The 47,265-nt window shown below is 73.1% G+C and carries 43 protein-coding genes and 1 tRNA gene; 30 read left to right on the forward strand and 14 right to left on the reverse strand.

Annotation, left to right across the window (positions count from 1 at the left end; all coding sequences use genetic code 11):
* Positions 1-147: 147 nt before the first annotated feature.
* The 13 genes from rodA (at position 148) to rdgB (ending at position 12,602) form a co-directional block, all read left to right on the forward strand.
* Positions 148-1,344 carry a rod shape-determining protein RodA gene (gene rodA, locus RNC47_RS27030; protein ID WP_311602365.1) on the forward strand — a complete coding sequence of 399 codons (1,197 nt, stop codon included), beginning with the start codon at positions 148-150 and terminating at the stop codon, positions 1,342-1,344.
* 241 nt (positions 1,345-1,585) lie between these two features.
* A complete protein-coding gene (locus RNC47_RS27040) occupies positions 1,586-2,341 on the forward strand; it encodes an MBL fold metallo-hydrolase (RefSeq protein ID WP_311602366.1) in 756 nt (251 codons plus the stop codon).
* A 19-nt stretch (positions 2,342-2,360) separates the two neighbouring features.
* Positions 2,361-3,089, forward strand: a complete 729-nt coding sequence (gene rph / locus RNC47_RS27045) for a ribonuclease PH (protein WP_311602367.1) — start codon at positions 2,361-2,363, stop codon at positions 3,087-3,089.
* 9 nt (positions 3,090-3,098) lie between these two features.
* Positions 3,099-3,479, forward strand: a complete 381-nt coding sequence (locus tag RNC47_RS27050) for a hypothetical protein (protein ID WP_311602368.1) — start codon at positions 3,099-3,101, stop codon at positions 3,477-3,479.
* Between the two features lie 141 nt (positions 3,480-3,620).
* The gene (locus RNC47_RS27055; RefSeq protein WP_311602370.1) at positions 3,621-4,688 is read left to right on the forward strand and encodes a LacI family DNA-binding transcriptional regulator; all 1,068 of its coding nucleotides are present in this window, start codon (positions 3,621-3,623) and stop codon (positions 4,686-4,688) included.
* Positions 4,685-6,058, forward strand: coding sequence for an ABC transporter substrate-binding protein (locus RNC47_RS27060; RefSeq protein WP_311602371.1), 1,374 nt, complete (start codon positions 4,685-4,687; stop codon positions 6,056-6,058). Before RNC47_RS27055 ends, RNC47_RS27060 begins: the two co-directional genes overlap by 4 nt.
* 10 nt (positions 6,059-6,068) lie before the next feature.
* Positions 6,069-6,968 carry a carbohydrate ABC transporter permease gene (locus tag RNC47_RS27065; RefSeq protein WP_311602373.1) on the forward strand — a complete coding sequence of 300 codons (900 nt, stop codon included), beginning with the start codon at positions 6,069-6,071 and terminating at the stop codon, positions 6,966-6,968.
* Entirely contained in the window at positions 6,965-7,861 is an 897-nt protein-coding gene (locus RNC47_RS27070) for a carbohydrate ABC transporter permease (protein ID WP_311602375.1), read from the forward strand. The genes RNC47_RS27065 and RNC47_RS27070 overlap by 4 nt, the downstream gene beginning before the upstream one ends.
* A 41-nt stretch (positions 7,862-7,902) precedes the next feature.
* Complete coding sequence (locus RNC47_RS27075; protein ID WP_311602376.1) at positions 7,903-9,993, forward strand: beta-galactosidase; 2,091 nt, start codon at positions 7,903-7,905, stop codon at positions 9,991-9,993.
* A gap of 270 nt (positions 9,994-10,263) precedes the next feature.
* Positions 10,264-10,767, forward strand: coding sequence for a GNAT family N-acetyltransferase (locus tag RNC47_RS27080; RefSeq protein ID WP_311602377.1), 504 nt, complete (start codon positions 10,264-10,266; stop codon positions 10,765-10,767).
* A gap of 197 nt (positions 10,768-10,964) precedes the next feature.
* A complete protein-coding gene (locus tag RNC47_RS27085; RefSeq protein ID WP_311602378.1) occupies positions 10,965-11,729 on the forward strand; it encodes a helix-turn-helix domain-containing protein in 765 nt (254 codons plus the stop codon).
* A 6-nt stretch (positions 11,730-11,735) separates the two neighbouring features.
* Positions 11,736-11,933 carry a DUF397 domain-containing protein gene (locus RNC47_RS27090; protein ID WP_311602379.1) on the forward strand — a complete coding sequence of 66 codons (198 nt, stop codon included), beginning with the start codon at positions 11,736-11,738 and terminating at the stop codon, positions 11,931-11,933.
* Positions 11,934-11,990: 57 nt separating this feature from the next.
* Positions 11,991-12,602, forward strand: a complete 612-nt coding sequence (rdgB, locus tag RNC47_RS27095) for an RdgB/HAM1 family non-canonical purine NTP pyrophosphatase (RefSeq protein ID WP_311602380.1) — start codon at positions 11,991-11,993, stop codon at positions 12,600-12,602.
* On the opposite strand, the gene RNC47_RS27100 is transcribed toward rdgB, so the two are convergent.
* The 4 genes from RNC47_RS27100 to bcp all read right to left on the reverse strand — a co-directional run bounded on the left by RNC47_RS27100 (position 12,583) and on the right by bcp (position 15,184).
* Complete coding sequence (locus RNC47_RS27100) at positions 12,583-13,233, reverse strand: class F sortase (RefSeq protein WP_311602382.1); 651 nt, start codon at positions 13,231-13,233, stop codon at positions 12,583-12,585. The two genes, rdgB and RNC47_RS27100, sit on opposite strands and share 20 nt — an antisense overlap.
* A complete protein-coding gene (locus RNC47_RS27105; RefSeq protein ID WP_311602383.1) occupies positions 13,230-13,829 on the reverse strand; it encodes a hypothetical protein in 600 nt (199 codons plus the stop codon). The genes RNC47_RS27100 and RNC47_RS27105 overlap by 4 nt, the downstream gene beginning before the upstream one ends.
* Positions 13,830-13,924: 95 nt before the next feature.
* A complete protein-coding gene (locus tag RNC47_RS27110; RefSeq protein WP_311602385.1) occupies positions 13,925-14,704 on the reverse strand; it encodes an HAD-IIA family hydrolase in 780 nt (259 codons plus the stop codon).
* A gap of 12 nt (positions 14,705-14,716) precedes the next feature.
* Positions 14,717-15,184, reverse strand: coding sequence for a thioredoxin-dependent thiol peroxidase (gene bcp, locus RNC47_RS27115; RefSeq protein ID WP_311602386.1), 468 nt, complete (start codon positions 15,182-15,184; stop codon positions 14,717-14,719).
* A gap of 146 nt (positions 15,185-15,330) precedes the next feature.
* On the opposite strand from bcp, the gene RNC47_RS27120 reads away from it, so the two are divergent.
* Positions 15,331-15,666 (forward strand): DUF3618 domain-containing protein, encoded by a 336-nt coding sequence (locus tag RNC47_RS27120; RefSeq protein WP_311602388.1) that lies wholly within the window; start codon positions 15,331-15,333, stop codon positions 15,664-15,666.
* A gap of 95 nt (positions 15,667-15,761) precedes the next feature.
* Positions 15,762-16,064: a GroES family chaperonin gene (locus tag RNC47_RS27125; RefSeq protein ID WP_311602427.1), complete on the forward strand. Its 303-nt coding sequence runs from the start codon at positions 15,762-15,764 to the stop codon at positions 16,062-16,064.
* Between the two features lie 13 nt (positions 16,065-16,077).
* On the opposite strand, the gene RNC47_RS27130 is transcribed toward RNC47_RS27125, so the two are convergent.
* Entirely contained in the window at positions 16,078-18,402 is a 2,325-nt protein-coding gene (locus RNC47_RS27130) for a transglycosylase domain-containing protein (protein ID WP_311602390.1), read from the reverse strand.
* A gap of 172 nt (positions 18,403-18,574) precedes the next feature.
* On the reverse strand, positions 18,575-19,918 hold the full coding sequence (locus tag RNC47_RS27135) for an SGNH/GDSL hydrolase family protein (RefSeq protein WP_311602392.1): 1,344 nt from the start codon (positions 19,916-19,918) through the stop codon (positions 18,575-18,577).
* Positions 19,919-20,016: 98 nt separating this feature from the next.
* On the opposite strand from RNC47_RS27135, the gene RNC47_RS27140 reads away from it, so the two are divergent.
* A complete protein-coding gene (locus tag RNC47_RS27140; RefSeq protein ID WP_311602394.1) occupies positions 20,017-21,318 on the forward strand; it encodes a DUF445 domain-containing protein in 1,302 nt (433 codons plus the stop codon).
* 24 nt (positions 21,319-21,342) lie between these two features.
* Positions 21,343-21,429: transfer RNA gene (locus RNC47_RS27145), tRNA-Leu, on the forward strand.
* 34 nt (positions 21,430-21,463) lie between these two features.
* On the opposite strand, the gene RNC47_RS27150 is transcribed toward RNC47_RS27145, so the two are convergent.
* The gene (locus RNC47_RS27150) at positions 21,464-22,471 is read right to left on the reverse strand and encodes a LacI family DNA-binding transcriptional regulator (protein ID WP_394814891.1); all 1,008 of its coding nucleotides are present in this window, start codon (positions 22,469-22,471) and stop codon (positions 21,464-21,466) included.
* 271 nt (positions 22,472-22,742) lie between these two features.
* Between RNC47_RS27150 and RNC47_RS27155 the strand changes: the two genes are divergently transcribed.
* From RNC47_RS27155 to RNC47_RS27185, 7 genes are all read left to right on the forward strand, one after another.
* The gene (locus RNC47_RS27155) at positions 22,743-23,675 is read left to right on the forward strand and encodes a carbohydrate ABC transporter permease (protein ID WP_311602398.1); all 933 of its coding nucleotides are present in this window, start codon (positions 22,743-22,745) and stop codon (positions 23,673-23,675) included.
* 7 nt (positions 23,676-23,682) lie between these two features.
* A complete protein-coding gene (locus RNC47_RS27160; protein ID WP_311602400.1) occupies positions 23,683-24,621 on the forward strand; it encodes a carbohydrate ABC transporter permease in 939 nt (312 codons plus the stop codon).
* 116 nt (positions 24,622-24,737) lie between these two features.
* Positions 24,738-26,087 (forward strand): ABC transporter substrate-binding protein, encoded by a 1,350-nt coding sequence (locus tag RNC47_RS27165; protein ID WP_311602402.1) that lies wholly within the window; start codon positions 24,738-24,740, stop codon positions 26,085-26,087.
* A gap of 103 nt (positions 26,088-26,190) precedes the next feature.
* Entirely contained in the window at positions 26,191-28,212 is a 2,022-nt protein-coding gene (locus RNC47_RS27170) for a beta-galactosidase (protein WP_311602404.1), read from the forward strand.
* 62 nt (positions 28,213-28,274) lie between these two features.
* Positions 28,275-30,305, forward strand: a complete 2,031-nt coding sequence (locus tag RNC47_RS27175) for a glycoside hydrolase (RefSeq protein WP_311602406.1) — start codon at positions 28,275-28,277, stop codon at positions 30,303-30,305.
* 196 nt (positions 30,306-30,501) lie between these two features.
* Positions 30,502-31,602, forward strand: coding sequence for a methyltransferase (locus RNC47_RS27180; protein ID WP_311602408.1), 1,101 nt, complete (start codon positions 30,502-30,504; stop codon positions 31,600-31,602).
* A 67-nt stretch (positions 31,603-31,669) separates the two neighbouring features.
* Entirely contained in the window at positions 31,670-32,779 is a 1,110-nt protein-coding gene (locus RNC47_RS27185) for a PucR family transcriptional regulator (protein ID WP_311602409.1), read from the forward strand.
* A gap of 72 nt (positions 32,780-32,851) precedes the next feature.
* Here the strand turns inward: RNC47_RS27185 and RNC47_RS27190 are convergent, their stop codons facing one another.
* The 7 genes from RNC47_RS27190 to RNC47_RS27220 all read right to left on the reverse strand — a co-directional run bounded on the left by RNC47_RS27190 (position 32,852) and on the right by RNC47_RS27220 (position 40,130).
* Positions 32,852-34,303, reverse strand: a complete 1,452-nt coding sequence (locus tag RNC47_RS27190) for a flotillin family protein (protein ID WP_311602410.1) — start codon at positions 34,301-34,303, stop codon at positions 32,852-32,854.
* A 161-nt stretch (positions 34,304-34,464) separates the two neighbouring features.
* Positions 34,465-34,968: a hypothetical protein gene (locus tag RNC47_RS27195; RefSeq protein ID WP_311602411.1), complete on the reverse strand. Its 504-nt coding sequence runs from the start codon at positions 34,966-34,968 to the stop codon at positions 34,465-34,467.
* Positions 34,969-35,209: 241 nt separating this feature from the next.
* Positions 35,210-36,445, reverse strand: a complete 1,236-nt coding sequence (locus RNC47_RS27200; RefSeq protein WP_311602412.1) for a beta-ketoacyl-[acyl-carrier-protein] synthase family protein — start codon at positions 36,443-36,445, stop codon at positions 35,210-35,212.
* Positions 36,426-37,373: an acyl-ACP desaturase gene (locus RNC47_RS27205; protein ID WP_311602413.1), complete on the reverse strand. Its 948-nt coding sequence runs from the start codon at positions 37,371-37,373 to the stop codon at positions 36,426-36,428. Before RNC47_RS27205 ends, RNC47_RS27200 begins: the two co-directional genes overlap by 20 nt.
* A gap of 346 nt (positions 37,374-37,719) precedes the next feature.
* Positions 37,720-38,925, reverse strand: coding sequence for a beta-ketoacyl-[acyl-carrier-protein] synthase family protein (locus RNC47_RS27210; protein WP_311602415.1), 1,206 nt, complete (start codon positions 38,923-38,925; stop codon positions 37,720-37,722).
* A 17-nt stretch (positions 38,926-38,942) separates the two neighbouring features.
* Complete coding sequence (locus RNC47_RS27215; RefSeq protein WP_311602416.1) at positions 38,943-39,167, reverse strand: phosphopantetheine-binding protein; 225 nt, start codon at positions 39,165-39,167, stop codon at positions 38,943-38,945.
* Positions 39,168-39,287: 120 nt separating this feature from the next.
* Complete coding sequence (locus RNC47_RS27220) at positions 39,288-40,130, reverse strand: FadR/GntR family transcriptional regulator (protein WP_311602418.1); 843 nt, start codon at positions 40,128-40,130, stop codon at positions 39,288-39,290.
* A gap of 268 nt (positions 40,131-40,398) precedes the next feature.
* Here RNC47_RS27220 and RNC47_RS27225 point away from each other — a divergent pair, with 268 nt between their 5' ends.
* From RNC47_RS27225 to RNC47_RS27250, 6 genes are read left to right on the forward strand one after another with little or no spacing between them, the layout of a single operon-like run.
* Positions 40,399-41,793, forward strand: coding sequence for an MFS transporter (locus tag RNC47_RS27225; protein ID WP_311602420.1), 1,395 nt, complete (start codon positions 40,399-40,401; stop codon positions 41,791-41,793).
* Entirely contained in the window at positions 41,790-43,532 is a 1,743-nt protein-coding gene (locus tag RNC47_RS27230) for a dihydroxyacetone kinase family protein (protein ID WP_311602421.1), read from the forward strand. The genes RNC47_RS27225 and RNC47_RS27230 overlap by 4 nt, the downstream gene beginning before the upstream one ends.
* A 2-nt stretch (positions 43,533-43,534) precedes the next feature.
* A complete protein-coding gene (locus RNC47_RS27235; protein WP_311602422.1) occupies positions 43,535-44,020 on the forward strand; it encodes a ribose-5-phosphate isomerase in 486 nt (161 codons plus the stop codon).
* Complete coding sequence (locus tag RNC47_RS27240; RefSeq protein WP_311602423.1) at positions 44,020-44,805, forward strand: triose-phosphate isomerase family protein; 786 nt, start codon at positions 44,020-44,022, stop codon at positions 44,803-44,805. The genes RNC47_RS27235 and RNC47_RS27240 overlap by 1 nt, the downstream gene beginning before the upstream one ends.
* Positions 44,805-45,617: a sugar phosphate isomerase/epimerase family protein gene (locus RNC47_RS27245; RefSeq protein ID WP_311602424.1), complete on the forward strand. Its 813-nt coding sequence runs from the start codon at positions 44,805-44,807 to the stop codon at positions 45,615-45,617. The genes RNC47_RS27240 and RNC47_RS27245 overlap by 1 nt, the downstream gene beginning before the upstream one ends.
* On the forward strand, positions 45,617-46,480 hold the full coding sequence (locus tag RNC47_RS27250; protein WP_311602425.1) for a phosphogluconate dehydrogenase C-terminal domain-containing protein: 864 nt from the start codon (positions 45,617-45,619) through the stop codon (positions 46,478-46,480). Before RNC47_RS27245 ends, RNC47_RS27250 begins: the two co-directional genes overlap by 1 nt.
* Positions 46,481-47,265: the final 785 nt, after the last annotated feature.

Below are 47,265 nucleotides of genomic sequence, written 5' to 3' on the forward strand. Positions count from 1 at the left end.
CCGCCAAGCTCTCCCACGACGCCCGCACCGCCCGCGTCGAGGCCGGACTCGTCGACGACACGACCACGATCGACCTGGCTGACGGCAACCGCGCCGGAGCCGGCGACCAGCTCGTCACCCGGCGCCAAAGCACATAGTGTCGGCTCCGTGACCGTACGCAGTTACTCCTCCCTCAAGGCCCCCGCGGAGCGGACCGTGTGGACCCGCCTCACGCGGCGGGACTCGTTGGCGCGGCGGCTGGACTGGACGCTGGTCGGGTCCGCCGGGATCCTCTCCCTCATCGGCACGCTGCTGGTGTACTCCGCGACCCGCGGCCGGACCGATCTCAACAACGGCGACCCGCAGTACTTCCTGCTCCGCCACATCCTCAACCTCGCCATCGGCGTCGGCCTCGCCTCCGCCATGGTGTGGCTCGGCCACGTCCGGCTGCGGAGCGCCGCGCCCGTGCTGTACGCGGTGTCGGTGGTGATGTCGCTGGCCGTGCTGTCGCCCCTCGGCTCGACGGTGAACGGCTCCCGGAGCTGGATCCAGGTCGGCGGCGGCTTCGCGTTCCAGCCGTCCGAGCTGGTCAAGGTCGGGGTGATCCTGGCCATGGCGATGCTGCTCGCGGCGCCGGTGGAGAACGAGGCGCGGGCGCGGCCCGACACCCGGGCGGTGTTGCAGGCGCTGGGGATCGCCGCGGTGCCGGCCGTGCTGATCCTGTTGACGCCGGACGTCGGCCAGACCATGGTGATCGCCGCGATCGCGCTCGGCGCGCTGCTGGCCTCCGGCACCGGCCGGGCGTGGATCCTCGGGCTGCTCGGCCTCGGCGTGCTGGCCGCGCTCGCGGTCTGGCAGGCGGGGCTGCTCGACGAGTACCAGATCAACCGGTTCGCGGCCTTCGCCAACCCCGCTCTCGACCCGGCGGGCGTCGGCTACAACACCAACCAGGCCAGGATCGCCATCGGCTCCGGCGGCCTCACGGGCCAGGGCCTGTTCCACGGCAGCCAGACCACCGGACAGTTCGTGCCCGAGCAGCACACCGACTTCATCTTCACGGTGGCCGGCGAGGAGCTCGGCTTCGTCGGCGCCGGCCTGGTGATCCTGCTGCTCGGCGCGGTGCTGTGGCGCGGCTGCCGGATCGCGCTGCACGCCCCCGACACCTACGGGACGATCGTCGCGGTGGGGATCGTCACCTGGATCGCGTTCCAGACCTTCCAGAACATGGGTATGGCGCTCGGCATCATGCCGGTGACCGGGCTGCCGCTGCCGTTCCTCTCGTACGGCGGCTCGTCCATGTTCGCCGTCTGGATCGCCGTCGGCCTGCTGCTGGCCATCCACGTCAGGTCACGCAGCCGACTGTGATCCCCGGCTCAGCGTCGGCGGCCTCGCCGGCGGCGCCCGCCGAGGCGTCCGGTGCCGTCGAGGACCGCCGCGACGAGGCCGAGCAACGCGACTCCGGCCAGCGCCAACCACCACACTCCGTCCACCTGTGCGACGGTACCCCGCGCTGGTGATTCCGCCCACACCGCGGCACGCACAAGGCGCGGTCCGGTCCATTGCGACTTAGAGTCGTTCGAACCCCACTACGGAGGTTCCCCCTTCCATGAAGCTCACCGTCGTCGGCTGCTCGGGGTCATTCCCGTCCGCGGACTCGGCCTGTTCCTGTTACCTCATCGAGGCCGAGGGCTACCGGCTGCTCCTAGACATGGGCAATGGCGCCCTCGGCGAGCTACAGAAGTACATCGGCCTCTACGACATCGACGCGATCGCGCTCAGCCATCTCCATCCCGACCACTGCATCGACATGTGCGGCTACTTCGTGGCCCGTTACTACCGGCACGAGGGCGGCCGCTGCGACCCGGTCCCGGTCTACGGCCCGGCGGGCACCGAGCACCGGCTCACCACCGCGTACGACGACACCCCGTCCGAGAAGTCGATGAGCGAGGTCTTCGACTTCCACACACTGACCTCGGGAGACACCTTCCGCCTGGGCCCGTTCACGGTGACCGCCCGGCGCGTCACCCATCCGGTGGAGACCTACGGCTTCCGGATCGAGCACCGGGGCCGGGTCTTCTGCTACTCGGGGGACAGCGGCCGTTGCGACTCGCTCACCGGGCTCGCCACCGGCGCCGACCTCTTCCTGTGCGAGGCCTCGTTCACCGACGGCAAGGAGGACCTGCCCGAGGTGCACCTCAACGGTCGGCAGGCGGGGGAGTGCGCGCGGCGGGCCGGCGCCGAGCGGCTGGTGCTCACCCACATCCCGCCGTGGACGGACGCCCAGGTCAACCTGTGCGACGCCAAGGCCGTGTTCGAGGGCCCGGTGGAGCTGGCCCGCCCCGGCGCGGTCTACGAGGTGTGAGACGCCGTAGGCTCGCGGCATGTCACGAATCGACGGCCGCGCGGCCGATGAGCTCCGTCCCGTCCGGATCGAGCGGGGCTGGAGCAAGCACGCCGAAGGCTCCGTCCTCGTCTCCTTCGGGGACACCCGGGTGCTGTGCACCGCCAGCGTCACCGAGGGCGTGCCGCGCTGGCGGCGTGGCAGCGGCGAGGGCTGGGTGACCAGCGAGTACGCGATGCTGCCGCGCGCCACCAACACCCGGGGCGACCGGGAGTCGGTGCGTGGCAAGATCGGTGGCCGCACCCACGAGATCTCGCGGCTGATCGGCCGCTCGCTGCGGGCCGTCATCGACTTCAGGGCGCTCGGCGAGAACACCTTCGTGCTCGACTGCGACGTGCTGCAGGCCGACGGCGGCACCAGGACGGCCGCCATCACCGGCGCCTACGTGGCGCTGGCCGACGCCGTCGCCTGGGCGCAGCGCGAGAAGCTGGTCAGGGGCCGTTCCCAGCCGCTGACCGGCACGGTCGCCGCGGTCAGCGTGGGCATCGTGGGCGGGGTGCCGATGCTGGACCTCGCCTACGAGGAGGACGTGCGCGCCGAGACCGACATGAACGTGGTCTGCACCGGCGACGGCCACTTCGTCGAGGTGCAGGGCACCGCCGAGGGCAAGCCGTTCGACCGCTCCGAGCTCAACGCGCTGCTCGACCTGGCCGTCGCCGGCTGCGCCCGGCTCGACGCGGCGCAGCGTGCCGCCCTCGCCGAGGGGTAGGACCAAGGCGTGAGCGGAATTCGAGCGAAGGCGGGCGTGGTCGTCGCGGCGATCGCGGCGACGGGTTTCACGTTGGCGTGTGACGTCCAACAGGCGGTGGACTGCGCGCGGATAGCGGTCGCGGTGACCGGCAATCTCAACGATCTCCAGCAGGCGGTCGACGCGGGCGACGTGGACGCGTTCGACGCCGCGTTGGACGACCTGGACCAGAACGTGGCGGACCTGCACGGCGTCGACGGCGCGGACGCGGAGGAGGCGGCCGAGTCGGTGGCCGCCGCGGCCGAGACGATCAGGGCGTCGGGCGGGGGCGAGGGCGGGGGCCAGCTCGAGGTGGACCTGGCGCCGCTCGGGGAGGCGGTCTCGGCACTGAGCGGAGTGTGCTCGGAGTAATCCCGGCGCTCTCGTTCGGCTCCTCGAACGCATTGCAGAATCTCGAACCGATGTCTTGACGTGGCTCGAAACAGCTCCTTAACGTGTCGAATCACCCGGTTGACTGCGTAGTCAACCACCGTGCCGGCGAAGGAGCTGGTCGTGGCAGGTCGGGTCTCGATGCGGGAGATAGCCGAGCGGGCCGGCGTCTCGCAGAAGACGGTCTCGCGCGTCGTGAACGGCGAGCCCCACGTCAGCCGGGAGCTGCGGGAGCGCGTCGAGCGCGAGATCGCCCGCCTCGGCTACCTGCCGGACGCCAGCGCCCGCGCCCTCGTCACCCGCCGCTCCCGGCGGATCGGCATCCTCACCACCGACACCGGCTTCTTCGGCCCCGCCTCCGTGTTGCGGGACCTGGAGCGCGCCGCCCGGAACGCCGGCTACTTCGTCAGCGTCGTGCACGCCGACGACCGGGACCCCCAGGAGACCGCCAGGTCGGTGCGGCACCTGGTCAGCCAGGGCGTGGAGGCGCTCGCCGTCTCCGCGCCCGTGCTCGGCGTCCTCGACCAGCTGACCGGGGTGCCGGCCGGCGTTCCCGTGCTGCGCATGGAGTTCCCCGAGGGCCCCGCGCGGCCCGGCGTGATCCGGGTCGGCAGCGACGACGCGAGCAGCGCCCGGGAGGCGACGGCCCACCTGCTGGCCCTCGGCCACCGCACCGTGCATCACATCGCGGGCCCGCCCTCCTGGTCGGTGACCGCCCGTCGGATCGGCGGCTGGCGGGCCGCGCTGCGCGCCGCCGGCGCCCCCGAGCCGGCCTTCGCGCACGGCGACTGGAGCGCGGCCGCCGGCTGCCGGATCGCGCGCGAACTGCTCGCGGACGCGGACGTCACCGCGCTGTTCGTGGCCAACGACCAGATGGCCATCGGTGCCATGTACGCCGTCCAGCGCTCGGGCCGCCGGGTGCCGGAGGACGTCAGCGTGGTCGGCTTCGACGACATCCCGGAAGCCGCCTACCTCTCCGTACCGCTGACCACGGTCCGGCAGGACTTCACGGCGATGGCCGAGCAGGGCATGCGTCGCCTGGTCGCCGCCGTGACCGCCGACGGCCGCCCGCCGGGGCCGTCCGACGACGCGCTGATCCCCGGCACCTTCGTGGTCCGGGAGAGCACCGCACCACCAGCACGACCCAGCACCCGACGGGCAGCGCTGCCCGAGAACGGGGGACGACCATGACCCACCGCATCCCACCACCTCCCGGGACGATGTCCCGGCGCGGCCTGCTGCGCCTCGGCGGCGGCGTCGGCGCGGCCGCGCTGCTCGGCGGCGCGCTGAGCGGCTGCGGCCGGGCCGCCAGCGCCGAGCCCGTCACCTCGGGCTCCGTGAACCTGGCGTTCTGGACCCACGACCAGGCGTACGTCGACTTCTTCGAGACCGCCGCCGCCAACGCCGAGGCCGCCGGCGACAGCCCGTTCCGCTGGCACCTCGCCCCCACCAGGGCCGGCGCGGCGGACGTGGTGACCAAGACCATCGCGCAGGCCATCGCGGGACGTGGCACCCCGGACGTCGCGGGCCTGGAGATCGGCGCCTTCCCCCGGTTCCTGCGCGGCGAGATCGCCGCCGAGCTGCTCGAACCGCTGGAAGGCCACATCGACGCGGACGTCCGCGACGACCTGCTGCCCTCGCGCACCGCGCCGTTCACCAAGGACGGCCACCTCTACGCGCTGGACTCCGACGCGCCGCTGGTCGTCTACTACTACCGCGAGCCCGAGTTCGCCCGGGTCGGGCTGCCGACGGACCTCGCCACCTGGGACGAGCTGGCCGAGGCCGGGCGCCGCGCCCACGAGCGGCACGGCGTGGCCATCGGCGCGGTGGCGGTCGGCAGCGACCTGGGCCAGGTGGTGCAGATCTTCGACATGCTGCTGATGCAGAGTGGCGGGCGGCTCTTCGACGAGGATGGCACCCTCACCATCGAGACCCCGGAGGCCGAGCGGGCCCTCGCCTTCCTGGTCCGTGGCGTGCGGGAAGGTTTCATCACCACGGTCTCCGACTTCTACGGGCCCGGCATGCAGGCCGCCCTCAAGTCCGGCGAACTGATCGGCCAGTGGATGGCCACCTGGTACAAGATCTACGGCCTGATGCCCAATGTGCCCGAGCAGTCGGGCCAGTGGCGCATCCGGCCGCTGCCGGTCTTCTCCGACGGCGGCTCCCGCACCTCGTTCACCGGCGGCACCGGCTTCGCGGCGCTGACCGGCAAGCGGAACACGCTCGCCGGCGTCGAGCTCGTCACGTCCGCCTACCTCACCCCCGCCGAACAGATCCGCCGCTTCGTCGACCTGGGCTACCTCCCCACCCGGCGCTCCGTCTTCGACGACCCGCAGCTGCTGGAGATCGAGGACGAGTACTGCGGCGGCCAGCGCATGTTCGAGGTCTACCGCGAGGTCGTCGACGAGGCGCCGGTGTTCTACCTCAGCGCCGACAAGCCGATCCTCGACACCGTGCTCAGCGGCCACCTGCTCCGCGCCTACCACGGCGACTCCTCGCCGGCCGAGGCCCTGCGGAACGCGGCCGAGGACTTCCGCGGCCAGACCCGGAACCACGATTGAGGTGCCACCGATGACGACACTCCAGGCCACGCCACCGGCGCGCAGGCGCCGCCAGCTCGCGCCCTACGCCTTCATCGCGCCCTTCTACGTGCTGTACGCGCTGTTCATGGTCGTGCCCATCGGGGCCGCGGTCTACCTCTCCATGACCGACTGGGTGGGCCTCGGCACCCCCGAGTTCGTCGGCCTGCGGAACTTCGCCGACCTCGCCCGCGACACCAGCTTCCACAAGGCGCTCGGCAACTCCCTGATCTTCGTGCTGGTGAGCCTGTTCATCATCGTGCCGGCCGCGCTCCTCATCGCCCAGGCCCTCAACACCAGGGGACTGCGCGCCCGCGACCTGTTCCGGGTCACCTTCTTCCTCCCCATGGTGATCTCGCCCATCGTGATCGCCCTCGTCTACAGCCTGGTCTTCGACCGGCAGTACGGGCTGCTCAACTCGGTGCTGCGGGCGCTCTTCGGCGCCGGGAACACCGACTGGCTCGGCGACCCCACCATGGCCAAGGTCTCCGTCAGCTTCGTGCTGCTGTGGCGCTGGGTCGGCTACCTCACCATCTTCTTCCTCGCCGCCCTCCAGGCCGTGCCCCGCGAGCGCTACGAGGCCGCCGAACTGGACGGCGCCGGCGTGCTGCGGACCTTCTCCGCCGTCACGCTGCCCGCCATCCGGCCGGTGACCGCGTTCGTCGTGGTCACCTCGTTCATCGGCTCGGCCCAACTCTTCGACGAGCCCTACCTGATCACCGGCGGCGGCCCCGGCGAGGAGACCCTGACCGTCGCGATGTTCGTCTACCGGTCCGCCTTCGAACGCCAGCAGTTCGGCTACGCGGCCGCGGCCGGCCTCGTCCTCTTCGTCATCGTCTTCGGGGTCAGCCAGATCCTGAACCGGCTGTTCTCCATCGGGAGGATCTCATGAGCGCCGTCACCACCGCGCGCCCCGAGGCCGCCACCCAGCCCCCCGCGACCGGCAACCGCCCGATCCGGCGCTACTCCCTCACCGGCCGGATCCTGCTCTACGTCACGCTGAGCGCGCTGCTGCTGGTCTTCGTCGCGCCCATGCTGTGGGCCCTCAGCGGCTCCTTCAAGCCGCGCGGCGACCTCTTCGAGTACCCGCCGAAGCTGATCCCCTCCCCGGCCACCCTCGACAACTACCGCAACCTGCTGGACAGTCAGCCGTTCTGGAGCTGGTTCGCGATCAGCGTGATCACGGCGGCCGCCGCCACCGCCGTCGCGGTCTTCGTCTGCGCGCTCGCCGGGTTCGCCTTCGCCAAGTACCGGTTCGCCGGCAAGCGGCTGCTGTTCTCCGTGATGTTCAGCTCGCTATCGGTGCCGTTCGCGGTGATCCTGGTGCCGCTCTTCATCCTGATGGTGAAGTCCGGGCTCTCCAACCCGTGGTTCGCGCTCACCGTGCCCTGGGTGGCGCCGGCCTTCGGCATCTTCATGATGCAGCAGTACATCATCCAGTCCATCCCGGACGAGATCCTGGAGTCCGCCCGGATGGACGGCGCCAGCGAGTTCGGCATCTTCCTGCGGGTCGTACTCCCGCTGCTGCGGCCCTCGTTGGGCGCGCTGGCCGTCTGGCAGTTCCTGCAGAGCTACAACCACTTCATGTGGCCGCTGGTGCTGATCTCCGACACCGACCAGTACACCCTCCCGCTCGGCCTCAACATCCTCTTCAAGGCCGAGGCGCGCCAGTTCGACCTGGTGCTGCCCGGCGCCGTGCTGGCCTCCGTGCCGACCATCCTCGTCTTCCTGCTGCTGCGCAGGCAACTGCTCGAGGGCCTGTCCGCCGGCGCCGTCAAGGGCTGACGGCCGCCCGAACCGCGAGTCCGTAAGGAGAAGGACCCACCATGCCCAAGCTCCCCGACCGGGTGCTCTTCGGCGCCGCCTACTACCACGAGTACCAGCCGAGCCCCCGCCTCGAAGCCGACCTCGACCTGATGCGGGAGGCCCACTTCAGCGTGATCCGGGTCGGCGAGTCCGTCTGGTCCACCTGGGAGCCGGAGAACGGGGTCTTCGAACTCGACTGGCTCCAGCCGGTGTTGGACGGCGCCCAGCAGCGCGGCATCCGCGTCGTGCTGGGCACCCCCACCTACGCGGCGCCGCCCTGGCTCGCCCGCACCTACCCCGAGATCAACGCCGAGCGCCGCACCGGCCAGCCCATGGGCTGGGGCGTCCGCCAGGAGATCGACTACACCCACCCGGCCTTCCTCTTCCACGCCGAGCGGGTCATCCGCAGGATCGTCGCCCGCTACGCCGACCACCCGGCGGTCATCGGCTACCAGGTCGACAACGAGCCGGGCGCCGAGATCTTCCACAACCGCGGCGTCTTCCAACGCTTCGTCGACCACCTGCGGCACACCTACGGCTCCGTCGAGGAACTCAACGAGCGCTGGGGCCTCACCTACTGGTCCCACCGGCTCTCCACCTGGGCCGACCTGTGGACGCCCGACGCCAACGGGCAACCCCAGTACGACCTGGCCTGGCGCCGCTTCCAGGGCTCGCTCACCACCGACTTCATCGGCTGGCAGGCCGACATCGTCCGCGAGTACGCGCGCGACGACCAGTTCGTCACCACCTGCATCTCCTACCCGCGCCCCACCGTCAAGGACGACGACCTCACCCGCCGCCTCGACATCACCGCCGGCAACCCCTACTACCGGATGCAGGACTCCCTCGAACTCCCCTACACCCGCGAGACCGGCCAGGGCTGGACCACCGACGGCACCTGGGCGCTCTACCAGTCCGCCGACCGCATGTACTCCTCCCGGCAGGAGCCCTACCTCGTCACCGAGACCAACGCGCAGGCCATCGGCGCGCCCTGGATCAACGAGCCGGCCTACGACGGCCAGTGGCGCCAGGCCGCCTGGGCGCTCGTCTCACGCGGCGCCACCATGATCGAGTACTGGCACTGGCACACCCTGCACTTCGGCGCCGAGACCTACTGGGGCGGCATCCTCCCGCACAGCCAGGAACCGGGCCGCGTCTACCGGCAACTCGCCGAGCTCGGCGCTGAGTTCGAGAAGGCCGGCGAACTGGTCGCCGGCCTCACCCCGGACGCGGACGTGGCCCTCGTCTACTCCACCGACACCAAGTGGGCGCTCCAGGAGACGCCCATGCTGCCGGACGCCGACCGCGGACCCGACCGGGCCTCCTACGAGGCCGTCTTCGGCGCCTTCTACCGCGGCGCCTTCGACGCGAGTCTCGAGGCCCGCATCGTCCACACCGGCCAGCTCTTCGCCGAGGACCCCGCCGAGTACGCCACCCGCCAGCCGGTGCTGGTCGCCGCCGCGCTGCTCATCGCGAGCGACGACGAACTCCGCTGGCTGGAGCGCTACGCGGCGGCCGGCGGCCACCTGCTGCTCGGCATCCGCACCGGCTACGAGGACGAGGAGGCGCGGGCCCGCCCGGAACGCAAACCCGCCTTCCTGACCGAGGCCGCCGGCGTCTGGTACGACGAGTTCTCCACCATCGACCGGCCGCTCTCCGTGGTCGCCGCGGCCGACTCCCCGCTCCAACTCCCCGAGGACGCGCGCGCCACCCGGTGGATCGACGGCCTCCAACTCGACGGCGGCGAGTGGCTGGCCTCCTACGCCCACCCGCACTTCTCCCGCTGGCCGGCCGTCACCACCCGCGCCCACGGCGCCGGACGGGTCACCTACGTCGGCACCGTCCCCGACCCGGCCCTCGCCGCGGCGGTCCTGGCCTGGGCCGCGCCCGACCGCCCCACGGCGTGGCGCCCCGCCGCCGACACCCAGACCGTCACCGGCGCCACCGCCAAGGACGGCACCCGCCTGCGGTTCGTCCACAACTGGTCCTGGCTGCCGAGCGAGTTCACCCTGCCGGTCGCCGCGCGCGACGTCCTGACCGACGCCGACCTCCCCGCGGGCGAGACGCTCCGCCTCGGCCCCTGGGACGTCCGCGTCCTCGCCGAACGGTAACGCTGGGCGCTTGGCCTTGGCCACCGGCCCGCAGGGCCCGGCGCGGCGCAGCCGCCGCCGGGCCCTGCGGTCGTGTCGGCCTGCGGTCGTGTCGGCCTGCGGTCGTGTCGGCCTGCGGTCGTGTCGGCCTGCGGCCGTGCCGCTCGCCGCACTGACCAGGTCGGTGATGATGGCGTAGAAGCGTCGGCCGCGGCGCGCACCTTCCCGAGTGATTGACTGACGGTCATCGAGTAGGCCGGTGTTCGCGGCACCGGTCGGGAAGGCACGCTCGTGCTCAGCGAGGTCAACGACGACGGCGCCACCGCCATCGGCCTGCGGCCGGCCACCTTCGCGGACAGCGAGTACTGCTTCCAGCTGCACAAAGCCGCCATGGGCGCCTACGTCACGGCCATCTGGGGCTGGGACGAACACATCCAACGCGACTTCCACGCCCGCGCGTTCATCCCGGAGCGATGGCAGATCATCACCGCCGACGGCACGGACGCCGGCATGCTCCACGTCGAGCACCGGCCGACGGAGATCTACCTGGCGCGGATCGAGCTTCACCCCGACCACCAGGGACGCGGCATCGGCAGCCAGCTCATCCGCAGCCTCCTGCACCAGGCCCAACAGCTGGGCCGGGACCTCACCTTGGACGTCCTCGTCGTCAACCAGCGAGCCCAGGCCCTCTACCGGCGACTGGGCCTGCACGAAGTCACTCGTCACGGTGAGAACGACATCAAGATCAGGATGTCCACCAAGCCACCTCAGCCCGATCCGACCCACAGGTCTTGACGATGACTCCCGAGAAGGCGGAGGAACGCGGTGCCTTCCTGTAGTCGCGTGACTACACGGTTTGACGCGTGGGTAGGCCGTTGGCCAGGTGGGAGGTGTGGCCTCTGTGACCGGCCGCACACGCACGTTCGGAAGGGGCGTTGATGGCGCCACGCAAGGCGGAGCCGGAGCAGGCCGCTCCGGCTCGACTCACGTACATGGAAGAGCTGCGCCGACTCCGCGAGGAGGACGGAATGTCCCTGGGGGACCTGTCGGAGGCCACGACCTACGACCGGTCCTACCTCAGCAAGCTGGAGCGCGGCGAACGCCTCGGCGACTTCGACACGGCCCGACGCCTGGACGAGGTGTACGGGACGCGGCGCATGCTCCAGAACCTGTGGCTGCTGGCCAAGGACGAGGCGTACCTGGGGCGCTACCAGCAGTTCATGCGGGTGGAGGCGGAGGCGAGTGTCCGTTCCCAGTACTCGGCCAGCACCATCCCCGGTCTGCTCCAGACCGAGGAGTACGCCCGCGAGCAGCTCGGCACGGGGCTCGTCAGCCAGGACAAGCTGGAGCGGGACGTCGAGGCGAGACTGAACAGACAGGCGGTCCTCGTCCGTGAGGGCAATCCGCTGCGCCTGCGGGTCATCCTCGACGAGTCCGCGCTGCGTCGTCACCTCAAGGATCCCTCCGCCTGGAACCGCCAGCTCGAGCACCTGGTGAGGATGGCGGAGCTGCCCAACATCGTGATCCAGGTGCTGCCGTTCGGTGCCGGGTTGCAGTACCTGCTCGGCGGCTCGTTGACCCTGCTCGGCATGCCGGACGGCGTCTACGTGGCCTATCTGGAGGGCAGCACGTCGGGCGAGTTGATCGAGGAACCGGCCGAGGTCGAGCAGCACAAGCTGTTCTACGATCAGCTCAGGGACGCGGCGCTCCCGCCGGCCGAGTCCCTTGAGTTCATTCGAAACCTGCTGAAGGACTAGGAGACCATGCGATCCGTCGGCATCGTCCTGCACAGTGCGTCGTGGCGCCGGTCCAGCCACAGCAACGCCAACGGGGGGGACTGCGTCGAGGTCGCCGACGGCTTCCCTGGTGTCGTGCCGGTCCGTGACAGCAAGAACCCCGGCGCGGCGCTCGTTGTCCCGGCCGGGGCGTGGGCGGCATTCGTGGAGTCCGTCAAGAGCTGACGTGCCACCGCACGGGCGGCGGGTGGGGGAATCCCCGCCGTGGCGATAATGGGCCGCATGGAGCGACTCGTACTAGCCACCCGCAACGCCCACAAGGTGACCGAGCTGAGGGCCATCCTGGGCGCCGCAGGCGTCACCACGGAGCTCGTCGGGGCGGACGCTTTCCCCGAGGTGGAGGACGTGAAGGAGACCGGCGTCACCTTCGCCGAGAACGCGTTGCTCAAGGCCCGCGCGCTGGTCGAGGCCACCGGCCTCGCGGCCGTGGCCGACGACTCGGGCCTCTGCGTGGACGTGCTCGGCGGCGCCCCCGGCATCTTCTCGGCCCGGTGGGCCGGCCGGCACGGCGACGACCGCGCCAATCTGGAGCTGCTCCTCGCCCAGCTCGCCGACGTGCCGGACGAGCACCGGGGCGCGCACTTCGCCTGCGCCGCCGCGCTGGTGCTGCCGGACGGCACGGAGCGGGTGACCGAGGGCCGGCTGTCCGGCACCCTGCGGCGCGCGCCGGCGGGCGACGGCGGCTTCGGCTACGACCCGATCCTCCAGCCGGCGGGCGAGTCCCGCACCTGCGGGGAGCTGAGCCCGGCGGAGAAGAACGCGATCAGCCACCGCGGCCGCGCCTTCCGCGCGCTGGCGGCCGAGCTCGCGGAGCTCACGTCGCCGTCCCGGTGAGGTAGGCCGTGACCACGACGTTGGCCGAGTAACTGCCCCGCTCGCGGTCGAACGTGCCGCCGCAGGTGATCAGCCGCAGCTCGGCGTCCGTCCGCCCCGGGTCCCGCGGCCCGTAGACCCGTTCGGCGTCGAACTCGGCGCGCTCCACCACGTCCACGCCCCGCACCGTGAACTCGGCCACGGCGCCGTCGGCGCGGGTGACCAGGACCTCGGCGCCCGGTTCCACCGTGCTGAGGCTGTAGAAGACGGCCGGTTCCCGGTCGGTGTCCACGTGGCCGACCAGTACCGCGGAGCCGGCGGCGCCGGGCGTCGGCCCGGCCGCGTACCAGCCGACGAGTTCCGGGCTGCTGAACGGCGGGGGTTCGACGCCGCCGGCGGCGTCCACCCCGCGCTCCACGATGTCGGCCCGCACACCGAGCGACTCGATCTCCAGGGTGCTCGGCGGCGCGGAGCCGGACAGCGGGCTCGCGGCCGGCGGCAGCCCGGCGTCGCCGTCCGCGACCGACCAGGGGGTGCCGACGCCGCCGAGCGGCAGTCGGCCCGCCGTCACGTCCTGGGCCCACAGCCAGATGGCGAGCAGCACCAACGCCCAGGTCAGCACCGGGAACAGCCGGCCCCCGGCGCGGGTCACCGCCGGGCGCCGCGCAGCCGCCGCACCGCGAACAGCGCGCCGCCGGCCAGCAGTCCGCCGGCGAGCAGGGCCAGTCCGGCCGGCCCCGTCGGCACGCTCGCCTCGGCCGGCGCCGGCTCACCGGCGGTGCCGCCGCCACCCGCGCCCACCGGTCCCGTGGGGCGCGCCTCGGGCTGCTCAGGACCGGTGGGCCGCGGCTGCTCCGCGCCGGTGGGCTTCGGCTGGCCGCCCGGCGGGGCGGTGCCGACGACGGTCAACTCGCCGGAGAGCCGGACGCCGTCGCACTCCACCTCGACCGGGTAGCCGCCGGGCTTGAGCGTCGTAGGGACGAGCGCCTCGCCGAAGAGCTCGCCGCCCGCGGCCGGCGCCAGCCGAGCCTCGGTGACGAAGCCGTCCGAGTGGGCCGTGGCCGAGGCGCCGGCACAGCCGCGCACCCGCAGCTCGACCTCGTCGCCGGGCGCGGCCTCGGCCGGGCTCACCCGCACCTCGGCGGCCCCGGACGGCGGTTCGGGGTCCGCCGCGAGGACGGTGCCCGCGGCCACCACGGTCATGGCGGCCGCACACAGGGTGAGCTTCAGGGGAAAGGCGATGCCCATGGCAGGAACCTCCGGGTCGGTACCACGAAGGTCCCCCGCCACGCGCCTCGCCGCATCCGCAGCACACCCAGACGGGGGTCCCGCCCCCTACCGGATCAGATGCGCTCGACCAGGTCCGCGATGGAGTCCACCACCGCGGAGGGCCGGAACGGGAACCGGTCGATCTCGTCCGTCCTGGTCAGCCCGGTCAGCACCAGGAACGTCTCCATGCCCGCCTCCAGGCCGGCCAGCACGTCCGTGTCCATCCGGTCGCCGATCATCGCGCTGGTCTCCGAGTGCGCGCCGATCAGGTTGAGACCCGTGCGCATCATCAGCGGGTTGGGCTTGCCCACGAAGTACGGGTCGCGCCCGGTGGCCTTGGTGATCAGCGCCGCGACCGAACCCGTGGCCGGCAGCGCGCCCTCCGTCGAGGGCCCCGTGTGGTCCGGGTTGGTGGCGATGAACCGGGCGCCGTCGTTGATCAGCCGGATCGCCTTGGTCAGCGACTCGAAGCTGTACGTCCTGGTCTCGCCGAGCACCACGTAGTCGGGGGCGACGTCGGTCAGCACATAGCCCACGTCGTGCAGCGCCGTCGTCAGGCCGGCCTCACCGATCACGTACGCCGTGCCGCCGGGCCGCTGGTCGTCGAGGAACTGCGCCGTCGCCAGCGCCGACGTCCAGATGCTCTCCACCGGCACGTCCAGGCCCATCCTGGTCAGCCTGGCCTGGAGGTCGCGCCGGGTGTAGATCGAGTTGTTCGTCAGGACCAGGAAGGGGCGCCCCGAGTCCCGCAGCCGGCGCAGGAACAGGTCCGCGCCGGGCACCGGCACGCCCTCGTGGATCAGCACCCCGTCCATGTCGGTCAGCCAGGACTCGATCGGCTTACGCTCTGCCACGTCGGCGACTCCTTAGAGGGCGAGGTCCTTGATGAGCTTGGCGACGTGGCCGGTGGCCTTGACGTTGTACAGGGCGCGCTCGACCTTGCCGTCCGCGTCGACGATGACGGTGGAGCGGATCACGCCGGTCACGGTCTTGCCGTACAGCTTCTTCTCGCCGAACGCACCATAAGCCGTGAGCACCGCCTTGTCAGGATCGCTGACCAGCGTGACCCTCAGATCCTCCCGCTCCCGGAACTTCGCGAGCTTCTCCGGCTTGTCGGGGGAGACCCCGATCACGTCGTATCCGGCGCCGGCCAGCAGCTCCAGGTTGTCCGTGAAGTCGCACGCCTGCTTGGTGCAACCCGGCGTCAGGGCCGCCGGGTAGAAGTACACGATGACCTTCCGCCCCGCGTGGTCGGCCAGCGACACCGGGCGGCCGTCCGCGTCGGGCAGGGTGAAGGCCGGGGCCGGGTCACCCGGCTGCAGACGCACGCTCATGGCGGCTCCCTCGTGTCTCGCGTGTCTCGCCGGTCTCCCTGGCGAGCTGGTACGCCACCCAGCCTAAACGGGGGGACCGACAGGCAAGCCGCTCGCGGAGCTGACACACTGTGCCGAGCAGGCGAACGACGACGAAGGGCGGCGGCGTGACCGAGGCAGCCGGGACACCGGCGACACCGGCGGACATCGAGGCGCGGATCGCGCGGCGGCGGGAGAACCTCGCCAGGACGCTGGACGAGATCGGGGTGCGCGTGCACCCGAGCACCATCGCGGACGAGCTGCGCACCCGCGCCGCCGCCAACATCGACCGCACCGCGGGCCGCGCGCTGGAGGCCGTCAACCGTGGCGTCACGGGCGTGCGTTCGCGGTTCGTCACGGAGGACGGTGGCCCGCGTCTCGACCGCGTCGTCCCGGTGGCGCTGCTGACCGTCGCCGCGGTGGGCCTGCTGGTCGCCGCCAACCGCCGCCGCCAGCGCGGCTAGGTCCGGGCCGGGCGCCTGGTTCCCGCCGCACCCACCTGAGATACGGTCATCACGTGAGTTCTTCCGCACCGTCCCACGACAAGCTGCCCATCCGGATGCTGCACGACCGGGTGCTGGTCCGCGCAGACTCCGCCGAGGGCGAGCGCCGCTCGCTCGGCGGCATCGTGATCCCCGCGACGGCCCAGGTGGGCCGCCGCCTCGACTGGGCCGAGGTCGTCGCCGTCGGGCAGAACGTGCGGACCGTCGAGCCGGGCGACCGCGTGCTGTACGACCCGGAGGACCGGGCCGAGGTCGAGGTGCGCGGCGTCTCCTACCTGTTGATGCGCGAGCGCGACCTGCACGCCGTCGCCGCCGAGCGCCTCCAGGGCAGCGAGGACTCGACGGGCCTCTACCTGTAGCGGCCGCCAGGCCCTAGCCGACCCCCACGACCCCGATCACCGGCACCCGCACCAGGTAGGAGCCCTCGGGCAGCAGGGCCGCCGGCAGTTGCCCCGGCGTCTCCTCCGACCCGCCCGTGCCGCCGCCGCCCTCGCCGGGGCCCGGCGTGCCGGCCGGCGGCGGCGTCTCCGGCGGCGAGTCGCCACCGGGCGGCCCGGTCCGCCCCGGCTGCCGCGGCTCGGCGGGGCCGGTGGGCTCCTCCGTACCGTCCGGATCCCCCGAGCCGCCGGACTCCTCGGCCGACGGGGACTCGTCGGACCCCTCCGACTCCTCGTCCCGCTCGGCGTCCTCCGCGTCGACACCCGCCAGGTCGAAGGACCGCCTCGGCTCGCCGGCCAGCGCGTCCCGCGTGTACTGGGCCCAGATCTCGGCCGGGAACCCGCCGCCCCCGATCCGCTCCCGGCCCGCCACGCCGTACAGCTCCCGCTGCTCGCCCGACTCCGGGTCCTGCCCGAACACCGCGACCACGGTGGCCAGTTCCGGGGTGTAGCCGGCGAACCAGGCGGCCCGGTCCTCCTCCGCGGTGCCCGTCTTGCCCGCCGCGTCCCGGCCCGCCTCGCGCGCGGCCCGCCCGGTGCCGTCGCGGACCACGCCCGCCAGCATCGCCGTGGTGCCGTCCGCCGCCTCCCTGGGCACCGCGCGCTCGGCCCGCGGCTCCGGCAGCTCCACCCGCTCCCCGTTCCTGGTCACCTCGGCCACCAGCGAGACGTCCCGGTGCGTGCCGTGCGCGGCCAGCGTCGCGTACGCCTCGGCCACATCGAGCGTGCTCGGCGTCGCGGTGCCCAGCGAGATCGAGCCCTGGGCCCCGTCGATGCCCGGGGTGGTCTCCGGGACGCCGAGCGCCACCGCCGTCTCGCGCACCCGCTCCGGGCCGACGTCGGCGCCCATCTGCGCGAAGACCGCGTTCACCGAGCGGTCCATCGCCTCGGCGACGGTCAGCTCGCCGAAGTCCTCGCCGTTCTCGTTCTCCGGCGCCCAGCCGCTGCCCTCGCCCTCCCGGTCGACGACCTCCCGGCCGCTGTCCCCCTCGTACTCGGTGTCCGGCCCGATCCGCCGGCCGTCCACGGTCCGCGCCCGGTGCCGCAGCGCCGCCGTGTAGACGAACGGCTTGAAGGTGGAGGCCGCCTGGTAGTCGCGGCGCGTCGCGTTGTTGACGAACTGCTCGGTGTAGTCCCGGCCGCCGTACATCGCCACCACCCGGCCGGACGCCACGTCGACCGAGGTCGCCCCGACCCGGGCGTAGGAGTCCGGCGGCTCGTCGGCCGAGAGCCGGTCGAGCAGCCGCTCGTCGACGGCCCTGGTCAGCGCGCGCTGCCGCGCCGGCTCGATGGTGGTGGTGATCCGGTAGCCGCCCCTGGCCAGCTCCTCCTCGCTCACCACACCCGCGTCCGCCAGGTACTGCCGCACGGCCTCCACCAGGTAGCCGCGCTCCCCCGACAGGCTGTCGGCCGGCCTGAACTCGCGCGGCTCGGGGAAGGTCAGCCGCTCCCGCCGCTCGCGCGTCAGCCAGCCCTCCGAGACCATCCCGTCCAGCACGTACTCCCAACGGGCCACCGCCCGCGGCTCGTTGTCCGGGTTGGCGCGCACGTCGTAGGCGCTCGGCGCGTTGAGCAACACGGCCAGATACGCGCCCTCCGCCGTGTCGAGCTCCGCCACGTCCTTGTCGTAGTAGGCGCGGGCGGCGGCCTGCACCCCGTAGGCGTTGCGCCCGAAGTAGCTGGTGTTGAGGTAGCCCTCCAGGATCTCGTCCTTGTCGACCTCGCGCCCCAGCTTCACCGCGATGATCAGCTCCTTCACCTTGCGGCTCACGGTCTGCCGCTGGTCCAGGTAGTAGTTCTTCACGTACTGCTGGGTGATGGTCGAGCCCGACTGCTTCTCGCCGCCGCGCGCCATGTTCCACGCCGCCCTGACCATCGCCGTCACGTCCACGGCCGGATCCTCGTAGAAGTCGCGGTCCTCGGCCGCCAGGACGGCGTGCCTGACGGTCTCCGGCACCCGCGAGAGATCCACGCTCTCCCGGTTGACCTCACCGGCCACCGCCAGCTGCGAACCGTCCGCGTAGCGGTAGACGTTGGCCTCGGCGGCCGCCGCCGACCTGGGCTCCGGGATGTCCACCAGCAGGTAGGCGGCGACCAGGGCACCCGAACCGCCCAGCACGCACAGCGTGGTGCCCGCGAACACCATCCGCCAGGTGGGCAGCAGCCGCCGCAGCCCGTGCCTGCGCGGCCGCGCCCGCCGCCGCGGCCGCCCGCGCGCCGCGCGACCACCGGGCCCCTCGCCCGTCTCGCCGTCGCTCATCGGCTCACCTGGCCCCGGCCCGGGCCTCGTCCCCGCGCATCGGCCGATCGGGGTGTCCTCGTCTCATACCCGACCGTCTAGGGCAACCGCGCGCCCGCGACGCCGAGACCCGGCCCGCCGGTCACCCGGTCGGCCCCGCCGCCTCACCCGTAGGAGCGGCCCACGAGGACGCTCAGAGCGCCTGCTCCGCGGTGTCCGGCACCAGGTCCCGCAACGACACGGCGCGGGCCATCGCCACATAGCCGGCGTCGCTCGGGTGCAGCCCGTCGCCCGAGTCGTGCAGCGGCAGCAGCGACTGCGGACGGGCCGGATCGCGCAGCGCCGCGTCGAAGTCGAGCACCGCGTCGAACACGCCGCCCGCCCTGATCTCCGCGTTCACCAGCTGCCGCACCCGCTCCCGCTCCGGCGTGTAGGTGTGGTGGCCGCCGAACGGCGCCAGCGTGGCCCCCACCACCCACAGGCCCGCCTCGTGCGCCTCGGCGGTCACCTGGCGCATCGCCGCCACGATGGCCGCCGGGTCGGTCTGCTGCGGCGCGGCGGTGATGTCGTTGATGCCCAACTGGAGCACCACCGTGCGCAGCCCCGCCTGCCGCAGCACGTCGAGACCGAGCCGGCGCAGCCCGCTCGCGCCGTTGTACTGCCGGGTCAGGTCGCCGTCGAGCAGCAGCCGGTTGCCGCTGATGCCCTGGTTGAGCACGGCCAGCCGCGGCGCGTCCCGCTCGGTGCGCAGCCGCTCGGCCAGCAGGTCCGTCCAGCGGCGGTTGGCCCCGACCGTCGAGGTGATGCCGTCCGTCAGGGAGTCGCCGAGCACCGCGACCGAGCCCTCGGCCCCCGGGCTCAGCACCTGCACCGAGCTGACGTACCGCCACACCTCGGCGACCCCGGTGAACGCCGCGCCCGACTCCTCGCCCGCCGCGTCCCCCGCCGCCACGTAGCTGATCTGCTGCGCCATCCGGTGGTAGGTCACGGACCCCGAGGGATCCGGCGCGTACACCGTCACCAGCAGGTCGGAACCGGCCGCCACCTCGAGACGCACCGGATCGCTCAGCACCCGCTCACCCGGCGGCACCAGCACCGAGGTGCCCTCGCCGAACGTCAGCCGCCGCATGCTCCCGGCCACCGCGCCGGGGCCGCCGCCCGCCGACAGCGCCACCGTCACGTTGGTGAACCTGACCGGACGGCCGCCGTACTGGTTGGACAGCTCGACGCGCACGCTGCCGCCGCCCACCGAGGTGTGCACCACGTTCCGCAGGGACTGGTCGGGCAGGCCCGCCTCGGTGCCCGGCTCGGGGCCGGTGGGCGCGGCGGACCAGGTGCCCACCCACTCCGCGCCGGCCGCCGGCGTCACGCTCCGGGTCGGGTGAGGGTCGGCCATGACCTTCTCGAGACGCTCCCCGGCGCGCTCCCCGGCGCCCGACGCCTCCTGCCCCGTGCCCACCGCGACCAGCACCCCGAGCACCACGGCCATCAGCCCCGCCAGCAGGCCGAACACCCGCCGTCCACTCACCACTCCCACCCGCTCATGATCCCACGGTCGGAGCACCCCGGCTCACCCACCCGGGTGAGGGACCGGTCACGCGCGGAAACCGGCGCGGTTGCCGGGACAATGTACGAATGACTCCGACGGACCTGGACAGTGGCGGCACCCGGCCCGGCGACGCCCTCTCACCGGGCGACGAGGCGCGGCTGCGGGGCCTGCGGCGGATGAAGGCGGTGGCCACCGGGCTGCTGCTCCTGGTCGCCGCCGTCTACGGCCTCGCCACCTGGGCCGAGCACGCGGGCGCCGGCGGCTGGGCCGGCTACGTGGCCTCCGCCGCCGAGGCCGGCATGGTCGGCGCGCTGGCGGACTGGTTCGCCGTCACCGCCCTCTTCAGACACCCGCTGGGCCTGCCCATCCCGCACACCGCGATCATCCCCACCAGGAAGGACCAACTCGGCGAGTCCCTCGGCGACTTCGTCGGCGAGAACTTCCTCGCCGAGGACGTGGTCAGGGCCCGGCTGCGCGCCATCGGCCTGGCCGGCCGGCTCGGCGCCTGGCTCGCCAGGCCGGAGAACGCCGACCGCGTCACCGCCGAGCTCGCCACCGGGGTGCGCGGCGGCCTCACCGTGCTGCGCGACGCCGACGTGCAGGCGGTGATAGGCGAGGCCATCACCCGCCGGGCCGACGCGGTGGAGATCTCGCCCGGCCTCGGCCGCGTCCTGGAACGCGTCATCGCGGACGGCGGCCACCACCGCGCCGTCGACCTGCTGTGCACCCAGGCACACGACTGGCTGGTCAAGCACCGCGACTCCGTGCTCGCCGCCGTCGAGGGCGGCGCCCCCGGCTGGACCCCCCGCTTCGTCGACCGCCGCGTCGGCGACCGCGTCTACCGCGAACTCCTGCGCTTCGCCGCCGAGATGCGCGACTCCCCGGAACACCCGGCCCGCGCCGCCCTCGACCGCTTCCTCACCGACTTCGCGCGGCAGCTCAGGACGGACGAGGAGACCAGGGCCAGGGTGGAGCGGCTGAAGGCCGACCTGCTGCACCGCCCCGAGATCCAGGAACTCATCGCCTCGGCCTGGGACACCGTGCGCGCCATGATCCTCTCCGCCGCCGAGGACGAGCGCAGCGCCCTGCGCCTGCGCGCCCGCGCCGCGATCCTCTCCCTCGGCACCCGCCTGACCACCGAGGAACGGCTGCGCGCCAAGCTGGACGGCTGGGTGACCGACGCGACCGTCCACGTGGTCTCCGGCTACCGCAAGGAGATCACCGCGCTCATCACCGACACGGTGGCCTCCTGGGACGCCCGCACCACCTCCCGCAAGATCGAACTCCACATCGGCCGCGACCTCCAGTTCATCCGCCTCAACGGCACGATCATCGGCGCCCTGGCCGGCCTCGCCATCCACACGCTGACCCGCCTCGCCGGGTGGTGAAGCGGCTAGGATGGCTGACAGCGAGCGGCCGTGATGGAACTGGCAGTCATGCTGGGTTTAGGTCCCAGTGCGCTCACGCGCGTGAGGGTTCGAATCCCTCCGGCCGCACCACGACGGGGCAGGTCTCGTCCTTCCCGAATCCCTGTCATTCCATCGGCGGGCGGGTGCCGTTGCGCGGCGGCGCCGTGCTCTCGCGGCGTACGAGCCAGGTCGGCACGAGCGTGGTGCCCCGTTCCGTCGTGTCGGCCCGCATTTGGCGCAGCACGCCCTCCACACAGCGGCGGCCGACCTCCGCGAAGTCCTGGTGGATGGTGGTGAGCGGCGGCATGAAGGAGCCGGCCTCCGGGATGTCGTCGAAGCCGACGACGCTGACGTCGCCCGGCACGGAGCGGCCCTTCTCGTGCAGCGCCCGCAGCAGGCCGAGCGCCATCTGGTCGTTGGCGGTGAAGACGGCGGTGCAGTCCGGCTCTTCGGCCAGCCGGAGGCCGGCCAGGTAGCCGGACTCGGCCGACCAGTCGCCGCGTACCAGGGGTGGGACGGGGCGGCCGGCGTCGGTGAGAGTGGCGCGCCAGGCGGCGGCGCGGCGTTGGGCGGCGAAGGACTCCTCGGGGCCGGCCAGGTGCCAGACGGTGTGGTGGCCGAGGTCGAGCAGGTGGCGCACGGCCTCGCGGGTGCCGCCCGCCTGGTCGGTGTCGACGACGCTGTAGCGGTCGCCGGCGTCCGAATCGGCCACCACCACCTGGACGTTGGGCGGCAGCGAGACGGTCGCCGCGTCCAGCAGGTGGACCTCCATGATCACGATGATCGCGTCCACGGCGAGCTCGCCGAGGCGGGTGAAGGCGCCGCGGACGCCGTCCTGGGTGGGGACGGCCACCGGCAACAGCGTGGTGGCGTAGCCCTCTTCGGCCGCGGAGGCGGAGATCGCCTCCAGGGTGCGGACGTTGCCGGTGGTGGAGAGGGTGAAGAGGATGATCCCGATGGTGCGGAACTCGCCGCGCTTCAGGGCGCGCGCCGCGCTGTTGGGGCGGTAGCCGAGCTCCTTCATGGCGGCGAGCACCTGTTGGCGGGTGGCCTCGACCACGCCGGGGTGGCCGTTGGCGACCCGGGAGACGGTCTGCGAGGAGACCCCGGCGAGCCGTGCGACGTCGGCCATGGACACTCGCCGCCTTCTGACCTGCATCAGCCGTCCTTCCCGTCCGCGCTGCTGGCGTTCATCGTGCCATGCTGTGCGAGTCTGCGCGTCTCTGTTTGATTACGTAGCTCTCATCGGGTCCCTCAACCCTTGACGCTCCCCAGGGGGCAGTGTAAACATCACGCGAAATCGATGTTTACGTAAACATACTGGGCGTACATATCCGCACACGTCCCGATGTTTACGCAAACACCGTCGCGCGGACACCCGGACGAGCAGCGAGGAAGAATCCATGACAACGTTGTCGCCGCCGGCCACGGCGGGACGCGCCGCGCCCCGGCGCCCGGGGCGCCGGGCCCAGCGCAGGCGCTCCTGGATCGGTTGGGGCTTCGTCGGCCCCTTCATGGCCGTCTTCGCCCTCGTCTTCCTGGCCCCGATCGCCTACTCGATCTATCTGAGCCTCTACCGCGACCAACTCGTCGGCGGCAACAGCTTCGTGGGCCTGGACAACTACCAGCGGGCGCTGGAGGACCCGCAGTTCTGGGACTCGCTCGCCCGGGTCAGCCTGTTCCTGGTCGTCCAGGTGCCGATCATGCTGTTCATAGCCCTGCTGGTCGCCCTGGCCCTGGACAGCGGCCGCCTCTACGGCAGGAACTTCTTCCGCATCGCGATCTTCCTGCCCTACGCCGTCCCCGCCGTGGTGGCCACGCTGATGTGGAGCTTCATGTACGGCTCCCGCTTCGGCCTGGTCGGCAACATCGAGGACGCCTTCGGGGTCTCGCTGCCCGACCCGCTCTCGCCCGACCTGGTGCTGGCCGCCATCGGCAACATCGTCACCTGGGAGTTCGTCGGCTACAACATGCTGATCTTCTACTCGGCGCTGCGGGTGATCCCCAACTCCCTCTACGAGGCGGCCGAGATCGACGGCGCCAGCCAGCTGCGGGTGATCACCGCGATCAAGCTGCCCGCCATCCGCGGCGCCCTGGTCATCGCGACGATCTTCTCGATCATCGGCACCTTCCAGCTGTTCAACGAGCCCAGCATCCTGCAGAACCTGGTGCCCAACGCGATCACCACCGACTTCACGCCCAACCTGTTCACCTACTCGCTGGCCTTCTCCGGACGGCAGCACAACTACGCGGCGACGGTCGCGATCGTCATGGGCCTGGTGACCATGGTCATCGCCTATGTCGTGCAGCTCCGCGGCATGCGAAAGGAAGCGTGATCCGGCGATGAGCGCCCCCGCCACCACCGTCTCCCCGTCCCGCGACGGCGCCTCCCGCCGCGCCACCCCGGTCCGGCTCAGGACGCGGCGGTACAGCCGCGACCGGCCGCGGCGCAGCCTGCTGCTCACGCTGCTGACCGGCCTCGTGCTGCTCTACACGCTGGTGCCGCTGGCCTGGCTGCTGTTCAACTCGACCAAGACCCAGGCCGGGCTCTTCGACTCCTTCGGCCTCTGGTTCGACGGCGACTTCGCGCTGTTCGGCAACATCGCCGACACCTTCACCTACGACGACGGCGTCTTCGCGCGGTGGCTGCTGAACACCGTGCTGTACGTCGTGGTCGGCGCGGGCGGCGCGACCCTCCTCGCGGTGCTCGGCGGCTACGCGCTGGCCAAGCACGACTTCCCTGGCAAGCGTGGGGTGTTCGCCGTCATCATCGGCGCCGTCGCCGTGCCCGGCACGGCGCTCGCCGTCCCCACCTTCCTGATGTTCAGCGAGATGGGGCTCACCAACACCCCCTGGGCCGTGATCATCCCGTCCCTGATCTCGCCCTTCGGCCTCTACCTGATGTGGGTGTTCGCCGCCGAGGCCATCCCTACCGAGCTGATGGAGGCGGCCAGGATCGACGGCGCCGGCGAGCTGCGCACCTTCTTCCAGGTGGCGCTGCCGCTGCTGGCCCCCGGCATCGTCACGGTGCTGCTGTTCACCATGGTCGCGACCTGGAACAACTACTTCCTGCCGCTGATCATGATCAAGGACCCGGACTGGTACCCGCTGACCGTCGGCCTCAACTCCTGGAACGCCCAGGCGATCACGGCCGGCGGCGAGGTCGTCTACAACCTGGTGATCACCGGCTCGCTGCTCACCATCCTGCCGCTGATCGCCGCGTTCCTCCTGCTCCAGCGCTACTGGCAGTCGGGTCTGGCCGCCGGCAGCGTCAAGGAGTGACCCCGGCGGGCCCCGGCCCCGCGCCGCGTGGCCCCGCCGGTTTCCCCGTCCCTACGACCCCTGGCCCCCTCCCCTTTCTCCACCCTCCGGGTCTGACAACGAAGTGAGAGACCACGATGACCAGCACCAAGCGTCCCCTGCGGCGCGGCGCCGCCCTCGCCGGCGTGCTCGCGATCGCCACCCTCGGACTGACCGCCTGCGGCTCCGATGACGACGGCGGTTCCGGCGGCGGCTCCTCGCCCGACGACGTCCAGGCGGCCCTCGAGGAGGGCGGCGAGATAACCGTCTGGGCCTGGGAGCCCACCCTCACGCAGGTCGTCGAGGACTTCGAGGCGGCCTACCCCAACGTGACGGTCAACCTGGTCAACTCGGGCACCGGCAACGACGCGTACACCGCGCTCAGCAACGCCATGGAGGCCGGCAGCGGGGTGCCCGACGTGGCGCAGATCGAGTACTACGCGCTCGGGCAGTACGCGATCGGCGAGACCCTCACCGACCTGAGCTCCTTCGGCGCCTCGGAGTTGGAGGGGACCTACTCTCCCGGCCCCTGGAACGCGGTGCACGCGGGCACCGAGGGCATCTACGGCCTGCCCATGGACTCGGGCCCGATGGCGCTCTTCTACAACCAGGACGTCTTCGACGAGTACGGCGTCGAGGTGCCCACCACCTGGGACGAGTACGTCGAGGCGGCGCGCGCCCTGCACGAGGCGAACCCGGACGTCTACATCACCAGCGACATGGGCGACGCCGGCATGACCACCAGCCTCATCTGGCAGGCCGGCGGCCAGCCCTACACCGTCGACGGCACCAACGTCGGCATCGACTTCACCGACGCGGGCTCGACCCAGTACGCCGAGACCTGGCAGCAGCTGATCGACGAGGACCTGGTCGCGCCGGTCAACGGCTGGACCGACGAGTGGTACCAGGGCCTGTCCGACGGCACCATCGCCACCCTGGCCACCGGCGCCTGGATGCCCGCCAACTTCGAGTCCGGCGTGCCCGGCGCCTCCGGCTCCTGGCGGGTCGCCCCGCTGCCGCAGTGGGAGGAGGGCGCCAACGCCAGCGCCGAGAACGGCGGCAGCTCGCTCGCCGTCCCCGCCGCCAGCTCCCAGCAGGAACTCGCGTACGCCTTCATCGAGTACGCCAACGCCGGTGACGGCGTCGGGACCCGTCTGGAGGCCGGTGCCTTCCCGGCCACCGTGGCCGACCTGGAGTCCGAGGAGTTCCTGAGCACCGAGTTCGAGTACTTCGGCGGCCAGCAGGCCAACGAGATCTTCGCCGAGTCGGCCGCCAACGTGGTGGATGGCTGGACGTACCTGCCGTACCAGGTCTACGCCAACTCGATCTTCAACGACACCGCGGGCCAGGCGTATGTCTCGGACATCCCGCTGAGCCAGGGCCTCGCGGACTGGCAGGAGCGCTCCATCCAGTACGGCACGGAGCAGGGCTTCACGATCACCGACTGACGCCCGGGCCACAGGGCCCTCGTCACACCACGGGGCCGGCCGCCGTCGCCGCGGCCGGCCCCGCACCCACGAGCTTCCACGCCGCGCCGCCTGAAGGAGAACGATGACCACCGCCCGCTCGCCCCGCTGGCTGCGCTGGCCGACGCCCGGCGCCCGCCTCGGCTACGGCGCCGACTACAACCCGGAACAGTGGCCGCGCGAGGTGTGGCAGGAGGACGTCCGGCTGATGCGGGAGGCCGGCGTCAACATCGTCTCGCTCGCCATCTTCTCCTGGGCCCGCCTCCAACCCGGCCCGGACACCTGGGACTTCGGCTGGCTGGACGAGGTGATGGACCTGCTGCACGAGCACGGAGTCGCCGTCGACCTGGCCACCGCGACCGCCTCCCCGCCGCCCTGGCTGACCGCCGCCCACCCCGAGGTGCTGCCGGTCACCAGGACCGGGGAGACGCTGTGGCCCGGCGCCCGCCAGCACTGGCGGCCCACCTCCCCGGTCTTCAGGGAGCACGCGCTGCGGCTGGTCACCGCGCTCGCCGAGCGCTACGCCGACCACCCGGCGCTGGCGGCCTGGCACATCAACAACGAGCTCGGCTGCCACAACATCTACGACTACTCGGACGACGCCGCGGTGGCCTTCCGCGCCTGGCTGCGCGGCCGCTACCGCACCGTGGACGAGCTCAACCACGCCTGGGGCACGGCCTTCTGGTCGCAGCGCTACACCGACTGGGAGCAGGTGCTGCCGCCCAGGCTCGCGGCCTCGCACCCCAACCCCACCCAGCAGCTGGACTTCAAGCGGTTCTCCTCGGACGCGCTCAAGGAGCACCTGCGGGCCGAGCGCGCGGTGTTGCGCCGGTTCACCCCGGAGGTGCCGGTGACCACCAACTTCATGGTGATGGGCGAGACCAAGGGGATGAACTACGCCGACTGGGCCGGCGAGGTCGACTTCGTCTCCAACGACCACTACGTGCACCCGGGGCCGCAGGGCCTCGACGAGCTGTCCTTCTCCGCCAACCTGGTCGGCAACCTGGCCGGCGGCCACCCGTGGTTCCTGATGGAGCACTCCACGAGCGCCGTCAACTGGCAGCCGGTCAACCGGGCCAAGCGGCGCGGGGAGCTGGCCCGCGACTCGCTGCTGCACCTGGCCCACGGGGCCGACGCCGTCTGCTACTTCCAGTGGCGGCAGTCGGCGGCCGGCGCCGAGAAGTACCACTCGGCGATGGTGCCGCACGCGGGCAGCGACAGCGCGGTCTTCCGCGCCGTGACCGAACTCGGCCGGGTGCTGCGCGAGGACCTGGCCCCGGTCGCGGGGTCCGGGCGTCGACCGGCCAGGGCCGCGATCCTCTTCGACTGGGAGTCGTGGTGGGCCAGCGAACAGGACTCGCACCCGACGGAGTTGCTGCGTTACCGGCAGGAGGCCCTGGACTGGTACTCGGCGTTCCTCGCCCTCGGCGTGCGGGTCGACGTGGTGCCCACCGGCACCCCGTTGGACCGCTACGAGCTGGTGGTGGCGCCGGTGCTGCACGTGCTGCCGGCCGAACTGGCCAAGGAGCTCACGGGGTACGCCGAGGCCGGCGGGCACCTCGTCACCACCTACTTCTCCGGCGTGGTCGACGAGAACGAACACGCCTGGCTCGGCGGCTACCCGGGCCCGCTGCGGGAGCTGCTCGGTATCCGCATCGAGGAGTTCGGGCCGCTGTTCGACGGCGAGTCGGTCGAGCTCGACGACGGCACCACCGGCACGCTGTGGACGGACGAGATCACCGTCACCGACGAGGCGGCCGTCGAGGTGCTCGCCGGGTACCGCACGGGACCGCAGGCCGGCCGTCCGGCCATCACCCGCCGGGCCGTGCCGGGCGGCGGCTCGGCCGCGTACGTCTCCACCCGGCTCGGTGCCGCCGGCCTGACGGGGGTGCTCGGGCGGCTGCTCGCCGCGGCCGGCGTCACCGGCGAGCTGCCCGACGCGGCGCGCGGCGAGGTCGAGCTGACGATCCGTCAGCAGGACGGCGTCGACTACTGGTTCCTGATCAACCGCACCGATCACGAGGTCGAACTCCCGGGTGTGACGGGCGAGCCGCTGACCGGCTCCCTCCCCCTGGCACCCCGGGGCGTGACCGTTCTTCGGCGGTAGGGCGGTCGCGACCGGTGGCGCGGCTCCGCGCCACCGTCCACCCAACGAAGGGACGTTCAACGGTGAATAGACCCGTCAGAGCCCGGCGGCTGATCTGCTGCCTCGGCGCCTCCGTACTGACCATGAGCGGCCTTGCCGCCGGCCAGGCCAGCGCCGGCCAGGCCACCGCCGGCCAGGCCAGCGCGGCCGACCGCGTCACCATCCGCCCCAACCCCTCCTACCAGGGCGACGAGTTCGAGGGCTGGGGCACCAGCCTGGTCTGGTTCGCCAACGCCACGGGCGACTACCCCGACGAGGTCAGGGAGGAGCTGGCCGACCTCGTCTTCGGCGAGGACGGGCTCAACCTCAACATCGCCCGCTACAACGTGGGCGGCGGCAACGCCCCGGACGTCACCGACTACCTGAGGGCTGGTGGCGCCGTCGAGGGCTGGTGGCGGGCGCCCGAGGGCACCACCCGGGAGGACGTCGACTGGTGGTCGGCCGACGACCCGGCCGACTGGAACCCGGACGCCGACGCCACCCAACGGTGGTGGGTGGACCGGATCAAGGACGACATCGACCACTGGGAGGCGTTCAGCAACTCGCCGCCCTGGTTCATGACGGTCAGCGGCTACGTCTCGGGCGGCTTCGACTCCAGCGCGGACCAGCTGCGCACGGACTCGGTGGACGATTTCGCCGCCTACCTGGTGGGCGCGGTCGACCGGTTGGAGCGGGCGCACGACATCGAGGTCGACACCGTCGATCCCTTCAACGAGCCCAACACCCCGTACTGGGGAACGCGGTTGGGCGAGGACGGCGAGCCGGTCGGCGGGCGGCAGGAGGGCGCCCACATGGGCCCGGAGCTCCAGCAGCAGGTGATCCGGGCGCTGGCCGAGGAGTTGGACTCCCGCGGCACCCGCACCGACGCCGTGATCGCCGCGATGGACGAGACCAACCCCGGGACCTTCGCCCGCAACTGGGCGGCCTACCCGAGCGAGGTCCGGGACCTGGTCGAGCAGTTGAACGTGCACACCTACGGCACCGGCTCCCGCACCACCGTGCGCGACCTGGCCAAGGCGGCCGAGACGCCGCTGTGGATGAGCGAGGTCGAGGGCGACTGGGGCGACGGGCAGGACTTCGAGTCCATGCGGCCCGGCCTCGGCCTGGCCCGGCACATGGTCGACGACCTCCGGGAACTCGAACCGAGCGCCTGGGTGTTCTGGCAGCCGGTGGAGGACTACGACAACATGCGGCCGGGCGGCGAGTCACCCAGGGGCGGCAACTGGGGCAGCATCCAGCTGTCGTTCAGCTGCACCGAGGACGACACCCTGGAGACCTGCCCGATCTACACCAACCAGAAGTTCAACACCGCGCGGAACTTCACCCACTACATCGAACCCGGCGACCACCTCGTGCAGGTGGACGACCCGTCCAGCACGGCCGCCGTCTCCGCCGACGGCCGTGGCGCGACCGTGGTGCACGTCAACGACGGCGACGTGGCGCGTGAGGTCACACTCGACCTGTCCGCGTTCGCCCGGGTCGCCCGGGGCGCCACGGTGACCCCCGTGGTGACCAGCGCGGACGGCGCGCTCGTCGAGCAGGACCCGATCCGGGTCACCGACGCGGCGGCCAGCTACACGGTGCCCGCCGGCTCCGTCACCACCTTCGTCGTGGACGGGGTCTCCGGCGTCGCCAGGGACGCCGCCGCGTTCCAGCCGGGCCACGAGTACCGGTTGGGCGGGGTGCAGAGCGGAAAGGCGCTGACCGTCTCGGACGACGGCGCCGGCGTGGTGATCCGCACCGCGGACGCCTCGCGCGAGGACCAGCTCTGGCGCGTCGAGCGGCGCGGCGAGCGGTACGTGCTGACGAGCGCGGTCGACGGCCGGCGGCTCGCGGAGCGGGACGGCGCGCCGGTCCTGGAGCGGGACCGGGGGCGGCCCGACCGGGCGGCCCAGTGGATCGCGTCCTCGACCGGCGACGGCACCTGGACGTTCGTCAACGCGGCCAGCGGCAACCTGCTGGAGGTCGGCGGCCAGGCCACGGCGGACAACTCGCCGGTTACCACCTGGCCGCCCAACTCGGGCGCCAACCAGCGCTGGGCGGTGAGCGAATGAGCCGCCGGCCGTAGCCGGCAGGGCATGGGGGAGCACTCCGAGGGGTGAGAGGGGCGAGCGGGGCGCACGCGGCGGCGTGCGCCTCCGTTTCGCCCCTTCGGGTGGTAATGGGTGCGATGCGATTTTCCAACGAGACGGCCGGGGAGCCAGCAGTCTGAGAGAACCGGCAGACGTCGACGGAGGGTGGCGGCATCGCATGGAGACGCGCGCGGATTCGAGCAGGGAAGCCGGTGGGGCGCTCGCTCCCGAGCCACCGGCCGGGGGAGGGGCCGCGGGGGAGGAGTTCGGAGTCCCGAAGGTCCTGGCGCTGGCGGCCGGCGGCACCATCGCCCGCGCGCTGGCCGTGGCGGCCCGGCTCGGCATCGCCGACCGGCTCGCCGCCGGGCCACTGCCCGCGGGCGAGCTCGCCAAGCGGACCGAGAGCCACCCGGAGGCGCTCGACATGCTCCTCGGCACCCTGGTGCTCGCCGGCGTCCTGGGGCGGGAGGCGGACGGCGCCTACCGGCTCACCGAGGACTCCGAGGTCCTGCGCTCCGACCACCCCGACTCCCTGCGGAACACCGTGATGCTGATCGCGGAGACCTACGACGACGCGTTCCGCGCCCTGTCGACCACCGTCAGGACGGGCGAGTCCGCCTTCCCCGAGGTCTTCGGCCGACCGCTCTACGAGCACCTGGCGGCCAGCCCGGAGGAGGAGCGCGTCTTCGACGCCTCGATGGCCGAGCTGTGCCGCCCGGTCGCGGACCAGCTCGCCTCGCTCTACGACTTCTCCGGCGTCCGCACCGTGGTCGACGTCGGCGGCGGGGACGGCACCATGCTCGGCCGCGTCCTCGACGCGCACCCGACACTGCGCGGGGTGTGCGTGGACCGGCCGAGCGTCTGCGAGCGCGCGCGCCGCGGCCCGCACCCGGCCGGCGACCGGATCTCGTTCGAACCGGCCGACATCTTCACCGAGATCCCGGCCGGCGCCGACCGCTATCTGATCAAGAACGTGCTGCACGACTGGCCCATGGAGCGGCAGGTCCGCGCGCTGACCGTGATCCGCCGCGCCATGGCGGGGAACGCGGCGGCCAGGCTGCTGGTCGTCGAGCCCATGCTGGAGGCGGAGCTCGCCGCCCCGCACGTGCTGGCCCAGATGGTGATCTGCGAGTCGGGCACCCGCGGCATCGCGGAGGCCGACATGCGCCGGCTGCTCGCCGCCGCCGGCTTCACGCCGCTCTCCGTCCTCCCGCTCACCGGCGGCCACCAGCTCTTCGAGTGCGCCCCGGCCCAGGCCGCGGAGTCGGCGACCGGCTGACCGTTCTCTGCCGCGGCCATGCCATCGTTGCCCCGGGGAGCACCGCCGGCATTCCGAGGAGGGCGACGTGGCAGCGGCAGTGGACGCGATACCGGACGACTATCTGGACGGCTACGCGGAGATCCTCGCCGAGGTCTCCGCGACCGGCCGCCGGCTCACCAGGGACGAGCTGCGCGCGCGCCGCGCGCTCGGCGAGCGCGCGGCGCGCGAGGGACTGGCGCTGCGCGAACTGGTGCGCGTCCACCTGGCCGCCACCCGCGCGCTGTGGCCCGAACTGCCCGGGGTGGCGGGGGCGTTCGGTGTCCGTCAGGTCGGGCTGACCGCCGAGGGCGTGCTGGCCGCCGTCGAGCAGGCGGTCGACGCGCTGGCCGAGGGCTTCGAGCGGGCGCAGCTGCTCGCGGTGCGGCGGGACGAGGCGGCGCGCCGCGAGTTCATCGACGACCTGCTGCACGGCAGGGGAGAGCCGGGCAGCATCTCCGCCCGGGCCGAACGCTACGGGCTGCGGCTCGCGCACACCCACGCGGTCGCGGTGGCGGAGGCGGCCGGCTCCTTCGACGAGGTCCACGCGGTCACCAGACGGGTCGACGACGCGCTGGTCGGCCGGTTCGGCATCCGCGAGGTGCTGCTGACCACCAAGGACGGGCGCCTGGTCTGCATCGCGCCGGGACACCGCCCGGAGATCCTCGAGTACTTCGCCGACCGGATGCTGGCCGTCGGCGCGGGGGAGGAACGGCCGCGAACGGCGCTCGGCCGGCCGCACTCGGGTGCCCGGGGGGTGATGCGCTCCTACGAGGAGGCGCTGAGCGCCCTCGAACTCGCCGACCGGGCCCTGATCGACGGCGCGGTGCTGCGCGCCGCGGAACTGTTGGTGTTCCCGGTGCTCACCAGGGACCGGGAGGCGATGGCCGACCTGGTGAGCACGGTGCTCGGGCCGCTCGCCGCCGCCAGGGGCGGCGCGGAACCGCTGGTCCGCACCCTCGACGTCTACTTCGGCGCCGGCTGCGTGGCCGCCGAGGCCGCCCGCCGGCTCTCCCTGAGCGTCCGTGCCCTGACCTACCGCCTCGAGCGCATCCACGCCCTGACGGGCTCCGACCCGGCCGATCCGTTCCAGCGCTACACGCTGCAGACCGCCGTGATCGGAGCCCGCCTCCTCGACTGGCCGGCCCGGGACTTCTGACGGCGCGACCACGCGGCCACCCCCGGCCCGACGCCGCCGCGCAGGGAGCGGCGTGTGCGGCCCCGGTGGCCGTCAGGCCTCCTGGGTGACCTCGACGCGCTCGGCCGCCAGGCCGAGCCCGTCGCGCGGCCCCGCCGCCCCGTCCGCCTCGCCCCCCGCAGGGGACATCGCAGGGGACACCGCGGGGGATCCGCTCCTGGCCGCCAGGCCGGACAGCAGTGACGCGACGTCCACCCCCGTGGTCGAGGCGAGCAGCTCCATGCCCTGCGCCACGTTGTCCGCCACGGCGCGCGGCAGCCGGCCCGCGCCGTCGGTGGATATCACGGTCATCCTGTCGATCGCGGACAGCGGCTCGGCCGCCTTGGCCACCACCTGCGGCAGCACCTCGACCAGCATCTGCAGCATCGCCGCGTCCCCGTACCCGGCGAAGGCCTCGGCCTTGCGCCGCATCGCCTCGGCCTCCGAGGCGCCGACGGCGGCGATCGCCGCGGCCTGGGCCCGGCCCTCCAACTGGTGTGCCTCGGCCAGCGCCGCGCGGCGCTGCTTCTCGCCCTCACCGGTCAGCCTGGCCCGCTCCGCCTCGGCCCGCGCCGCGGCCACCTCGGCCACCCGCCGGGCCTCGGCCTCCTGCTCGGCCCGGTAACGCTGGGCGTCCGCCGGCTTGCGCACCTCGGTGTCCAGCTGTCGGTCGGTCAACTCGGCCTGCCTGACGGCCACCTTCTCCTGCTCCGCCAGCACCTCCTGACGCCTGGCCGCCTCGGCCAGCGGCCCCGCCGCGTTGGCCCTGGCGGCGGCCGCCTCGGTCTCCACCTTGATCTCGGCCTGCCGCAGGTAGAGCGTGCGCTGGGCGATCGCTATCTCCTCCTCGGCCCGCAGCCGCGCCTGTTCCGCGGTGCGCCGCGCCTCGGCCTCGGCGATGTCCGCGTCCTGCCTGGCCCGGGCGGCCTCGGGCCGACCGAGGTCGGCCAGGTAGCTGCCCTCGGCCGCGATGTCCTGGATCTGGAAGGTGTCGAGCACCAGGCCCTGCCCCGAGAGACTGGCCTCGGCCTCCTCCGCGACCTGCGCGGCGAACGCGCCCCGGTCCCTGATGACCTCCTCCACCGACATCCGGCCCACGATCGCGCGCAGCGCGCCGGACAGCACCTCCTGCGTGAACGGCACCACGCCCTCCTGCTGGCGCAGGAACCGCTGGGCGGCCGAGCGGATGGCGGTCTCGTTGCCGCCGACCTTGACGATGGCCACGCCGTCCAGGTCCACCTTCACCCCGCGCAGGGTGACCGCGCCGCGCACCGCCACCGGTATGTGCCGGCTCGACAGGTCCATCACGTGCCGGTGCTGCACCAATGGCACCACGAACACCCCGGAGCCGACCACGACCTTCTGGCCGCCGGCGCCGCGCGAGACCCGCCCGGTGATGACGAACGCCTCGCTCGGCCCGGCCACCTTGTAGCGCGAGACCACCAACAGGCCGAGCAGCAGCAGGAGGACGACCACCCCCACGACGGAGATGACGACAGTACTCATGTGAGCCTCTTCTCTTCAGGACCCCTCCGGATCCCCTCGGGACTCGCCCGGATCGACCGCGGCCGGTGGCGCCCCCGCGCCCCCGCCGCCGGGCGGGTGGCGCACGCACCCCCTGTGCGCCACCCGCCCACCTTCCCCCCTGTTCCCCCGCCGTGGGTCGGTCAGCGCTCGACCGAGCGCACCTCGACCGAGGTCGGTGACAGGACGTCCACCACCCACACCTCGGCGCCCGCCGGCATGGCCAGCCGGCTGCGCGCCGCGTACTTGGTGCGCAGCCCCGCGACGTCCAGCAGGACCTCGCCGTATCCCCCGTCGGGTATGGGCGTGATCACGGCCCCCGCGACCCCCACCAGATCCACGCCTCGCGGCGCCGCGTCCGGCTGTCGGTCCATCAGCGCCCGGCTCAGCCGCAGCACCCCCCAGGCCGTGCCGGCCCCCGCCGCCGCCCCCACCGCGGCGGCGGGCGCCGGGCCCCTGCCGGTCGCCTCCTGGGCGATGGCGCCCACGAAGCCCAGCATGGCGACGAAGGCGGTGACGGCCGGCAGCGAAAGCCACCCGTCGGCACCGGCGAACCCGTCGAACAGCCCGTCGAGCACGCCGTCCAGGACGATGACCAGCCCCAGCAGCAGCAATCCCCCGATGCCGAGAAGCAGAAACCACCCCATCACCGCTCACCTCCCCCGCAGGCCCGTCTTCGGCCTGTGGAGGGGATAGTGCCATGAGGGTGTGACAGAACACACTGCCGGATGTCGGCAATCTTAACGCGTTCTTAATGCCGGTTCCCGAACGGCCGTCTCGAACAGGGAAGTTGGCGGGGCAGGCGACGAGGGGGCGCGCCGGGGTGCCGGCGGGCGCCTGACGAAAGTCAGGGTGACGCCTGACCAAGGTCGACTTACGGCGGTCCCGTCAGCGTGGTCTGCTGAGCACCAGCACGCTGTTGTGCCCCCCGAAGCCGAAGGAGTTGGTCATGGCGACGTTCATCTCGACGGGCCGTGGACGGCCGGTCACGATGTCGAGTTCGGCGTCCGGTTCCTGGCGGTCGAGGTTGGCGGTCGGCGGCACCTGTTGGCGCTCCAGCGCCAGCACGGTGAGCGCCGCCTCGATCGCGCCGGAGGCTCCCAGGGCGTGCCCGAGGACGCTCTTGGGCGCGGTCACCGGCGGGCCCCCGCCGCCGAACACCCGCCGCAGGGCCAGCGCCTCCCCCCGGTCGCCCGGCGGGGTCGAGGTGCCGTGAGCGCTCACGTATCCGATGTCGCCCGGCTCCCGCCCGGCGTCGGCCAGTGCGGTGCGGATGGTGCGCTCGGCGCCCTTCCCCTCGGGGAGCGGGGCCACCGGGTGATGGGCGTCGCTGGTGGCGGCGTGGCCGAGCAGCAGGGCCCGCACCCGGGCCCCGCGCCGGCGGGCGTGGTCCTGGCGTTCCAGCACCAGCAGGCCCGCGCCCTCCGAGAGCACGAAGCCGTCGCGCTCCAGGTCGAAGGGGCGGCAGGCGGCGGCCGGGTCGTCGGTTCTGCGGGAGAGCGCCTGGAGTTGGGCGAAGCAGGTCGCGGTCATCCTGCTCCGGCCCGACTCCGCGCCGCCGGCCAGCACGATGTCGCAGGTGCCGGCCGCCAGCAGGGCGCGGGCGACGCCGAGCGCGGTGGAGCCGGAGGCGCAGGCGCTGGAGACGGTGAAGCTCGGCCCGTGGGCCCCGAGGTCCATGGCCACCTCGCCGGCCACCATGTTGGGCACGCTGCGGGTGAGCGCGATGGGCGAGACGTGGGTGGGGCGGCCCTCGTTGAGCCTGGCGAACTCCCTGGGGTAGGTCTCCAGGCTGTTGCTGCCGGTGCCGAGGACCACGCCGACGCGGTCGGCGGCCCAGGCGGTCGGGTCCAGGCCGGCGTCCGCGACGGCCTGGCGGGCGGCGGTCAGGCCGAGCTGGGTGAAGCGGTCGAGGCGGCGGGCCAGCTTGCGGCCGTGGACGGCGTCCGGGTCGAAGTCGTCGACCCGGCAGGAGAAGTCGACGGGCAGCCCGGCCAGTTCGGGGTCGTGGCGGGCGAGGCCGCGGCCCTCGCACAGGGTCGCCCAGGTGGCCTCGGCGGTGAGGCCGGCGGGAGTGATCATCCCGATGCCCGTGATGGCCGCCTCAGTGTCGGGTGTCCGCATGGGCCGCCGCCTCCATCCGCTCGTAGAGCTCCCGGAAGCGCTCGGCCGTGGTCCGCAGCGTGTCGAGGTGGCGGCCGAGCCGGTCGCGGGCCGCCTCGCCGGCCGGGCCGAGGCCGCTGCGGGTCATCACCCGCAGCGAGCGGAGCAGCGGGAGCACCACGTGCTCGCGGTGGACGCCCAGGTGGTAGATGCCGGCCGAGGCGATCCGCAGGGCGCGCTGCTGGAAGCCGGGGATGGCGGTGCCCGGCATCTGGAAGCCGCAGACGACGTCGGCCAGGGCGACGGTGGCCGCGTCGGGGGCCAGTTCCAGCGCGTCCGCGAAGAGGTCCCGGTAGAAGAGCATGTGCAGGTTCTCGTCGGCCGCGATCCGGGAGGCGAGCAGCTTGCCGGCCGGGTCGCCGCAGGCCGCGCCGGCGTTGCGGTGGGCCTCGCGGGTGGCCAGCTCCTGGACGGTGACATAGGCGATCGCGTGCAGCACGGTGGGCTGGTCGCTGGAGTAGCCCTCGGCGACCTGCCGCATCCGGCACCGTTCGAGCTCGACCGGGTCGACGGCGCGGGTGGCGTGCAGGTAGGCGCGCAGCGCGTCGGCGTGCCGGCCCTCCTCGGCGGTCCAGCGGTGCACCCAGGTGCCCCAGGCGCCGTCCCGGCCGAAGCGGGTGGCGATCTCGAAGTGGTAGCTGGGCAGGTTGTCCTCGGTGAGGAGGTTGACGAGCAACGCGTCCCGGACGGCGGGCGGCAGCGGGGACTGCTCGGGCCGCCAGGGTTCGCCGCCGAGCGGGCCGTCGAAGTCGCGGCCCGCGCTCCACGGCACGTAGGAGTGCGGCATCCAGGTCTGGGCCGTGTTCAGGTGGCGGTCGAGCAGCCGGGCGACGGAGGGTTCGAGCGGGGTGAGGATGTCGCGAGCATGGTGAGGTGAGGGGCTGGTCATCGAGGTGGGGCTTTCGGAAGGGGCTGGTCGGCTGGCACGAGCAGCCGCGGTGGATGGCCGGCCGCGGCCGGGTCGCGGTTCGCGACCGCCGGCTCGGCGGCAACCGAGGGGCTGCGGCGGGTGATCCCCGTGACGGCAGCCGGGAGGTGCTCCGGCGCCGCCCGCAACCGGTCGGCGGACCCGGGCTCTTCGATGACGGCCCGGGCCAGGTGATGGGGGGTGGAACCGGGGCCCGGCCGTGGGCGCCGCGGGGGGGGCGGGGGGGCGCTCGGTCGGCCACGGCCGGGCCGGGCGGCGGGCGATCGGCGGCCGGCGGGTGGTCGGCGGCGGCCGGGGGCGGACCGTGTCACGCGCATCGCAGCAGTAACGCGGCGCTCTGGCCGCCCAGCGCGGAGGAGACGGTGAGTGCGCCGAGCCCGCCGGGCACGTGGCGCGGGGCCTTGGCGACCACGTCCAGGTCGAAGGCCGGGTCGAGCCGGTCCAGGTTGGCGGTCGGCGGGATCAGCCGCTCGCGCAGCGCCAGCACGGTGAGGGCCGCCTCGATGGCGCCCGAGCCGGCGCCGGCGTGCCCGAGGGCGCCCTTCGGCGCGGTCACCGGCGGTCGGTGGGGCAGCGCGCGGGCGAGCCAGCCCGCCTCGGCCGCGTCGTTGGCCACGGTCGCCGCGCCGTGGGCGTTGACGTGGCCGACGTCCGCCGGCTGCCAGCCGGCATCGGCCAGGGCGGCCTCGGTCGCCCGCCGGCCGCCGGCGCCCTCCGGGTCGGGGGAGGTGGGGTGGTGGGCCTCGCCCGCCGCCCCGCAGCCGGCGAGCCAGGCCAGCACCGGGGCCAGCCGGGCGCGCGCGTGGCTGGGGCGCTCCAGCACCAGCACGGCGGCGCCCTCGGCGACCACGAGGCCGTCGCGGTCCGCGTCGAACGGCCGGGAGGCGGCGGCCGGGTCCCCGGTGCGCCGGGAGAGGGTGCCGAGCTGGGCGAAGCCGGCGACGGTCAGCGGGTGGCGAAGCGATTCAGCACCGCCGACCACCGCCACGTCCAGTTCGCCCGAGCCCAGCAGGTCCCGGGCGATCCGGGCGGCGAGCAGGGGAGAGGCGCAGCCGGCCACCGTGGCGAAGGCGGGCCCGGTCGCCCCGAGGTCGAGGGCGATCTCGCCGGCGCAGGCGCTGGGCAGTGCCCTGGGCAGCGCGGTGGGGGAGATCGTCTCGGGCCGGCCGGCGAGCAGCCGCTGGTGTGCCTCGACCACTCCGGCCAGGCTCGACCCGCCGGAGCCCATCAGCACCCCGACCCGCGCGGGGTCGAGGTCGCCGGGGGCCAGGCCGGCCATGGCCATCGCCTCGCGGGCGGCCACCACGCCGAGCTGGGTGACGCGGTCGAGGCGCCTGGCGAGCCGGCGGCCGAGCAGGGCGTCGCCGTCGAAGCCCGGCACCGGGCAGGAGATGTCGACGGGCAGCCCGGCGAGCGCCTCGTCCCGCCCGGCCGTGGCTCGGCCGGCGCACACCGTCACCCAGGTCGCGGGGGCCCCGACGCCGCCCGGGGTGACGAGACCGACCCCGGTCACGGCGATCTCGCGGCCCACTACACGCCCGCCGTGGCGGTGGCGTATCGTTCCGCCGCCGCGTGGAGCGGGGTGTCCAGGTCGATGTCGTCGACCAGCCGGCCGGTGCGCTCGGTGACGATCACGGCCAGCTCGGTCAGCGAGAGCGAGTCGAGCTCGAGCGCGCGGAAGGTGGCCTCGGGGCGCACGGAGTCGGCCTCGATGCCGAACTCCTCGATCAGCAGCGTCGCCAGCATCTGGTACATCGGCACTCCTCACGGCCGCTCGGTTCCCCGTTACGGATGGCTAACGGGTCCATCGGCGGCGGTGGTTACGTGGGGGCCGACGGTTCAGCCGAACGGGTAAGGGCGGCCTGAGGCGTGTTGTCAGGTGGCGGCGGGGGCGCCGGCGCCGGGACGCTCCTCGGCTCCAGCCTTCGCACCGGCCTCCGCACCGATCTCCGCCCCGGACTCCGTCCCGGTCGGCTCGGTGTCCAGCGAGGACTGCAGGCGCACGCTGGCCAGCCGCATGTGCTCGGTCATCGCGCGGTCGGCGGCCTCCGGGTCGCGCTGCCGGATGGCCTCCAGGATGGTGCCGTGCTCGTGGAGGGTGCCGGCGATGGTGCCCTCGATGTCGCCGGCGCGCTCCATCCACACCTGCAGCAGCGCGCGGATGCTGTGCAGGATGTCGTTGAGCACGGTGTTGCGGGCGATGTTCGCCGTCTCCAGGTGGAAGGCGATGTCGGCCTCGATGAACGCCGTGACGTCCCCGCCGGCCTCGCGCATCCGCTCCAGGTGCCCGCTGAGCCGGGTGACGTCCGCCTCGTCGGCGCGCTCGGCGGCGAGCCGGGCCGACATCCGCTCCATGAAGGCGCGCACCTCGACCAGGTCCTGGGTGCGGCGCTGCCCGAGCATGAGCCCCCAGTTGATGGCGCGGGGCAGGAACTCGGAGGTGTTGGCCCGCACATAGGAGCCCGAGCCCGGCTTGATCTCGATGATGCCGAGCACGTCGAGCGCCGAGAGCGCCCCCCGCACGCTGGAGCGCGCCACCCCCAGCGCCTCCGCGAGCTGGCGCTCGGCGGGGAGCCGGGTTCCCGGTCTGAGGTTCCCCTCGGTGAGGTGGTCGAGGAGGCGCTTGGCCACCTCGCTCACGGACGACTCACGCACGACGGGCCGCAGGAGCGAGACCAGGTCCGTCGTGGCGTCCGGTTGATCGGTTGGGGCAGTCACCCGTCAAGTACATCAGACGGCGGGTGAAGCACGTCACGGGCCGTCACGCCACTCGAACGGCCCGGTAGCGCAACCGGACATATAGCCTGAAAGAAGCACGAAAGATTTTGGTAAATTGGTTACCAATCCCTTTGGTAAATTGGTAACCACTGTTAACGTGAGCGTCCCCGACCCCGCCCGGTGTGGAGCGGCCCGCTCGCCGCCCACGCCCCCTCCGGGCGGTGGCACCACTCGGACAAAGCTGTCCGATGCACCAAGGAGTGACCGTATGGGAGCCGCTGCACAGCCCCAGGACGCCAGCGTCATAGAGAGATCAGCCATCCGGAAGATCTCGATCCGGCTGGTCCCCTTCGTGGCCCTGATGTTCTTCGTGAACTATCTGGACAGGACCGCCGTCTCCTTCGCCGAGCCCAACGGCATGGGCGAGGACCTCGCGCTCACCGCGGCCCAGTTCGGCTTCGCGTCCGGCGTCTTCTTCATCGGCTACATCGCGCTCGAAGTGCCGAGCAACATGGCCCTGCACCGGTTCGGCGCCCGCCGCTGGCTCGCCCGGATCATGGTGACCTGGGGCATCGTCTCCCTGCTCTTCACCTGGGTGCAGAGCAGCGAGCAGCTCTACGTGCTGCGCTTCATCCTCGGCATCGCCGAGGCCGGCTTCTTCCCCGGCGCCATCCTCTACCTGAGCCAGTGGGTCCCGACCCGGCACCGCACCAAGATCCTCGCGCTGTTCTACCTGGCCCAGCCGCTGACCACCGTCATCGGCGCCCCGCTCGCCGGCCTGCTGATCGAGCGCCACGGCCTGTTCGGCCTGGAGGGCTGGCGCGTGATGTTCCTCGGCGTCTCGCTGCCGGCGATCATCCTCGGCGTCGTCGCCTGGTTCTACCTGATCGACCGCCCGGCCCACGCCAAGTGGCTCACCCAGCAGGAGAAGGACTGGCTGGAGGGCGAGCTCGCCGCGGAGAACGCGGGCAAGGCCGGCGCCGACGAGGCCCAGTCCCACGGCCGTGAGGCCCTGAAGACCGCGTTCACCAGCGCCCGCGTCTGGACGCTCTCGCTGATCTACTTCGGCTTCATCTACGGCCTCTACGCCCTCGCCTTCTTCCTGCCGACGATCATCAACGGCTTCCAGGAGGAGTTCGACACCAGCTTCAGCGTCATGGACAAGGCGCTGATCACCGCCATCCCGTACCTGCCGGCCGCGGTCGTCCTCTTCTTCTGGTCCCGGCACGCCTCCCGGAACGGCACCAAGGTCTGGCACATCGCGGGCCCGGCGATCGTCGGCGGTCTCTCCATCCCCGTCGCCCTCTACATGGACTCGCCCGCCGCCACCGTGGCCGTGATCACCGTCACCGCCTGCTCGATCTTCGCCGCGCTGCCGGTGTTCTGGTCGGTGCCGTCCCGGTTCCTCACCGGCGCCGCCGCGGCCGCGGGCATCGCCCTGATCAACACCATGGGCAACGTCGCCGGCTTCGCCGCCGGCTACGTCACCGGCTGGCTGAAGGACTTCAGCGGCGGCTACCACCTGCCGCTGTTCCTGGTCGGCGGCCTCATGATCCTGTCCGGTCTGCTGATGGTCTGGCTCTCCCGCCGTCCCGGCGACGAGGCCACCCACCTGGACGACCCCGCCCCATCCGCCGCACCCCTCGCCGAGGCCCATCGATGACCCAGCTCTTCAACGACCCCGCCGCCTTCGCCGACGAGGCCCTCGAAGGCTTCGTCGCCGCCCACCGGCGGTGGGTACGACCGGTCCCGGGCGGCGTGGTGCGCGCCGCCGCCCGGGTCCCGGGCCAGGTCGCCGTCGTCGTCGGCGGCGGCAGCGGCCACTACCCGGCCTTCTCGGGCCTGGTCGGCCAGGGCCTGGCCCACGGCGCCGCCGTCGGCAACGTCTTCGCCTCCCCCTCGGCCCGCCAGGTCAGGCAGGTGGCGAAGGCGGCCGAGGCCGGCGGCGGGGTGCTCCTGACCTTCGGCAACTACGCCGGCGACGTCCTGCACTTCGGGCAGGCCGCCGACCAGCTGCGCGCCGAGGGCGTCGACGTCCGGGTGCTGCCGGTCACCGACGACGTGTCCAGCGCGAGCCCCGAGGAGGCGCACAAGCGCCGCGGGGTCGCCGGCGACCTGGCCGTCTTCAAGGTCGCCGGCGCCGCCGCCGAACGCGGACTCCCCCTGGACGAGGTCACCCGCCTCGCCGAGCTCGCCAACGCCCGCACCCGCTCCTTCGGCGTCGCCCTCAGCGGCTGCACCCTGCCGGGCGCCGACGAGCCGCTGTTCACCGTCGATCCTGGCCGGCTCGCGCTCGGCCTCGGCATCCACGGCGAGCCGGGCATGGGCGAGCGGGACGTGCCGAGCGCCGACGAGACCGCCGAGCTGCTGGTCGGGACGCTGCTCGCCGAGCTGCCGCCCGGCGTCGATGGGACGGCGGGGCAGCGTGCCGCCGTGATCCTCAACGGGCTCGGCGCCGTCAAGTACGAGGAGCTGTTCGTCGTCTACCGCAGGGTCGCCGAGCTGCTCGGCGAGGCCGGCGTCGAGATCGTCGACCCCGAGGTCGGCGAGCTGGTCACCAGCTTCGACATGGCGGGCGTCTCGCTCACCCTCTGCTGGCTCACCGACGAGCTCGAACCGCTGTGGACCGCGCCCGCCGACGCCCCCGCGTACCGCAAGGGCTCCGTCGCCGCGCCCGCCGCCGCGACCCCGGCCGACGACGAGCCGGCGGCCGCCGCCGAACAGGACGCCCTGCCCGCGGCCGACGACGACAGCCGCCGCGCCGCCCGCCGGGTCCTCGCCGCGCTGGCCGCCGTCCGCGCCACCGTCGACGAGCACGTGGACGAGCTCGGCCGGATCGACGCCGTCGCCGGCGACGGCGACCACGGCATCGGCATGCGGCGCGGCTCGCACGCCGCCCACGAGGCCGCGGCCGACGCCGTCGCCCGCGGCGCGGGCGCCGCCACCACCCTCGACCTGGCCGCCGCCGCCTGGGCGGACCGGGCCGGCGGCACCTCCGGCGCCCTGTGGGGCGTCATCCTCGGCTCGATCGGCTCCGCGCTCGGCGACACCGGGCGCCCCACCCCCGAGGCCGTCGCCTCCGGAGTGGCCGGGGCCGCCGCCGGCGTCCAGCGCCTCGGCAAGGCCGAGGTCGGCGACAAGACCATGGTCGACGCCCTGGTCCCGTTCGCCGACGCCCTCGGCGAGGCCGTCGCCACCGGCGCGCCGCTGGCCACCGCCTGGGACACCGCCGCCAGCGCCGCCGAGGCCGCGGCCGCCGCCACCGCCGAGCTGCTGCCCCGGATGGGCCGCGCCCGACCGCACGCCGAGAAGAGCCTGGGCACCCCCGACGCCGGCGCCCACTCCCTCGCCCTGATCACCCGCGCCGTACAACGCACCCTCGCTGACAAGGAAGTTGACTGACGATGAGCGAGACCCCCGACAAACTGCGGATAGTCGTCGGCGCCGACGACGCCGGCTTCGCCTACAAGGAGGCCCTGAAGAAGGACCTGGAGGCCAGCGACCTGGTCGCCTCCGTCACCGACGTCGGCGTCGACGCGGACGGCCACACCGCCTACCCCACCATCGCCATCGCCGCCGCCGAACTCGTCGCCGCCGGCAAGGCCGACCGCGCCCTGCTGGTCTGCGGCACCGGCCTCGGCGTCGCCATCAGCGCCAACAAGGTCAAGGGCATCAGGGCCGTCACCGCGCACGACTCGTTCTCCGTCGAGCGCGCCATCCTCTCCAACAACGCGCAGGTCCTCACCTTCGGCCAGCGCGTCATCGGCCTCGAACTCGCCCGCCGGCTCGCCGCCGAGTGGCTCACCTACCGCTTCGACGAGACCTCCGCCTCGGCCGGCAAGGTCCAGGTCCTCAGCGACTACGAGAACAGCTGCGCCGGAGCCGTCTGATGCGCACCGCGCCCGCCGTCACCATCGGGATCAGTCTGAAGATGTACCTCGGGCATCACCAGACCCTCAACTGGTCCCGTCGGATAGCCGCGATCGCCGGACGGCACCCCGCCGTCACCACCGGCCTCGCCGAGCTGTTCGTGCTCCCCTCCTTCCCCGCGCTCGTGCCGGTCGCCTCCATCGTCGCCGGCTCCGGCGTCCGGGTCGGCGCCCAGGACCTGGCGGCCGAGGACGCGGGCCCCTACACCGGCGAGGTCAGCGGCGCGCACCTGAAGGAGATCGGCTGCGACTACGCCGAGGTCGGCCACGCCGAACGGCGGCGGCTCTTCGGCGAGGGCGACACGGTGGTCGCCGCCAAGACGGCGGCCGCCCTGCGCAACGGCCTCACCCCGGTGCTCTGCGTCGGCGAACTCAACCAGACCTCGCGGGACGACGCCGCGGCCCGCACCGTCGCCGAGCTGGAACGCCTGCTGTACGGACTGACCGGCCCCGTCGTCGTCGCCTACGAGCCGCAGTGGGCGATCGGCGCCCCCAGGCCCGCCTCCACCGAGCACATCCGCACCGTCTGCGCGGCCCTGTCCGACTGGCTCGCCGGCCGGGCCGAGTTCGCCGGCGGCCGGGTCATCTACGGCGGCAGCGCCGGCCCCGGCCTCCTCGGCGACCTCGGCACGGACGCCGGCGGCCTCTTCCTCGGCCGGTTCGCCCACGACCCGGCCGCCGTCGAGACCATCCTCGACGAGGCGCTCGCCCTGCACGGCGCCGCGGCGGAGGGGGCGAGCGTCTGATGGCCTACGGACTGAGCACCTACGCCTTCTTCTGGCGCGTCTCGTCGCGCGCCCCGCGCCCGCTGACCGTCCTGGAGATGCTGGAACAGACCCGCGAACTCGGCGGCCAGGTCTTCCAGATCTGCGACCACCCGCCGATCGAGACGCTCGACGACGCGGCGCTCGCCGAGATCCGCCGCTACGCCGAGTCCGCCGGCATCACCCTCGAACTCGGCACCCGTGGCGTGCGCCCCGAGCACCTGCGGCGCTACCTCGACCTCGCGGACCGCCTCGGCGCCAGGTTCGTCCGCTCCATGCTCAACACCGTCGACCACCGGCCGACCGTCGCCGAGGCCACCGCGCTGCTGCGCGAGGCCGTCGCCGAGTACGCGGCGCGCGGCGTCACGTTGGGCCTCGAGACATACGAACAGGTGTCGACCGACGACCTGTTGGCCGTGGTGCGCGGCGTCGACAGCCCGCACCTCGGGGTGGTGCTCGACCCGGGCAACAGCGTCGCCCGTCTGGAGCGGCCCGTCGACGTCGTCGACGCCACCGCCCCCCACGTGGTCAACATCCACGTCAAGGACTTCGCGTTCACCCGCCGCGACGGCTGGGTCGGCTTCACCTACGCCGGCTGCCGCCTCGGCGAGGGACTCCTCGACTACCGCCACCTCGTCGACACGGTGCGGCCGGCGGAGCGGGGGATCAACCAGATCGTGGAGCACTGGCTTCCCTGGCAGGACGGCTTCGAGGAGACCGCCAGGCTCGAGGCCGACTGGACCGAACACAGCATCGAAACCCTCCTGAACGAGAACCTCCTGAGGAGCAACTGATGGCTACCGAAGCCACGACCGCCACCGTCGCGGTCATCGGCGCCGCCGGCAAGATGGGCCAGCGCGTCTCGAACAACCTGGTCAAGAGCGACTTCACCACCCTCTTCAGCGAGAACTCGCCCAAGGGGCAGGAGCTGCTGCGCGAGCTCGGCCGCGAACTCACCGAGGGCACCGAGGCGGCCGCCCAGGCCGACGTCGTGATCCTCGCCGTGCCGGACGTGGTGCTCGGCACCGTCTCCGAGACGCTGGTCCCGCTGATGAAGCCCGGCGCGATCCTCCTCACCCTCGACCCGGCCGCCGCCTACGCGGGCCTGCTGGCCCGCCGCGACGACATCCACAACGCGGTCGCGCACCCCTGCCACCCGTCGGTCTTCCTGGAGCGCACCACCAAGGAGGAGTACGCGGACACCTTCGGCGGCATCGCCGCCCCCCAGGAGGTCGTCGCCTCCTTCGAGGGCACGGACGAGTCCGCCAAGGCGCTGGCCGAATCCGTCATCCGCACCATGTACGCGCCCGTCGTCGACGTGCACTGGGTGACGGTCAAGCAGCTCGCGGTGCTGGAGCCGACCCTCGTCGAGACCATCGCCTGCATGGTCGGCGCGCTGCTGACCGAGGCGCTGCACGAGACCGTCCACACGGTGGGCGTCCCGGAGAAGGCCGCCCGCGCGATGCTTCTCGGCCACACCCAGGTGGCGCTGGCCAACACCCTCAAGGGCGACAACCCGTTCTCGGACGCCTGCCTGATCGCCATGGACTACGGCCGCGAGTCGATCGTCCGCGACGACTGGAAGAAGGTCTTCGACGACGCCGAACTCGACAAGGTCATCACGCGGATGCTCCGCATCAAGGAGATCAAGCGGTAACGCTGGGCGCTGGCCTTGGCCACGCCCCGGCCGGGTCCGGGCCGCTGCGCGGCCCGGACCCGGCCGGCGCTGCGCGCCGGGGCCGTGCCAGCCATCCGGAGCACCTCGGCGCTGCGCGCCGGAGCCGACGGGCCGGCCCTGCCGCCGTCGTCTCCGAGGCGACGCGTCCGGGCGGCTTCGCCGCAGGCTCCGGCGCTCCGCGCGGTGCCGGCCGCCGGGCATCCCGGCGTTGCGGGCCGGGGCGCTGGACCGGGCGTTTCGTCGTCGTGGCCGTTGAGACGGCGCCGGCCGGGGCCGTGCCAGCCGTCGGGAACACCGCGGCGCCGGGCGGTGCCCTCGGTGCTCCGTACCGGTTGCGGGCGGTGCCTGCGGCGGACAGCCGCCGTCGAGGCGGCGTCCGCGTCGCACGCACGGCCGTGCTGCTCGGCGGGCAGCGCCGCGGGCTTGAACGCTCCGCGCCGTGCCGGCCGCCCGGCATCCGGCCTTCCGGCGGCGTCGCCGTCGAGGCGGCACTTGGCCGGCACAGCCGTGCCGGCCGTCCCGGGTGCGGGCGGCGTCCGCCGCGCAGCCCGTCGCACACACCGCCGTGCCGCTCGGCGCTCCGCGCCACGGGCTTGGGCACCCCGTGCCGGTCGGGCTTCCGGCGCCGTCGAGGCGGCGCCAGCCGGGCGGCTGCGCCGCAGGCGCTGGCGCCCGGCGTTTTGCGGCGTCTTGCGGCGCCCTGCGCCGCCGGCGCCCCGCGCCGGGGCGTTTCGCGCGGAGCGCGGGGGAGAGGGCGGGTGGGT

This window comes from Streptomyces millisiae (genome assembly GCF_031845425.1).
GTDB lineage: Bacteria > Actinomycetota > Actinomycetes > Streptomycetales > Streptomycetaceae > Streptomyces > Streptomyces millisiae.

Excerpts from the sequence above, each read along its gene's own strand:
- RNC47_RS27040 (WP_311602366.1), top strand. The coding sequence starts at position 1,586 with ATGAAGCTCACCGTCGTCGGCTGCTCGGGGTCATTCCCGTCCGCGGAC.
- rph (WP_311602367.1), top strand. The coding sequence starts at position 2,361 with ATGTCACGAATCGACGGCCGCGCGGCCGATGAGCTCCGTCCCGTCCGG.
- RNC47_RS27060 (WP_311602371.1), top strand. The coding sequence starts at position 4,685 with ATGACCCACCGCATCCCACCACCTCCCGGGACGATGTCCCGGCGCGGC.
- RNC47_RS27065 (WP_311602373.1), top strand. The coding sequence starts at position 6,069 with ATGACGACACTCCAGGCCACGCCACCGGCGCGCAGGCGCCGCCAGCTC.
- RNC47_RS27070 (WP_311602375.1), top strand. The coding sequence starts at position 6,965 with ATGAGCGCCGTCACCACCGCGCGCCCCGAGGCCGCCACCCAGCCCCCC.
- RNC47_RS27075 (WP_311602376.1), top strand. The coding sequence starts at position 7,903 with ATGCCCAAGCTCCCCGACCGGGTGCTCTTCGGCGCCGCCTACTACCAC.
- RNC47_RS27085 (WP_311602378.1), top strand. The coding sequence starts at position 10,965 with ATGGAAGAGCTGCGCCGACTCCGCGAGGAGGACGGAATGTCCCTGGGG.
- RNC47_RS27090 (WP_311602379.1), top strand. The coding sequence starts at position 11,736 with ATGCGATCCGTCGGCATCGTCCTGCACAGTGCGTCGTGGCGCCGGTCC.
- rdgB (WP_311602380.1), top strand. The coding sequence starts at position 11,991 with ATGGAGCGACTCGTACTAGCCACCCGCAACGCCCACAAGGTGACCGAG.
- RNC47_RS27105 (WP_311602383.1), bottom strand. The coding sequence starts at position 13,829 with ATGGGCATCGCCTTTCCCCTGAAGCTCACCCTGTGTGCGGCCGCCATG.
- bcp (WP_311602386.1), bottom strand. The coding sequence starts at position 15,184 with ATGAGCGTGCGTCTGCAGCCGGGTGACCCGGCCCCGGCCTTCACCCTG.
- RNC47_RS27125 (WP_311602427.1), top strand. The coding sequence starts at position 15,762 with ATGCTGCACGACCGGGTGCTGGTCCGCGCAGACTCCGCCGAGGGCGAG.
- RNC47_RS27130 (WP_311602390.1), bottom strand. The coding sequence starts at position 18,402 with ATGAGCGACGGCGAGACGGGCGAGGGGCCCGGTGGTCGCGCGGCGCGC.
- RNC47_RS27140 (WP_311602394.1), top strand. The coding sequence starts at position 20,017 with ATGACTCCGACGGACCTGGACAGTGGCGGCACCCGGCCCGGCGACGCC.
- RNC47_RS27150 (WP_394814891.1), bottom strand. The coding sequence starts at position 22,471 with ATGGCCGACGTCGCACGGCTCGCCGGGGTCTCCTCGCAGACCGTCTCC.
- RNC47_RS27155 (WP_311602398.1), top strand. The coding sequence starts at position 22,743 with ATGACAACGTTGTCGCCGCCGGCCACGGCGGGACGCGCCGCGCCCCGG.
- RNC47_RS27160 (WP_311602400.1), top strand. The coding sequence starts at position 23,683 with ATGAGCGCCCCCGCCACCACCGTCTCCCCGTCCCGCGACGGCGCCTCC.
- RNC47_RS27165 (WP_311602402.1), top strand. The coding sequence starts at position 24,738 with ATGACCAGCACCAAGCGTCCCCTGCGGCGCGGCGCCGCCCTCGCCGGC.
- RNC47_RS27170 (WP_311602404.1), top strand. The coding sequence starts at position 26,191 with ATGACCACCGCCCGCTCGCCCCGCTGGCTGCGCTGGCCGACGCCCGGC.
- RNC47_RS27180 (WP_311602408.1), top strand. The coding sequence starts at position 30,502 with ATGGAGACGCGCGCGGATTCGAGCAGGGAAGCCGGTGGGGCGCTCGCT.
- RNC47_RS27190 (WP_311602410.1), bottom strand. The coding sequence starts at position 34,303 with ATGAGTACTGTCGTCATCTCCGTCGTGGGGGTGGTCGTCCTCCTGCTG.
- RNC47_RS27195 (WP_311602411.1), bottom strand. The coding sequence starts at position 34,968 with ATGGGGTGGTTTCTGCTTCTCGGCATCGGGGGATTGCTGCTGCTGGGG.
- RNC47_RS27200 (WP_311602412.1), bottom strand. The coding sequence starts at position 36,445 with ATGCGGACACCCGACACTGAGGCGGCCATCACGGGCATCGGGATGATC.
- RNC47_RS27205 (WP_311602413.1), bottom strand. The coding sequence starts at position 37,373 with ATGACCAGCCCCTCACCTCACCATGCTCGCGACATCCTCACCCCGCTC.
- RNC47_RS27215 (WP_311602416.1), bottom strand. The coding sequence starts at position 39,167 with ATGTACCAGATGCTGGCGACGCTGCTGATCGAGGAGTTCGGCATCGAG.
- RNC47_RS27225 (WP_311602420.1), top strand. The coding sequence starts at position 40,399 with ATGGGAGCCGCTGCACAGCCCCAGGACGCCAGCGTCATAGAGAGATCA.
- RNC47_RS27230 (WP_311602421.1), top strand. The coding sequence starts at position 41,790 with ATGACCCAGCTCTTCAACGACCCCGCCGCCTTCGCCGACGAGGCCCTC.
- RNC47_RS27235 (WP_311602422.1), top strand. The coding sequence starts at position 43,535 with ATGAGCGAGACCCCCGACAAACTGCGGATAGTCGTCGGCGCCGACGAC.
- RNC47_RS27240 (WP_311602423.1), top strand. The coding sequence starts at position 44,020 with ATGCGCACCGCGCCCGCCGTCACCATCGGGATCAGTCTGAAGATGTAC.
- RNC47_RS27245 (WP_311602424.1), top strand. The coding sequence starts at position 44,805 with ATGGCCTACGGACTGAGCACCTACGCCTTCTTCTGGCGCGTCTCGTCG.
- RNC47_RS27250 (WP_311602425.1), top strand. The coding sequence starts at position 45,617 with ATGGCTACCGAAGCCACGACCGCCACCGTCGCGGTCATCGGCGCCGCC.